This window comes from Variovorax sp. GW821-FHT09D05 (assembly GCF_059416325.1).
Genome location: NZ_JBWKOZ010000004.1, coordinates 372,717 through 429,929 on the forward strand (window position 1 = coordinate 372,717; position 57,213 = coordinate 429,929).

General features: G+C 63.8%; 50 protein-coding genes and 1 pseudogene (1 of these 51 cut by a window edge). 17 read left to right on the top strand and 34 right to left on the bottom strand.

Features of this window, described 5'->3' with window-relative positions:
* From ccsB to AC07O3_RS13030, 3 genes are all read right to left on the bottom strand, one after another.
* Window positions 1-1,244, bottom strand: the 5' portion of a protein-coding gene (gene ccsB / locus AC07O3_RS13020) for a c-type cytochrome biogenesis protein CcsB (protein WP_307613782.1). The gene continues 73 nt to the left of window position 1, outside the view; only the first 1,244 of its 1,317 coding nucleotides appear in the window; its start codon is at window positions 1,242-1,244; the stop codon falls past the left edge of the window.
* Window positions 1,241-3,412, bottom strand: coding sequence for a cytochrome c biogenesis protein ResB (locus tag AC07O3_RS13025; RefSeq protein WP_093075894.1), 2,172 nt, complete (start codon window positions 3,410-3,412; stop codon window positions 1,241-1,243). Before AC07O3_RS13025 ends, ccsB begins: the two co-directional genes overlap by 4 nt.
* Window positions 3,413-3,531: 119 nt before the next feature.
* The gene (locus AC07O3_RS13030; protein ID WP_093075895.1) at window positions 3,532-4,212 is read right to left on the bottom strand and encodes a c-type cytochrome; all 681 of its coding nucleotides are present in this window, start codon (window positions 4,210-4,212) and stop codon (window positions 3,532-3,534) included.
* A gap of 72 nt (window positions 4,213-4,284) precedes the next feature.
* Here AC07O3_RS13030 and yihA point away from each other — a divergent pair, with 72 nt between their 5' ends.
* Both yihA and AC07O3_RS13040 read left to right on the top strand, forming a co-directional pair.
* Window positions 4,285-5,034, top strand: coding sequence for a ribosome biogenesis GTP-binding protein YihA/YsxC (yihA, locus tag AC07O3_RS13035; protein WP_093048504.1), 750 nt, complete (start codon window positions 4,285-4,287; stop codon window positions 5,032-5,034).
* Between the two features lie 85 nt (window positions 5,035-5,119).
* On the top strand, window positions 5,120-6,034 hold the full coding sequence (locus AC07O3_RS13040; RefSeq protein WP_495339489.1) for an alpha/beta fold hydrolase: 915 nt from the start codon (window positions 5,120-5,122) through the stop codon (window positions 6,032-6,034).
* Here the strand turns inward: AC07O3_RS13040 and AC07O3_RS13045 are convergent.
* Together AC07O3_RS13045 and AC07O3_RS13050 are read right to left on the bottom strand one after the other, a co-directional pair.
* On the bottom strand, window positions 6,028-6,912 hold the full coding sequence (locus AC07O3_RS13045; protein WP_093048494.1) for an LpxL/LpxP family acyltransferase: 885 nt from the start codon (window positions 6,910-6,912) through the stop codon (window positions 6,028-6,030). The genes AC07O3_RS13040 and AC07O3_RS13045 overlap by 7 nt on opposite strands.
* The gene (locus tag AC07O3_RS13050) at window positions 6,909-7,799 is read right to left on the bottom strand and encodes a lysophospholipid acyltransferase family protein (protein ID WP_093048491.1); all 891 of its coding nucleotides are present in this window, start codon (window positions 7,797-7,799) and stop codon (window positions 6,909-6,911) included. Before AC07O3_RS13050 ends, AC07O3_RS13045 begins: the two co-directional genes overlap by 4 nt.
* A gap of 216 nt (window positions 7,800-8,015) precedes the next feature.
* Here AC07O3_RS13050 and metK point away from each other — a divergent pair, with 216 nt between their 5' ends.
* Complete coding sequence (metK, locus tag AC07O3_RS13055; protein WP_093172514.1) at window positions 8,016-9,200, top strand: methionine adenosyltransferase; 1,185 nt, start codon at window positions 8,016-8,018, stop codon at window positions 9,198-9,200.
* A gap of 21 nt (window positions 9,201-9,221) precedes the next feature.
* Here the strand turns inward: metK and AC07O3_RS13060 are convergent, their stop codons facing one another.
* The 4 genes from AC07O3_RS13060 to AC07O3_RS13075 all read right to left on the bottom strand — a co-directional run bounded on the left by AC07O3_RS13060 (window position 9,222) and on the right by AC07O3_RS13075 (window position 14,920).
* A complete protein-coding gene (locus tag AC07O3_RS13060; RefSeq protein WP_495339490.1) occupies window positions 9,222-11,360 on the bottom strand; it encodes a TonB-dependent receptor domain-containing protein in 2,139 nt (712 codons plus the stop codon).
* 63 nt (window positions 11,361-11,423) lie between these two features.
* Window positions 11,424-11,621, bottom strand: coding sequence for a hypothetical protein (locus AC07O3_RS13065; RefSeq protein ID WP_495339491.1), 198 nt, complete (start codon window positions 11,619-11,621; stop codon window positions 11,424-11,426).
* Window positions 11,618-12,814, bottom strand: coding sequence for a PepSY-associated TM helix domain-containing protein (locus AC07O3_RS13070; RefSeq protein ID WP_495339492.1), 1,197 nt, complete (start codon window positions 12,812-12,814; stop codon window positions 11,618-11,620). The genes AC07O3_RS13065 and AC07O3_RS13070 overlap by 4 nt, the downstream gene beginning before the upstream one ends.
* Window positions 12,815-12,844: 30 nt before the next feature.
* Complete coding sequence (locus AC07O3_RS13075) at window positions 12,845-14,920, bottom strand: TonB-dependent siderophore receptor (protein WP_495339493.1); 2,076 nt, start codon at window positions 14,918-14,920, stop codon at window positions 12,845-12,847.
* Between the two features lie 182 nt (window positions 14,921-15,102).
* Here AC07O3_RS13075 and AC07O3_RS13080 point away from each other — a divergent pair, with 182 nt between their 5' ends.
* On the top strand, window positions 15,103-16,704 hold the full coding sequence (locus AC07O3_RS13080; RefSeq protein ID WP_495339494.1) for a phospholipase D family protein: 1,602 nt from the start codon (window positions 15,103-15,105) through the stop codon (window positions 16,702-16,704).
* 12 nt (window positions 16,705-16,716) lie between these two features.
* Here AC07O3_RS13080 and AC07O3_RS13085 read toward each other — a convergent pair whose 3' ends face one another.
* The 10 genes from AC07O3_RS13085 to AC07O3_RS13130 form a co-directional block, all read right to left on the bottom strand.
* Window positions 16,717-17,247 (bottom strand): RBBP9/YdeN family alpha/beta hydrolase, encoded by a 531-nt coding sequence (locus AC07O3_RS13085; RefSeq protein WP_495339495.1) that lies wholly within the window; start codon window positions 17,245-17,247, stop codon window positions 16,717-16,719.
* Between the two features lie 117 nt (window positions 17,248-17,364).
* Window positions 17,365-18,357, bottom strand: coding sequence for a zinc-binding alcohol dehydrogenase family protein (locus tag AC07O3_RS13090; protein WP_495339496.1), 993 nt, complete (start codon window positions 18,355-18,357; stop codon window positions 17,365-17,367).
* 66 nt (window positions 18,358-18,423) lie between these two features.
* Window positions 18,424-19,851: a dihydropyrimidinase gene (gene hydA / locus AC07O3_RS13095; RefSeq protein ID WP_495339497.1), complete on the bottom strand. Its 1,428-nt coding sequence runs from the start codon at window positions 19,849-19,851 to the stop codon at window positions 18,424-18,426.
* Window positions 19,852-19,869: 18 nt separating this feature from the next.
* Complete coding sequence (locus AC07O3_RS13100) at window positions 19,870-20,550, bottom strand: amino acid ABC transporter permease (RefSeq protein ID WP_093048470.1); 681 nt, start codon at window positions 20,548-20,550, stop codon at window positions 19,870-19,872.
* Between the two features lie 22 nt (window positions 20,551-20,572).
* The gene (locus AC07O3_RS13105) at window positions 20,573-21,409 is read right to left on the bottom strand and encodes an ABC transporter substrate-binding protein (protein WP_218137487.1); all 837 of its coding nucleotides are present in this window, start codon (window positions 21,407-21,409) and stop codon (window positions 20,573-20,575) included.
* A 64-nt stretch (window positions 21,410-21,473) separates the two neighbouring features.
* Window positions 21,474-21,935 (bottom strand): MaoC family dehydratase, encoded by a 462-nt coding sequence (locus AC07O3_RS13110; protein WP_093075913.1) that lies wholly within the window; start codon window positions 21,933-21,935, stop codon window positions 21,474-21,476.
* Window positions 21,932-23,533, bottom strand: a complete 1,602-nt coding sequence (locus AC07O3_RS13115) for an acyl CoA:acetate/3-ketoacid CoA transferase (RefSeq protein ID WP_495339498.1) — start codon at window positions 23,531-23,533, stop codon at window positions 21,932-21,934. Before AC07O3_RS13115 ends, AC07O3_RS13110 begins: the two co-directional genes overlap by 4 nt.
* Window positions 23,534-23,543: 10 nt before the next feature.
* Window positions 23,544-24,686 carry an acyl-CoA dehydrogenase family protein gene (locus AC07O3_RS13120; protein WP_093172534.1) on the bottom strand — a complete coding sequence of 381 codons (1,143 nt, stop codon included), beginning with the start codon at window positions 24,684-24,686 and terminating at the stop codon, window positions 23,544-23,546.
* Between the two features lie 5 nt (window positions 24,687-24,691).
* Window positions 24,692-25,096: a tautomerase family protein gene (locus AC07O3_RS13125; protein WP_495339499.1), complete on the bottom strand. Its 405-nt coding sequence runs from the start codon at window positions 25,094-25,096 to the stop codon at window positions 24,692-24,694.
* A gap of 17 nt (window positions 25,097-25,113) precedes the next feature.
* Window positions 25,114-26,124, bottom strand: coding sequence for a LacI family DNA-binding transcriptional regulator (locus tag AC07O3_RS13130; protein WP_093048453.1), 1,011 nt, complete (start codon window positions 26,122-26,124; stop codon window positions 25,114-25,116).
* Window positions 26,125-26,299: 175 nt separating this feature from the next.
* On the opposite strand from AC07O3_RS13130, the gene AC07O3_RS13135 reads away from it, so the two are divergent.
* From AC07O3_RS13135 to AC07O3_RS13150, 4 genes are read left to right on the top strand one after another with little or no spacing between them, the layout of a single operon-like run.
* A complete protein-coding gene (locus tag AC07O3_RS13135) occupies window positions 26,300-27,238 on the top strand; it encodes a dihydrodipicolinate synthase family protein (protein ID WP_495339500.1) in 939 nt (312 codons plus the stop codon).
* A 20-nt stretch (window positions 27,239-27,258) separates the two neighbouring features.
* Window positions 27,259-28,152, top strand: coding sequence for a dihydrodipicolinate synthase family protein (locus AC07O3_RS13140; protein ID WP_093048447.1), 894 nt, complete (start codon window positions 27,259-27,261; stop codon window positions 28,150-28,152).
* 9 nt (window positions 28,153-28,161) lie between these two features.
* On the top strand, window positions 28,162-28,944 hold the full coding sequence (locus AC07O3_RS13145; RefSeq protein WP_093075922.1) for an amino acid ABC transporter ATP-binding protein: 783 nt from the start codon (window positions 28,162-28,164) through the stop codon (window positions 28,942-28,944).
* A gap of 31 nt (window positions 28,945-28,975) precedes the next feature.
* A complete protein-coding gene (locus AC07O3_RS13150) occupies window positions 28,976-29,386 on the top strand; it encodes a DUF3830 family protein (RefSeq protein ID WP_093048441.1) in 411 nt (136 codons plus the stop codon).
* 21 nt (window positions 29,387-29,407) lie between these two features.
* Here AC07O3_RS13150 and AC07O3_RS13155 read toward each other — a convergent pair whose 3' ends face one another.
* The 3 genes from AC07O3_RS13155 to AC07O3_RS13165 form a co-directional block, all read right to left on the bottom strand.
* Window positions 29,408-30,760 carry an ABC transporter ATP-binding protein gene (locus AC07O3_RS13155; protein WP_495339501.1) on the bottom strand — a complete coding sequence of 451 codons (1,353 nt, stop codon included), beginning with the start codon at window positions 30,758-30,760 and terminating at the stop codon, window positions 29,408-29,410.
* A gap of 2 nt (window positions 30,761-30,762) precedes the next feature.
* Window positions 30,763-32,505: an ABC transporter permease gene (locus AC07O3_RS13160; protein WP_495339502.1), complete on the bottom strand. Its 1,743-nt coding sequence runs from the start codon at window positions 32,503-32,505 to the stop codon at window positions 30,763-30,765.
* 139 nt (window positions 32,506-32,644) lie between these two features.
* Entirely contained in the window at window positions 32,645-33,676 is a 1,032-nt protein-coding gene (locus AC07O3_RS13165; RefSeq protein WP_426391629.1) for a LacI family DNA-binding transcriptional regulator, read from the bottom strand.
* A gap of 151 nt (window positions 33,677-33,827) precedes the next feature.
* Between AC07O3_RS13165 and AC07O3_RS13170 the strand changes: the two genes are divergently transcribed.
* The 7 genes from AC07O3_RS13170 (at window position 33,828) to AC07O3_RS13200 (ending at window position 40,772) form a co-directional block, all read left to right on the top strand.
* Entirely contained in the window at window positions 33,828-34,694 is an 867-nt protein-coding gene (locus tag AC07O3_RS13170; protein WP_307613801.1) for a dioxygenase family protein, read from the top strand.
* Window positions 34,695-34,716: 22 nt separating this feature from the next.
* A complete protein-coding gene (locus AC07O3_RS13175) occupies window positions 34,717-35,481 on the top strand; it encodes an SDR family NAD(P)-dependent oxidoreductase (RefSeq protein ID WP_495339503.1) in 765 nt (254 codons plus the stop codon).
* Complete coding sequence (locus AC07O3_RS13180) at window positions 35,478-36,365, top strand: beta-keto acid cleavage family enzyme (protein WP_495339504.1); 888 nt, start codon at window positions 35,478-35,480, stop codon at window positions 36,363-36,365. The genes AC07O3_RS13175 and AC07O3_RS13180 overlap by 4 nt, the downstream gene beginning before the upstream one ends.
* Window positions 36,366-36,368: 3 nt before the next feature.
* Entirely contained in the window at window positions 36,369-37,376 is a 1,008-nt protein-coding gene (locus tag AC07O3_RS13185) for a quinone oxidoreductase family protein (RefSeq protein WP_354337452.1), read from the top strand.
* A 20-nt stretch (window positions 37,377-37,396) separates the two neighbouring features.
* Window positions 37,397-37,753, top strand: coding sequence for a cupin domain-containing protein (locus AC07O3_RS13190; protein WP_354337453.1), 357 nt, complete (start codon window positions 37,397-37,399; stop codon window positions 37,751-37,753).
* A 62-nt stretch (window positions 37,754-37,815) separates the two neighbouring features.
* Complete coding sequence (locus AC07O3_RS13195) at window positions 37,816-38,811, top strand: Bug family tripartite tricarboxylate transporter substrate binding protein (RefSeq protein ID WP_495339505.1); 996 nt, start codon at window positions 37,816-37,818, stop codon at window positions 38,809-38,811.
* A 122-nt stretch (window positions 38,812-38,933) separates the two neighbouring features.
* Window positions 38,934-40,772, top strand: coding sequence for a phospholipase D-like domain-containing protein (locus tag AC07O3_RS13200; protein WP_495339506.1), 1,839 nt, complete (start codon window positions 38,934-38,936; stop codon window positions 40,770-40,772).
* Here the strand turns inward: AC07O3_RS13200 and AC07O3_RS13205 are convergent.
* Entirely contained in the window at window positions 40,741-40,980 is a 240-nt protein-coding gene (locus AC07O3_RS13205; RefSeq protein ID WP_093048411.1) for a tautomerase family protein, read from the bottom strand. The two genes, AC07O3_RS13200 and AC07O3_RS13205, sit on opposite strands and share 32 nt — an antisense overlap.
* A 33-nt stretch (window positions 40,981-41,013) precedes the next feature.
* On the bottom strand, window positions 41,014-41,751 hold the full coding sequence (locus tag AC07O3_RS13210) for an SDR family NAD(P)-dependent oxidoreductase (RefSeq protein WP_495339507.1): 738 nt from the start codon (window positions 41,749-41,751) through the stop codon (window positions 41,014-41,016).
* 144 nt (window positions 41,752-41,895) lie between these two features.
* Here AC07O3_RS13210 and AC07O3_RS13215 point away from each other — a divergent pair, with 144 nt between their 5' ends.
* Window positions 41,896-42,846, top strand: a complete 951-nt coding sequence (locus AC07O3_RS13215) for a LysR family transcriptional regulator (protein ID WP_426391622.1) — start codon at window positions 41,896-41,898, stop codon at window positions 42,844-42,846.
* Between the two features lie 23 nt (window positions 42,847-42,869).
* Window positions 42,870-43,289 carry a DUF3363 domain-containing protein gene (locus AC07O3_RS13220; protein WP_495339508.1) on the top strand — a complete coding sequence of 140 codons (420 nt, stop codon included), beginning with the start codon at window positions 42,870-42,872 and terminating at the stop codon, window positions 43,287-43,289.
* A gap of 319 nt (window positions 43,290-43,608) precedes the next feature.
* Here the strand turns inward: AC07O3_RS13220 and AC07O3_RS13225 are convergent, their stop codons facing one another.
* From AC07O3_RS13225 to AC07O3_RS13270, 10 genes and pseudogenes are all read right to left on the bottom strand, one after another.
* A complete protein-coding gene (locus AC07O3_RS13225; RefSeq protein ID WP_495339509.1) occupies window positions 43,609-48,279 on the bottom strand; it encodes a hypothetical protein in 4,671 nt (1,556 codons plus the stop codon).
* Complete coding sequence (locus AC07O3_RS13230; protein WP_495339510.1) at window positions 48,276-49,409, bottom strand: hypothetical protein; 1,134 nt, start codon at window positions 49,407-49,409, stop codon at window positions 48,276-48,278. Before AC07O3_RS13230 ends, AC07O3_RS13225 begins: the two co-directional genes overlap by 4 nt.
* A 984-nt stretch (window positions 49,410-50,393) precedes the next feature.
* Entirely contained in the window at window positions 50,394-50,579 is a 186-nt protein-coding gene (locus AC07O3_RS13235; protein WP_495339511.1) for a hypothetical protein, read from the bottom strand.
* A gap of 172 nt (window positions 50,580-50,751) precedes the next feature.
* A complete protein-coding gene (locus AC07O3_RS13240) occupies window positions 50,752-51,534 on the bottom strand; it encodes a TniQ family protein (RefSeq protein WP_495339512.1) in 783 nt (260 codons plus the stop codon).
* A 9-nt stretch (window positions 51,535-51,543) separates the two neighbouring features.
* A complete protein-coding gene (locus tag AC07O3_RS13245; protein WP_495339635.1) occupies window positions 51,544-51,969 on the bottom strand; it encodes a hypothetical protein in 426 nt (141 codons plus the stop codon).
* A 165-nt stretch (window positions 51,970-52,134) separates the two neighbouring features.
* Window positions 52,135-52,605: pseudogene (locus AC07O3_RS13250) on the bottom strand (TniQ family protein); the annotation flags it as partial.
* Window positions 52,505-53,473, bottom strand: a complete 969-nt coding sequence (locus tag AC07O3_RS13255) for a TniB family NTP-binding protein (RefSeq protein ID WP_495339513.1) — start codon at window positions 53,471-53,473, stop codon at window positions 52,505-52,507. The pseudogene AC07O3_RS13250 and the gene AC07O3_RS13255, both read right to left, overlap by 101 nt.
* Window positions 53,470-55,437, bottom strand: a complete 1,968-nt coding sequence (locus AC07O3_RS13260; RefSeq protein WP_495339514.1) for a TnsB C-terminal domain-containing protein — start codon at window positions 55,435-55,437, stop codon at window positions 53,470-53,472. The genes AC07O3_RS13255 and AC07O3_RS13260 overlap by 4 nt, the downstream gene beginning before the upstream one ends.
* The gene (locus AC07O3_RS13265; protein WP_495339515.1) at window positions 55,361-56,059 is read right to left on the bottom strand and encodes a Tn7 transposase TnsA N-terminal domain-containing protein; all 699 of its coding nucleotides are present in this window, start codon (window positions 56,057-56,059) and stop codon (window positions 55,361-55,363) included. The genes AC07O3_RS13260 and AC07O3_RS13265 overlap by 77 nt, the downstream gene beginning before the upstream one ends.
* 161 nt (window positions 56,060-56,220) lie before the next feature.
* Entirely contained in the window at window positions 56,221-56,520 is a 300-nt protein-coding gene (locus AC07O3_RS13270; protein ID WP_495339516.1) for a hypothetical protein, read from the bottom strand.
* Window positions 56,521-57,213: the final 693 nt, after the last annotated feature.

Consider the following 57,213-nt stretch of genomic DNA (forward strand, 5'->3'; position numbering starts at 1 on the left):
AGCCCGCCCAATGCCCACCAGGCCGCCACGGTGCCGCGCAGGCCCTTCACGAGCCGCATGTGCAGCCAGGCCGCGTAGTTGAGCCAGACGATCAGCGCCCAGGTTTCCTTCGGGTCCCAGCTCCAGTAGCCGCCCCAGGCATCGGCGGCCCACAGGGCGCCCAGTACGGTGGCGATGGTGAAGAAGGCGAAGCCGACGGTGATCGACTTGTACATGACGTCGTCGAGCACGTCGTTGGCCGGCAGGCGCGCCGCGATGCGCTTGCGCCCCAGCAGGATGCCCGCCGCGATCAGCGCCGAGATGCCTGCATAGACCACCCAGTAGCTGCCGCCAGCTTCCTGCACGCGCTGGCGGAACGCCACCGGCACGAAGCACAGCGCCACGCCCAGCAGCCAGATCGGCGTGAGCTTGTACCAGCGCGTCTCGTTGGCCTGCTCCTTGATGAGGTAGGCGAAGGCGACCATGGCCGACAGCGCGAAGGTGCCGTAGCCGATGAAGTTGGCCGGCACGTGCAGCTTCATCCACCAGCTCTGCAGCGCAGGCACCAGCGGCTGGATTTCATGCGCCTCGCGCACGATCGTGTACCAGAGCAGAAAGCCGACCGCTGCGCTGACGACCAGCATCACGAAGGCGCCGAGCGCGCGCGTGTTGTAGCGCTCTTCGAAGTAAAGGTAGAACGTGGCCGTCAGCCAGCAGAACAGCACGAACACTTCGTACAGGTTGCTGACCGGGATGTGGCCGATGTCCGGGCCGAGCAGGTGGCTTTCGTACCAGCGCACCATGGTGCCGATCAGCGCCATCGTCACTGCAGCCCAGGTCAGGCGCGAGCCGATCATGTCGAAAGCATCCGACTGCTTGCCGCCGAAGAAGCCGAGCCAGTAGAACAGCGTACCCATGAAGAACAGCACGCTCATCCAGAGGATGGCCGACTGGCTCGACAAAAAGTACTTGAGCCAGAACACCGTGTCGGCGCGCGCCAGGTCGCCCTGGTAGGACGCGATGGCCAGCAGCGACGCCGCGGCCACCACGACGGCCAGCACGCGCAGCGGCCGCCAGAACCAGCCGATGGAAATCATCGCGATCACCGCGGCGACGAGGATCGGCTTCTCGTAATAGTCCATCGACCCCGCATAGCGCGCGAACGCGAACAGGCCGCCGGCCAGCACCAGCGCCGCAAACACCCAGTCGAACAGGTTGCGGCGCGAGAGCCAGCTTTCATTGAGCGTGAGGGTCGTGGTGTTCATGGTGTCTCGGGTTCTGTCTTGTTCAGGGCGAGCAGCTTGTGCTTGAGGTGCTCGAATTCGCGGTCGCTGTCCATGGTCTTGCGATTGACCGAGAACGCCATCGTGGCCGCCGTGGCACCGTCGGTCCCGTTGCCATCGGGCGTCAGCCACACCCAGAGGCGCCGCTCACGGACGTACAGCATGGCAAAAATCCCGACGATCAGCAACAGACAGCCCAGATAGACGACGTTCTTGCCAGGGGCGCGCGCCACCTGGAACACGCTGGCCTGCACCTGGGTGAAGTCGGTCATCATCATCGCGACCGGGGCCGGGTAGAAGTGCGCGTCGCTGATGGCCAGCACGGCCTGGGTCAGGTAGGCCTGCGACTTCTCGTCGTTCGGCAGCGCGGCCAGGCCGGCGCCTTCGCGGCTCAGGTTGAGCACTTCGAACAGCACATCGTTCAGGATGCGCACCAGCACGCCGCCTGCGCGCTCGCGCTCGGCCTCGGGCACGTTGACTTCCATGAACTCTGCAATCGCCTGCCAGCCGCCTGCGGTGGTGGCGTCGGCCTTGGCACGCTCGCTGCCCGAGAACAGCGCCAGCGCGCGCGCGGCCGACACGCGCAGCTGCTCGGCCATTTCAGGACGCTTGGGGTCGGTCGCCTTGGCGATGTAGCGCTCGATGGCACGCGCGCGGGTGTCGGCGTCGCCGAGTGCGGCGCGCATGCGCACGAAACCATCCATCGAGCCCTGCTCGTCGGCCGGCACGCGCAGGTAGCGGAACGGGTCTTCGGGCTTCTCGCGCATGCCGAGCAGGAACACCGGCTGGCCGTCGCCGGTGTCGACCGGCACCATGTAGTTTTGATACTCGCGCGCCTGGCCGGCGGCATCGCGCAGCTTGTAGCCGATGCTCGGGCCGATGTTGCGCAGCACCTTCGGCTTGTTGGTCTTGTTGGCGGCGCCCAGGCGCGATTCGATGTCGTGGCGCAGGTCGACCTTGCGCACGTCGGCGCCGCTGCCCATGGCGCCGGCGTCGGCGAAGTTCTCGACGTTGATCACGCGCAGCGCGGCGTATTCGAGCGTGAGCTTGTCCTTGCCGTTGGTGATCTCGGTGCTCGGGCCGCCGATGATGCCTTCCACTTCGAAAGACTTGGCGGCGGCCGCCATCGGCACCGCCTTGAGCTTCACCTTGGAGCCGCCATCGTCGAAGCTCGACTGGTAGATCTCCACGCCCTTGTAGCTGGCCGGGTGGTTGACCTCGATGCGCGCGGGCACCTGCTCGCCGGTCTCGCGGTCGTGCAGCACCACCTCGCTCGCAAACAGCTTGGGCATGCCGGTCGAGTAGTAGTCGACGATGAACTTCTTCAGCTCGATGGAGAACGGCAGCTCCTGCAGCAGCACGCCGTCGGACTGGTTCAGGATGGCCACGCTGCCCTGCCCGCCCTCGGGCACGAGGATGTTGCCGCGGAAGGTCGGGTTGCTGGCGGACAGGCGGTGCTCCGGCGCCACGTCGGCGATCATGCCGCCGCCGGTGAACACGCTCTTGCCGTTGAACCAGGTCTGCGCGCGCACCACGAGGTCGCCGTCGAGCAGGCCGCCGATGCACACCAGCACGATCGCGCTGTGGGCCGCGATGTAGCCGAGCTTGTGCGCGCCGCCGGCGCGCGCCGCGACCATCCAGCCTGCGGAGGTCGGCCGGCTGCCATCGACGGCCTCGCGCTGCTGCAGCTTGACCTTCCAGCCGCCGCTCACCAGCAGCTGCCCGATGCGGTTGGCCGCTGCTTCGGGCGTTTCACCGAGCCGGTTCTCAGCACGCTGGCCGAAGGCCTTCAGGCTCTGCGCACGGATGTCTTCCTTGAAGGTCTTGAGGTCGACCAGGATGCGCGGCGTGTTGCGCGCAATGCACAGCGTGGTGCTGATCACGAGGAACAGCAGGATCAGCAGGAACCACCAGGCGCTGTAGATGGAGTCGAGCCGCGCCGCGCGGAACAGCTCGGCCCAGAACGGACCGAACTGGTTGATGTAGTTGTTGATCGGCTCGTGCTGCTTGAGCACGGTGCCGATGATCGACGCGATGCAGATGATGGTGAGCAGCGCGATCGCGAAGCGCATCGACGAAAACAGCTCCACCGCAGCGCGAAGCATGTGCGGGCCGCGATGAACGCGAAGGCCATGGGTGGAGACGGACATCGGGCGAAGGTAAGGGAAGAAGGGAAGAAAGCAAAAAGGCGGGCCATCCTGCTGGATCGGCCCGCCCTTTGTTTGGGGTTGTTGTCGGCGGTTAGTTCACGCTCTGGAGCGCATCGTCATCAGCGCAAGCCGGCGATGTAGTCCGCCACGGCGGCAATTTCGCGGTCGTTGAGCTTGGCAGCGACGCCTGTCATGGGGCCGCTGTTGGTACGCACGGGAGTGCCGTCGCCACGGAAGGCCTTGAGCTGGGCCACGGTGTAGTCGGCGTTCTGGCCGCCCAGGCGCGGGTATTGAGCGGGCAAGCCGGCGCCGTTGGGGCTGTGGCAGCCGGCGCAGGCGGGGATGGAGCGCTCACCGATACCGCCGCGGTAGATCTTCTCGCCCAAGGCCACGGTGTCCTTGCTCTTCGAGAAGCCGGTCTTGACCTTCTTCGAGGCCACGAACCAGGCGATGTCGCGCATGTCCTGGTCGCTGAGGTTCGCGGCCATGGGACTCATGACGCTGTTCTTGCGCTTGCCGGACTTGAAGTCTTCCAGCTGCTTGAGGATGTATTCGGGATGCTGTTGCGCCAGCTTGGGGTTGGCCGCGATGGTCGAGTTGCCGTCGGCGTTGTGGCACGAGGCGCAGCTCTGCACTGTTGGAGTGCTCGCATTGAACAGCGTGTCCCCCTTGGCGGGGTCCGGTTTGGCCGGTTTTGCAGGCGCCGCGGCCGGAGCAGCCGCGTGTTCATCGGCTGCAAAACTCGCGCTGGATGCGATGCCCACGAGGGCTGCAAGCAGAATATTGGCAAACAACTTCATATCGGGGGCTTCGAATTTATGGCGCAAAACTTCACGATTCTACAATGTGGGTCTTGTTTCGAAAGTCCGTAGATGCCCTCCCCGCGCGCCAAGCCCGCTGCCTATCCTCCCCGCGCGGCCCCCGCCGCGGACCCCCAGGTCGCTGAACGCGAGCGCGTTGCGCTCGGCTGGCTGCACACCGCCCACTTCCTCACTAGCGCCCCCCAGCTGGAGCATCTGCCCCCAGTCGACCTGCCCGAGATCGCCTTCGTCGGCCGCTCCAACGCAGGCAAGTCGACCGCCATCAACACCCTCACCCAGCAGACGCGCCTGGCGTTCGCCTCCAAGACGCCTGGCCGCACCCAGCACATCAACCTGTTCGGCATCGGCAAGCAGAAGGTCGACGACGCGGTGCTGGCCGACCTGCCCGGCTACGGCTATGCGGCCGTTCCGCGCGAAGCCAAGCTGCGCTGGCAGCGCGTGATGGGCAACTACCTGATGACGCGCGAGAGCCTGCGCGGCGTGGTGCTGATGTGCGACCCGCGCCACGGCCTGACCGAGCTCGACGAGATCCTGCTCGACGTGATCCGCCCGCGCGTGGAACAGGGCCTCAAGTTCCTCGTGCTGCTGACCAAGTCCGACAAGCTCACGCGCAGCGAGGCCGCCAAGGTGCTGTCCATTACGCGACTGAACGCCGGCGGCGGCGAGGTGAAACTGTTCTCGGCTTTGAAGAAGCAGGGCGTTGGCGAAGCAGCCGAACTGCTGTGGCGCTGGGTGCATCCGGATGGGGCTGCCGCACCGGCAACGCCATCGGAGCCACCGGCGGAGCCAGAAGAGGCCTGATCACAAAACAGGCTGTACCGACCGTCCCATCTGCGCAGTTCACTATCAAAACAATAGCGACAGTCAACCCAAGGAGACAAGAAGCATGATCGAGACCTTCCAACGCAGCCTGCCCAACGGCACCACCCTGAGCTGCCGCGCCGCCGGCAAGCCGGGCCAGCCGCTGATGGTGTTCCTCCACGGCTTCCCCGAGGCCGCGTTCATCTGGGACGAGCTGCTCGACTACTTCGCGGACCCCGCCCACGGCGGCTACCGCTGCGTGGCGCCCAACCTGCGCGGCTTCGAAAAGTCGAGCGCGCCGACGGAAGTAGCGGCCTACAAGGCTCACCTGCTGATTCAGGACATCCAGCAACTCGTCGCGACCGAAAGCGCCGATGGCACCATGGCTGCGCTGGTGGCCCACGACTGGGGCGGCGCCTTTGCCTGGGGCTATGCCAACGCATTCCCGCAGCAGGTCGGCAAGCTGGTCATCATCAATTCGCCGCACCCAGGCACCTTCACCCGCGAACTGCGCAACAGCCCGGAGCAGCAGCAAGCCAGCGCCTACATGAACTTCCTCGCGCGCCCCGACGCCGAGGGGCTGCTCGCGGCCGACGACTTCAAGCGCATGTGGCCCTTCTTCCTGCTGATGAAGGCCGGCCCGGACGGCTTCGGCTGGCTCACCGAAGAAGTGAAGCAGAAGTACCGCGAAGTCTGGAGTGCGGGCCTCACGGGTGCCTGCAACCTCTACCGCGTGACGCCGATGAAGCCGCCGCTGCCGGGCCAGACCATCGATGGCATCCCCGTGCTGCCGCGCGAACGGCTCACGGTGGACGTGCCGACCTTCGTGTTCTGGGCGCTCGACGACGCGGCGCTGCTGCCCGGGCTGCTCGAAGGGCTGGAAGACTATGTGCCGAAGCTCGAGGTGAAAAAGGTGCCGAACGCGACCCACTGGATCGTGCACGAGCAACCACAGCTGGTCGCCCGCGAGATCGAAGGCTTCCTGCAGCGCGCTCAGTAAATAGGAGCCTCGCCCTCCGGGCGGGTCTTGAACCGCCGATGCACCCAGTAGTACTGGGCAGGCATCGTGTCGATGTAACCCTGCAGCCGCGTGTTCATGAGCGTGGTGTCGGCCTCGACGTCGTCGGTCGGAAAGTTCTGCCAGGTCGGCAGGATCTCGATCTCGTAGCCCCCGGGCGTGAGCTTCGACACCACCGGCACCACCTTGGCCTTGCCCAGCCGCGCGAATCGCGACAGCGAGGGCACCGTGGCCGCCTGCACGCCGTAGAACGGCACGAAGATGGTCTGGTCGCGCCCGAAGTCCATGTCGGGCAGCAGGTACAGCAGGCCGCCCTTGCGCAGGCCCTGCAGCACCGGCTTGATGCCGTCCACCCGGTTGAGTGCCGCCACGTCGCCGAAGCGGGTGCGGCCTTCGCGGATCCAGGCGTCGACCATCGGGTCGCGCTGGGTCGTGTAGATGGTGGCCGAGGGGCGCGCCGTGTGCATGGTCAGCGCGGTGGCCGCGGCGTCGAGGCCGTAGAAATGCGGCGCGAACAGGATCATCGGCTCGTCGCCGTCGGCGATCTCGCGGATCTCCGAAGCGGCCCCGACCACCTTGAGCCGGCTCGCCACCACCTTTTCGGGCGCATGCCATAGCCAGCTGCGGTCCAGCCAGGACTGCGCCACGTAGACGAAGGTCTCGCGCGCGATGGCGCGCCGCTCGGCCTCCGATTTCTCGGGGAAGCACACCGCCAGATTGGTATCGACCACGCGCCGCCGCGGCACGGCGACGGTGTGAAGGATGCGGCCGAGAAACGCGCCGAAGCCGCGCACGAGCGGCAACGGCAGCGGCGCGATCACGCGCATGAAGCCGATGCCGAGTCGGGAACCGAGGCTCATGCGGCCTCCCCGGCGGCAGCAGCCACGCGCTCGGCGCGCGGCTCCTTGTAACGGGCGTAGTCCCACACGTACTGGCCCGGCAGGCTGTGGATCAGCCGGCCGATGGCGTCGTTCATGGCCGCGGCCGCGTCCTCGATGGAAGCCGACGGGTCGGTCAGCGCCGTGCCGACGATGGGTTCGAAGCGGATCACGTAGCCCGCGCCGTTCGGCAGGCGCTCGCACACGCTCAGGAAGCAGGCCGCGCCGGTCTGTTGCGCGAGGCGGGGAAGCAAGGTCATGGTGTAGGCCGGGCGCCCCAGGAACGGCGCCCATACGCCCTGCCCCAACGGCGGCACCTGGTCAGGCAGGATGCCGGTGTAGCCACCGCCGCGCAGCGTGCGGATCAGGCCGCGCACGCCGCTGTTGTTGGTGGGCAGCGTCTGCAGGCCGGGCCGGTCGCGCGAGCCGGCGGCGATCAGGTCGGCCATCCATTTCTTGCGCGCGGGGCGAAACAGCGCCGTGATCGGCCCGTAGGCCGCGAGAAAGCGCTCGCCGATGGCCTGGCCGCACATCTCCCAGCTGCCGAGATGCGGCGCCACCAGGATCACGCCCTTTTTGGCCTGCATGGCCGCCTCGAAGGCCTCGACGCCCTCCCAGCGCACCACACGGTGCAGCACGGTCTGGCCCTGAGGGCGCAGCCAGAGCCAGGGCAGCTCGGAAGCCATCTTGCCGGCGGCGGCAATGGCGGGACGGTACTGGTCGGGGGCGAAGCCCGCGCTCTCGGCGTTGGCCTTGAAGCGGCGGCGGTAGTCCGGCGCGCTCCACCAGACCAGCCAGCCCAGCATGGCGCCGAGTCGATGCATCAACGGCATCGGCACGCGGGCAAGCAGGCGGAACAGGGTGATCATTGAAAACGGGAGGGGGTCAAAAAACGGACGCGCGCGCATGGTATTGCGCGGCTCGAATAGAATGCAAATTGTCGCCGAGTTACGGAACAACTTGCAGGGCGACAAACACAAGCGCGAAGCGATTGTGCCCCCGCCGATTCATCGGCATCTGCTAAAGCGTTCGCCATGGCTCCGCAGAGTTGGCAACGCGCCAACCACTTCAAGGAGTTTGAACAAATGGCGAACGATTTCCTCTTCACTTCCGAATCGGTTTCCGAAGGCCACCCCGACAAGGTAGCCGACCAGATCTCGGATGCCATCCTGGACGCGATCTTCGAGCAGGACCCCCGCAGCCGCGTGGCCGCCGAGACGCTGACCAACACCGGCCTGGTCGTGCTAGCTGGCGAAATCACGACCAACGCGCACGTCGACTACATCCAGGTGGCGCGCGACACCATCAAGCGCATCGGCTACGACAACACCGAGTACGGCATCGACTACAAGGGTTGCGCCGTGATGGTCTGCTACGACAAGCAGTCCAACGACATCGCCCAGGGCGTGGACCATGCCAGCGACGACCACCTGAACACCGGCGCCGGCGACCAGGGCCTGATGTTCGGCTACGCCTGCGACGAAACGCCCGAGCTGATGCCCGCGCCCATCTACTACGCGCACCGCCTCGTCGAGCGCCAGGCCCAGCTGCGCAAGGACGGCCGCCTGCCCTTCCTGCGCCCCGACGCCAAGAGCCAGGTCACGATGCGCTACGTGGACGGCAAGCCGCACAGCATCGACACCGTGGTGCTCTCCACCCAGCACAGCCCCGACCAGAGCGAAACCTCGACCAAGATGAAGGCCTCGTTCAACGAAGCCATCATCGAGGAGATCATCAAGCCCGTGCTGCCCAAGGAATGGCTCAAGGACACGCGCTACCTGATCAACCCGACCGGCCGCTTCGTCATCGGCGGCCCGCAGGGCGACTGCGGCCTCACTGGCCGCAAGATCATCGTGGACACCTACGGCGGCGCCTGCCCGCACGGCGGTGGCGCGTTCTCGGGCAAGGACCCGTCGAAGGTCGACCGCTCGGCCGCCTACGCTGCGCGCTACGTGGCCAAGAACATCGTGGCCGCGGGCATCGCGCGCCAGTGCCAGATCCAGGTGGCGTACGCCATCGGCGTGGCCGAGCCGATGAACATCACGGTCTACACCGAAGGCACGGGCGTGATCCCCGACGAAAAAATCGCAGCCCTCGTGCGCGAACACTTCGACCTGCGTCCGAAGGGCATCATCCAGATGCTCGACCTGCTGCGCCCGATCTACCAGAAGACCGCCGCCTACGGCCACTTCGGCCGTGAAGAGCCCGAGTTCACCTGGGAAGCGACGACGCAGGCGCCCGCACTGCGCGCAGCTGCCGGCCTCAAGTAAGAAGCAAGAAACGGCGGTGGGTCAGAAGCGGTAAGCGCCGCTCAAACCCACCGTCCAATTGCGGCCCGGCGCAGGCTCGTAATAGCGCGCATTGCCCTCGTTGACGATGACCGAGCCCACGTAGCGCCGGTCGAACAGGTTGTCGACACGCGCGAAGGCGTTGAACTCCCAACGCTCCCATTTCTTCAGATAGCCCGCATACACCGCCGCGACGGCATAGCCCGGCGCGCTCGCGGTGTTGACGTCGTTGGCCTGCATTCGGCCCAGCGCACGCATCTCGACACCGGCACGCCAGCCCTCGGGCGGCACCCAGCCCAGCGATGCAAACAGCGACTGCCGTGCAATGCCCGGAATGCGATTGCCCGCTGCCACGGTGTTCGCAGCCGCGCACGGAGACGGTGAACAGAAGGCATCGCGATACGTCGCGTCCAGCCACGTGTAGGCCAGCTGCGTGCGCCAGTGATTCGCAGTCTCGTGCTGCCAGCCCAGCTCGAAGCCGTTGCGCCTGGTGCGGCCCGCGTTCTGGAAAGTGGCGCGGCCGCCGACGTTGGTGTCCGTGACGATCTCGTCGCGCGTGCGGGTCTGGAACAGCGCCGCCGTCAGCAGGCCGCCCGCAAGCCGCGCCTTGGCCCCGACCTCGATGCTGTCGTTCACCGAAGGCCGCAGCGCGAAGTTGAGCCCGCTCGCACCGTTCGCCCGATAGGAGAGTTCGTTCAGCGTCGGCGTCTCGAAGCCACGCCCGATGGAGCCGTACAGCGCCAGGTCCGGAGTCGCCTGGTAGCGCAGCGAAGCCACGGGCAAGGTCTTGCTGTAGCGCGCGCTGCCACTGTCGTCGCGGTTCGCGCCCACGATGTAGCGGTCCTGCGAGTTGAAATGCACGCTGCTGCGACGCACGCCTGCTTCGAGCGTCCAGCGGTCGGTAAAGCGCCAGGTAGCTTGCGCGTAAGGATCGAGGTTCCAGGCTTCGTTGAGCTCGTTGCGCCTGAGCCGCCCCTGCACGCCGAGCACCGGCGCTGAAACCGGCCCGAGGTAGTTCTCATAGCCACGCCGCTTTTCGCGCAGGCTGTCGTAGGCCAGGCCCGCCACCACGTCGAGTGGCCGGTCGGCCAGCGTAAGCGCGGCGTTCCAGCGCAAGTCAACGCCGCCGTACTGCCGCGACAGGTCGATCACGCCGCCCGCGTGCAGCGGGCTCTGCTGCGCAGATGGCGGGATCGACTGGAACTGCGTGGTCTTGCGCTCGCCGCCGTAGACCATGAGGCGCAGCCCCTGCTGCGCGTTGATGCGGTGCTCGTAGAGCAGACCGGCCTGCGTCTGCTCCACCGTCTTGCGGGTGTCGTATTGCGTGGCCAGCGGGGCGTTGCGCGGTGCCAGGGCGTACTGGTCGGCCGTGAGGCCCAGCGGATCCTGCGCGTCGATGCGCACGCTGTTGAAGATCAGCGTCAGCTTGTCGCCGTTGTCCAGCGCGATGCCGAGCTTGCCGTTGGCAATGTCGCGCCGCGCCGCGCTGTGCTCGCGCCAGCCGTCGGTGTGGAAGCGACTCGCGTCGAGCAGATAGTCCACCGCCCCCTGCGATCCGCTCAGTTGCAGCGACTGCCGCCAGGTGCCGAAGCTGCCACCCGCGAGCGAGTACGCCAACCGCGGCGCGCCCTCGCCCGAAGCGGTGAATGCCTGCACCACGCCACCCGACGAGTTGCCATACAGCGCCGAGAACGGCCCGCGCAGCACTTCGACCCGGTCCAGCGAGCCGATGTCGATGTTCGAAGTCTGCCCCTGGCCATCGGGCAAGGTCGCGGGAATGCCATCGACATACAGCCGCACGCCACGCACGCCGAAGGTCGAGCGCGCGCCGAAGCCGCGGATGGACAGCTGCAGGTCCTGCGCGTAGTTCAGCCGGTTCTGCACCTGCAGCCCCGGCACCGCTCCGAGGCTTTCGGAGAGATTGACCTGCAGGCGGCTGTCGCGCATCTCGTCGCCATCGACGCGGTCTACCGAGCCTGGCACGTTGAAAGGCGCGACTTCGCCGCGTGGCGTGGAGACAGTGATCTCGCGCAGACGCGCGCCGCTGGTGTCAGGATCGGCCGATGGCTCCTGCTGGGCCTGCGCGGCCAGCGGAACACCCAGCAAGAGAAGGCAGGCGGCGGCAACGGGCGCAGGTTTCATCGCGCCGATTCTGCTTCGGCGCACCAGCTACGCGTGTCGCGGTGGCGCGACTCTCAGGGAAAACTAGTGCTCCGGCGCCTTGCGCCAGCCATACCAGGCGCCCACCACGCACGGAATGCCCAGTGCGATCCAGGCCAGGATGTCGCCCAGCCCGCCATCGCTGAAGAGTGCCGAGATCAGCCCGAAGGTGGTCAGCAGGCCGAGCACGATCGGCCAGCCCCACATGCGCCAGAAGCTTTGATGATGTTGATGCGGCTTCATGCCTGAACCTTCATCGCCGGAGCCGGCTCGCCCTGCGGGGCGGCGGGCGGCACATGCTGCTCATGCGCCGCAGCCGTCTTCTTGCTGGACGCGGGCACCGGGTTGCCCCGCTTGAGCCACAGATACAGCCCGCTGCCCAGCACGATGATGGTCGCTATGTCGAGCAGCGCCCAGATGATCTGCATCGGCATGCCGCCGTAGTCGCCGAAGTGCAGCGGCTGCGACACCAGCAGCGCCCAGAGGTACCAGGGCAGCTTCGGCGACGCGGTCACCTGCGCCGTCTTGGCGTCGACCAGCACCGGCTGGAAGAGCTTCGAAGTGAAGGGCTCGTTGCCGCGCAGGAAGAAGGTGGTGTGGTGCGGGCTCGAGAACGACGTGCCCGGGAACGCGATGAACGACAGCTTCGTGCCGGGCGCCTTCTGCATCGCGGCGTCCATCGAGCGCTGCACCGAGCCGCGTTCGTTCACCGCCACGATGGGCTCGTTCTTGTAAGGGGTGAGAAGTGCGCTGAGCTGGTCGTATTGCCAGTACTTGATGAGCAGGTCGGCCCACGTGTTGATCATGCCGGTGGCGCCCACCACGAACACCCACACCAGCGTGACGATGCCCAGCAGGTTGTGCAGGTCGAGCCACTTCAGTCGTGGCCGCTTCTCGCGCCGCACCGTGCCGAAGTCGAGCTTGCGCATGAAGGGCGAATACAGCACCACGCCCGAGACGACGGCCACCAGCAGCAGCAGGCCCATGAAGCCGAGGAACAGCTTGCCCGGCAGCCCGGCAAAGAGGTCGACGTGCAGCTTGAACATCACGTACATGAAGCCTTCGTCGAACTTGGGCTGCGCGAGCACCTCGCCCGTGCGCGCATCGACCGCGACCGACTTGAAGTCGTCCGTGGCTTCCGGCGTGGGCGTGAGCGTGACAAACCACAGGCCGTCGTCGTCCTCGGGCTGCGAGGCGAACTGCACCACGCGGTCGGGGTGCTTCGCCTTCGCGATGTCGAGCACGCGATCGAGGCTGATGTGCGGCGTGCCCACCGGCATCTTTGGCGCCTCGACCTCGGTGCCGAGCAGGTGGCCGATCTCGTGGTGGAAGATCAGCGGCAGCCCCGTGATGCACAGCAGCAGCATGAACACCGTGCACACGAGGCTGCTCCACTTGTGCACCCAGGCCCAGGTCTTGATCTTTCGGCTGTTCATGTCGTGGTGGCTCTGATGGAGAAAGGGATTCTAGAAACGGTAGGTGGCGCTGGCGACGATGTTGCGGCGCGAGCCGTACCAGCAGTCACCACGCGACAGGCAGGTGCTGAAGTAGACCTTGTCCGTCACGTTGTTGATGTTGAGCGCATAGCGCCAGGCGGCGGTTTCGTAGGCGAACACGAGATCGGCCAGCGCAACGCCCGGTATGCGCGGGCCCACGCCCGACTGCATGTCGCGGAACGAACTCATCATGCGCAGCCCGGCGCCGGCCGAGAAGCCGCTCACGCCGCCGACCGAGAACTTGTACTTGGCCCAGACGCTAGCCTGGTGCTTGGGCAGGCCCTCGATCAGCGCATCGGCGTCTGTGTAGTTGTAGTGGGCGATCAGGTCGAGGTTCGGGCCGATTGAGCCCTTGGCTTCCAGCTCCACGCCGCGGGTCTTGGTTTCGCCGAGCTGCGTGAACACCTTGGGCTGCGGCTCGCTGATCTGGTTCTTCTCGCGCAGGTCGTACACCGCAGCGCTGAAGGCCAGGGCGCGGTCCTTGGGCTCGTATTTCACGCCCACTTCCCATTGCTCGCCGCGCAGCGGACTGAAGATGCGGCCTTCGCGCGCAGCCTGCGGCGTGAACGACTCGCTGTAGCTCAGGTACGGCGACCAGCCCGAGGGCGAGGCGTACATCAGGCCGAAGCGCTTGGTGGTGGCGCTGCTTTTCTCGTCGTTGCTGCCCGCAGCTCTGGACACGGCCCTGTCGTGCCGAAGGCCCGTCACGAAGATCCAGTTATCGAGCTTGATCTGGTCCTGCAGATAGACGCCCGTCTGGCGCTGGCGGGTGCGCGGCCGTGCGTCGCGCACAGGCTCGTCGAGATGGCCGTAGACCGGCGCATAGACGTCGATGGTGTCGAAGGTCGTGCCGACCCAGACGTTCTCGCGCTGGCGTGCGAAGTCCGCACCCACGAGCAGCGTGTGCTTCAGGGCGCCGGTCTGGAAGTGGCCCTCGACGTGGTTGTCGAGCGTCTGCGTGCGGTTGCGCGTGAGCGAGCTGTCGTAGTAGCGGCCCAGCACGCGCTTGAAGATCGGGTCGGTGGCATCCCAGCTTTCGGCCCCCGCGAACGCGCCGCCGTAGTGGTAGCGGTTGTCGTTTTCGTTGCGCGCGTAGCGGAAGTTCTGGCGCAGCGTCCAGCTGTCGTTGAACTTGTGCTCGAACTGCCAGCCGAAGGTCTTGCGCTCGCTGTCGTAGTAGTCGCCCGGTTCGCCGATGAAGCGGCTGCTTGGAAGACGTCCGTTCGGGTTCGGCAGCAAGGTGCCCTCCCAGGGCAGGAACTGCGAGCTGCTGCCGCTCTTGTCCTTCTGCCAGAGGCCTTGCAGCGTCAGCGAGGTCATGGCGTTGGGCCGCCAGGTCAGCGAAGGCGCGATCACGCTGCGGTCGTCGGGCACGTAGTCGACCTGCGTGCCGGACTTGCGCTGCAGCGCGATCAGGCGGTACGACAGGGAGCCGTCAGCGTTCAGCGGGCCGGTGAGGTCGGCCTGGATCTGCTTGCGGCCGAAGCTGCCGAACTGCACGCCCACTTCGCGCTGGGCCTCCTGCAGCGGCCGCTTGCTGACCATGTTGACCACGCCGGCGGCCGTGCCGGCACCGAACAGCATGCCCGAGGGGCCGCGCAGCACTTCGAGCCGCTCCAGCGTGTAGGGCTCGGTGCGGGTGGTGCTGGTGTAGTAGCCGTAGGCTTGGCGCAGGCCGTCGAGGTAGACGTCGGGGTAAGCGCCTCGCACCCGCACGGAATCGGTTCGCGAATCGAGGCCGTAGGCGTCGGAGCGCACGCCGGCCGCGTAGTTGAGCGCGTCCTGCACATTGATCGCGCCCTGGTCGACCATCTGGTCGCGCGTGATCACGGTCACGGACTGGGGCGTTTCCGACAGCGGCGTGTCGGTCTTGGTGGCGGTGACCGCATTTTTCGCGCGGTAGCCGATCACCGGCGTGGTCGCCGTCTCGGCTTCGGCATTCGCGTCGACCCGCACTTCGGGCAGCGAGCCCGCATTCGTCGTCTGGGCCAGCACCTGGTGCTGTGTGGAAATCGCCAGGCACCCCATCAGCACCAACCTCTTCATTCCTGCTCCACTCCTCGAAATTTTGATTAATACGAACGATTCGCATTTTAGTCGTGACAAATTTCCGCTTCCTCCAATCACCGCCCTGAGTGAAGGGCGTTGCGTTGCGAAATTGCGTCTTCGGGTTAGGGGTGAACCGGCTACGATGCCGCCCGCACGCTTCCCGTGCGTTGGCAGCCCTCATGCTCAAGCTCATTGCCTTTCTGTTTCCCGCGCTGCGCGGTCCGGCTTTGCGGCTGATGGTCCTTGCGACTGCCATTGCGCTGACCGGCTGCGCCGGCCTCCCGCCGCGCACGCCCGAACCGCCGACGCTGGCCATTGCGGCCTCGCCCGCCACCGAGCTCGGCCGCGCGGCCGTCAGCCTCAATTCCCCGCCCGACGGCCTGACCAGCATGCGGCCGCTGATCGAAGCCTCCTTCGCGCTCGATGCACGGCTGGAGCTGATGCGGCGCGCCAAGTCGTCGCTCGACATCCAGACCTACCAGCTCGGCAACGACAAGACCGGTCGGCTGCTGCTGCGCGAAATGCGCAATGCCGCCCGGCGCGGCGTGCGCGTGCGGCTGCTGCTCGACGACTTCTACACAGCCGGCATGGACCGCCTGCTGCTGGGCCTGGCCGCCGAGCCCAATGCCGAGATCCGGCTGTTCAACCCCTTCGTGAATGCGCGCGACCATTCGTCGGGGCGCTGGCTGGAGTTCTTCTCCGACTTCAGGCGGCTCAACCACCGCATGCACAACAAGCTGTTCGTGGCCGACGGCGCCATGGCCATCGCGGGCGGCCGCAACCTGGCCGATGAATACTTCCTGCGCAGCGAGAGCGCGAACTTCATCGATTTCGAGGTGCTGCTGGCCGGCCCGGTGGTCCCCGAGTCCGCCGCCATCTTCGACACCTACTGGAACAGCGACGTGGTCTACCCCCTGCAAAGGGTGGCCAGCACCAGCCGCACGCCGCAGCAGCTCAAAACCGACTTCGAGGAAGCGACCTTCCCCACCCACGCGCCGCCGCCCGACCCGCTGGCCGCCACCGACCTGCTCGGCGACCCGCCACTGGCCGCCCAGCTCGCCAACATCGACGAGGCCAAGTGGATGCGCGCCGAGGCCCATGCCTCCGCCGACAGCCCCAACAAGGCACTGGGCGTCATGGCGCATCCCACGGAATCGCTGGCGCAGCGCTTTCACGAAATGCTGGCCACGGCCCAGTCGAACGTAGTGGTGATCTCGCCCTACTTCATTCCCGGTGACGAGGGCATGGAACGCATCCGCATGGGCCGCGACCACGGCGTGAACATCACCGTCATCACCAACTCGCTGGCCGACAGCGACGAGCCACTGGTCAACATCAACTACAACCGCTACCGCGTCGACATGCTCAAGCTGGGCGTGAACCTGTACGAGGTCAGCACCCAGCAACTGCGGCGCAGCGGCCAGTTCCGCGACCTGCTCAAGAAGGCGCGCGGCCGCCTGCACGCCAAGCTGGCACTGGTCGACCGGCAGTGGGTGCTGCTCGGCTCGATGAACCTCGACCCGCGTTCCGCCCGACTGAACACCGAGTTCGGCGTGCGCGTGCGCAGCTTCGACCTGACACAGGCACTGCTCTTCGCCTACCAGCTCGACGACATCGAGGGCGTCTACCGCGTCACGCTCAAGCCCGATGGCCAGAACGTGCAATGGGTCGGCACGGGCGACGTCGACAACGAGGTGCTCGACAGCGAGCCGGACTCGAGCATGCTGACACGGCTGCAGCTGCTGCTGTTCTCGTGGTTCGTGCCCACGGACCAGCTGTAGGCAGCGCCCGGTTCAGAGCAAGCGCTGCAGCAGGCGGTAGCCCTCGGGCCAGTCGCCGAGGCCGCTTGCAGCGTTGATGTGCCCACGCGCTCCCACCTCGACTAACTCACTGCCCCAGGCGCGTGCGCGCTCGCTCGCGTAAGCCGTGCTGCCATACGGATCGTCATTGCTGGCGACCACGATGCTCGGGAACGGCAGCCGGGCGGACGGCAGCGGCTCGAACCCCAGCGACGTTTCCGCCGGATAGGCAGCCGCCTGAGGGTCGGGGACTGCGACGAGCAATGCGCCTCGAATCCGGGGCGTGCACCGCATCGCCCAATGCACCACGGCCAGGCAGCCCAGGCTGTGCGCCACGACCACGAGATCGCTACCCAACCCACCAGCCTGCTGCTCCAGCGCCGAGACCCAGTCGTCGCAAACCGCCCGATCCCAGTCATCGACCTGCAGTCGCCGCCATTGCGGCCGAGTCGATTGCCACAAGCTCTGCCAATGCGCAGGGCCTGAATTGCCGTGCCCAGGCACGACAAAGACTGGATTTTTCATTCGCGGTTCTCCCGTTGAGCGATGCGCTTCAGTCTATGAAGCGCGACACCTCAGCCGGAAGAGCAAGGCATTCGAAGGCGCAGCCGAAAACCTTCAAGTCATCGGCAATGCGGTCTGCTACACAACCACCACCAGCTTGCCGGCCGCGCTGTTGCTCTCCATCTTCGTGTGGGCTTCGACGACCTCGTCGAAGCCGTACACATGGTCGATGGGCACGCTGAGCTTGCCCGCGCTCACGCCGTCGAGAAAGTCCTGAAGCACCGAGGCAGGCAGGTCGGAGGCATCGCCGGAGTACGCGCAAAGCCGCACGAGGTTCTTCAGGTAGCCGATCGGATAGAAGTCCTTGACCAGCCACTCGTTCGACAGCATTCCGGTGAAGCAGACGACGCCCCTGGGCCGAACCGCCCGCAAGGTGTCGGGCAACGCAGGCGTGCCGACCAACTCCAGTGCGAGATCCACGCCACCCGGCAGGATCTTCCGGACCTGCGAAGCCACATCGCCGTCATCGACGATCACGTGGTCGACCCCGGCAGCCGTGAGCACATCCCGCTTTGCAGCGTTGCGCGTTGTCGAGAAGACCACGAGGCCGCGCTGCCTGGCCAGGATGGCAGTCGCCAGGCCAACCGACGAAGTCCCGCCCCGCACCAGGATCGATTGGCCAGGTTGCGCATCGAGCGCGCTGACCAGCGAGCCATAGGCCGTCTGCAGCATCTCGGGCACGGCGCCGAGTGTGCTCCAGGGAAGCGTGCTCTTGAACGGAATCACCTGGCTGGCCGGCACGCAGGTGTATTCGGCATAGCCGCCGTCGTAGGTGCGCCCCATGTTCCCCATCACCGCAACCACTTGCTGGTCGACCGCGAACTCGCCTCCGGGGCATTCGGCGACCTGCCCGCAGGCTTCGATGCCGAGCACCCGGGGAAATGTCACGCCTTCCGCCAGCCCCAGCCGCGTATGAAGCTCTGATCGATTGAGCCCGAACGCGCGGACCTTGATGAGCACCTGCCCCTTGAGCGGCGTCGGTATGGGCAGCTCGCGATAGTGGAGCGCTTCGGGCGGCCCGGGCGCGTCCAGCACGATGGCTCGCATGGTCTTGTTCGCGGATTCGCTCATCGTCTTCTCCTGCGATGGCATCGAAGGCGCCACCGCGTTGCAGTGGCGCATCTTATTGGTTTGATCTCAACGACGCCTGGGCATCAACGTCGGCACACCGCAGGCCAGCAGTTCGCCGCGCCCCTGGTGCGAATGAAAGCTGCTGCCGTCCCACACCACCTCGCCGCGGCTCAGCGTCACGCCCGGCCAGGCCTTCAGCCGCATGCCTTCGTAGGGCGTGTAGTCGACCTCATGGTGCAGCTGCTCGTTCTTCAGCACGAAGTCGCATTCGTCCCAGATCACGATGTCTGCATCGGAACCCACCGCGATCGTTCCCTTGCGCGGATGCAGACCGTAGGCCTTGGCCGGGCCCGTGGCCGTGAGTTCGACAAAACGGTTGGCCGTCATCCGGCCCGAGAGCACGCCTTCGGACCACAGCAGCGGCATGCGCGTCTCGATGCCCGGAATGCCATTGGGTATATGGCGGAATGCGACCTCTTCGCCACCGGGCTTCTTGCCCTCCGGTGCGTCGTATTTGAACGGTGCATGGTCCGACGAGAACACGGTGAAGAGCCCGTCGTTGAGTCCGTCCCAGATCACCTGCTGGTTGGCCTTGTCGCGCGGCGGTGGGCTGCACACGCACTTCGCGCCCTTGTAGCTGTCGTCGATGCCCAGGTCTTCAGCGGTGAGGAACAGGTACTGCGGGCAGGTCTCGGCAAACACGTTCAGGCCGTGCGCGCGCGCCCAGCGGATCTGCTCGACGGCCTCGCGGCCCGACACGTGCACGATCAGGATCGGCACATCGACCAGTTCGGCCAGCGCAATGGCGCGGTGCGTCGCCTCGCGCTCCACCAGCATCGGCCGCGCATGCGCGTGAAAGCGCGGCGCGGTGCGGCCTGCGGCCTTGAGACGCTTGGTCAGCCACTCGATGCAGTCGGAGTTCTCGGCATGCAGCATCGCCATTGCGCCGTGTTCACGCGCCACCGCCAGCACGTCGAGGATCTGGCCGTCGTCGAGCTTCATGTCGTCGTAGGTCATGTAGATCTTGAAAGACGTGAAGCCTTCCTTGATCAGCGCCGGCAACTCTTCCTTCAGCACCGTGGGCGTCGGGTCGCTCACGATCAGGTGGAAGGCGTAGTCGACGTGGGCCTTGCCGGCGGCGCGGCCACGATAGTCCTCGACCGCAGCGCGCAGCGACTGGCCCTTCTGCTGCGCGGCGAACGGAATCACGGTCGTCGTGCCTCCGCAAGCCGCCGAACGCGTGCCGGTGTCGAAGTCGTCGGCGTTGCGCGTGGGCGGCGGCATCGGCTGGTCGAGATGGCAGTGGGCATCCACGCCGCCGGGCGTCACGGTGCGGCCTGCCGCGTCGATCTCGCGCGCGGCGGGGCCGAGCTTCGCCCCAAGCTGCACGATGCGCCCTTCGCTGATGCCGATATCGCAATCGAAGGTGTCTGAAGCGGTAACGACGCGCGCATTGCGCACGACAAGGTCGAAGTCGGAGGTTGAAGTGGACATGGTTCAGATGAATCCGGTTCAGGCCGCGCCACGCGCAGCCGCATAGCCCCTGCCGTAGTGGCGCTCCAGCCGCACCTGCACACGGTCCCAGAGCGTGGTCAGCACCAGGTAGAAGCAGGCCGCGACGCAATAGAGTTCGAGCACTTCGAATTTTTCCTGCATGAGCACCTGGGCGCGGCGCATCAGCTCTTCCATCGAGATCACCGACGCCAGCGAGGTTGCCTTGAGCAGCCCGTTCACCGAATTGCCCAGTGGCGGAATGATCACCCGCAAAACCTGCGGCAGGGTCACCAGCCGCAAGGTCGCGAAGCGCGAAAGGCTCAACGCCTTGGCCGCTTCGATCTGCCCCTTCGCGATGGCGGAGAAGCCGCCGCGAATGGTCTCCGACAGGTACGCCGCTTCGTTCAGGCTCAGCGCCAGCACCGCGGAGGTCAACACGTCGAAGCGAAGGCCCAGCTGCGGCAGCCCGGTGTAGATGATGACGATCTGCACCAGCAGCGGCGTGCCGCGAAACACCCAGATGTAGAAGCGCGCCGGCGCCGACAACAATCGATGCGAAGACATGCTGCCCAGCGCCAGTGGCAGCGCCAGGGCCAGGCCGATCACGATGGTCGCGATGGTCAGTCCGATCGTGATGCCCACGCCCCCGAGGAGGAACGGGTTGACGAAGTAGGACAGAAAGGCATCGAAATTGAACACGGCCGGACCCTCTTCAACCTGCTTACTTCGGCGACGGGCCGGGGCCGCGGATCGCGAACTTCGTGGTGTCCTTCAGGCGCGTCATGCGGAACTTGTCGAACAGCTTGTCGTAGGTGCCGTCTGCCTTCAGGTCGGTCAGGGCCTGCGCAACGGCTTCGGCAACCGCGCGATCGCGGAACGACAGCGTGATGTCGGTGCCGTAGAGGCCGCTCGCGCGGATCTTGACGATGCCGCGCTCCTCGAAGGCAATGGCCGTCTCGTCGATGTTGATGCCCGCTTCCAGCTGGCCGGCGCGCAGCGCGGCGGTGGTTTCGGAGGCCGTTGCAAAGGTGCGGAAGTCGATAGGCGCCATGCCCTTGGCGACCATGGCCGCATTCGATTCGCGCGACTTGCGCTCGGCATACGTACCGGTCTCGATGCCGACGACATGCCCTGAGAGGTCTTCGAACTTGGTCAGCGCGAGCTTGCTGTTCGGCACGGTGTAGATGCTCATCGACTGCTGGCCGTACGGCACCTGGAACATGAGCTTGGAGCGCTCCTCGGTCCAGAACAGGCCGGTGTTGATCACGTCGAAGCGGCCGGCCTGCAGCGCGGGCACCATCGGCGGCATATCCATGCGCATGAAGACGGGCTCGAGGCACAGCTGCTTCGCGACGGCACGGCCGAGCTCGATATTGAGCCCCTGCAGTTCGCCCTTGCTGTCGACGAACTGCTGCGGCGGCAGTGTCGGGTTGGTGGACATCTGGAGCTTGCCGGGCGCGGTCAGGTGTTCGGCGGAGACTTTGGGTGTGCAGGTCTGGGCAAGGACCGAGCCGCTCAGCACGAGGCCGACGATGAAACCCAGGGATAGTTTGATCATGTGCATGAGATGCTTTCGTTGAAGACAGGGAAGGAAAGAAAGAGAAGAACTCGGGCAATCGAAGTCAGGCCGCCTGGGTCGCTTGTCGACATGCAACCAGCGCCACGTGCACGGCTTCGATCACGGGCTCCGCGCGCTGGTTGACGAGCTGCAGGCTCTCGGTCACCACGCCGCGGCCACCGCGCGACGAAAGACGTTTGTCGGTGAAGCGGAACACCACGTGCACCGCATCCCCTGCAACAACAGGTCGCAAGAACCGGACCTGATCCCAACCGAGCGAAGCGATGGAACTGTTCTCGTAAATCTTCAATGCGGTCTTCAGCCCCTCCATCAGCGAGAGACCGAACAGCCCGTGCGCAATGACGCCCGGAAAGCCGCGCGACTGCGCGTAGTCCGCATCGGTATGCAATGGATGGTGGTCGTGTGTGAGATCGCAGAAGCGGCCGATGTCATCGGCACTCACGACGTGGCTTTCGCTGCGCAGTTCTGCGCCGATCACCACGTCTTCGAAATACACATCACTCATGCCCGCTCTCCTTGCGCCGCGTTGCCAGCGTGGCGTGGTGCCTTCGCAATGAACTCGTCGTGCACGCCCATGGGGCCGTTGCGGAAGATGCGTGCGTCCATGGTGCGCAGTTGCTCGCTGACGCGCACCTCGAAGCCGATCTTCTCGAGCACGTCTTCCTTCAGTCGCACGCCTGGTGCGATCTCGGTGAGCACGAGCCCGTCGGCTTCGAGTTCGAACACGGCGCGGTCGGTCACGAAGCTCACTTGCTGGCCTCGCTCTCGCGCGAGCCGCCCCGAGAAGCTGATCTGGTCGACCGCCGGCACGAACTTCTTGAATGCACCGTCGCGGCGGATCCTGAGTTCGCCGTCGGCCACGCCGATGTCGAAGTCGCCCCCAGTGAGCGAACCGTTGAACACCAGGCGCTGCGTGTTCTGCGTGATGTTGATGAAGCCGCCCGCACCGTCGTAGCGCTTGCCGAAGCGCGTGACGTTGACGTTGCCTTGCGGATCGACCTGCGCGAACGAAAGAAACGCACAGCTCAGGCCGCCACCGTCGTAGAAGTCGAACTGGTACGACTGGTCGAGGATCGCGCGCGGGTTGACCGAAGTGCCGAACTCGCGCGCATGACCGGGCACGCCACCGACCACGCCCGACTCGACCGTGAGCGTGATGAGGTCGGCAATACCTTCTTCCGAGGCCACGTTGGGAATCATCGCGGAGATGCCCACGCCGAGGTTCACCACGTCGCGCGGGCGCAGCTCGAAGGCCGCGCGCCTTGCCACCACGCGGCGCACGTCGAGCGGGTCTGGCGCGATGCTCGAAGCGGGCACCACGATCTCGCCGCAGCGCGCCGGGTCGTAGCGCGTGGTGTAGGTCTGCATCTGCTCGGGCTCGACCACGAAGTGATCGATCAGGAAGCCCGGAATCTTCACCATGTGCGGATGCAGCGTGCCGCGCTTGACGATGCGCTTGACCTGGCAGATGACGATGCCACCGGCGTTGTGCACGGCCTGCGCCATCGAGAGGTCTTCGCGCGCGGTGGCTTCGTGCTCCATGCTCACGTAGCCGTCTTCGTCGGCCGAGGTGCCGCGGATGAGCGCCACGTTCGGCACGCCGGGCGCGCGGTAGAACAGCCAGTCGCGGTCGGCCACGTGCACCAGTTCGACCAGCGCCTCGGTGGTGCGGGCATTCATGCGGCCGCCGTCCTGGCGCGGGTCCATGTAGGTTTCGAGGCCCACGTGCGTGAGCACGCCGGGCTGGCGGCCCGCCATCGCGCGGCACAGGTGCGTCATCACGCCCTGCGGGAAGTTGTAGGCCTCCACGTCCTGCGCGAGGATCATCTTCATGAACGGCAGCTGCATGCCGAAGTTGCCGCCGATCACGCGCCGCACCAGGCCCGGGTGCGCGAAATGGCACATGCCTTTCTCGGTGAGCGCGCCCACGCCGGTAACGTGGAACAGCGTGAGGTCGTGCGGGCCGTCGCCGGCCGTGAAGCGCCGCTCGATGGCTTCGAACACGGCTTCGGGCACGCCCGAGCCGCCGTTGCCGCCGGCCAGCACCATGTCGCCATCGCGCAGCAGCGCGGCGGCGGCGTCGGGGGTGATGCAGTCGATCATGGCTGCGTCCTCAAGCCAGTTCTTTGACGACCTGGCGCGAGATGATCAGGCGCTGGATCTGGTTGGTGCCTTCGTAGATCTGCGCCAGGCGCACGTCGCGGAAGATGCGCTCGATGCGGTAGTCGCGCGAGTAGCCGTTGCCACCGTGGATCTGCAGCGCGTTCGACACGTGGCGCATCGCCATGTCGGTGGTGAAGAGCTTGGCCTGCGCGCCTTCCTTGGCAATGGAGTGGCCGGCGTCCTGCAGCCGCGCGCCGTGGTGGATCAGCAGGCGCGCCGCGGCAATGTCGGTCGCCATGTCGGCCACCATGAACTGGATGGCCTGGAAGTTCATGATCGGCTCGCCGAACTGCTTGCGCGTGGTGGCGTAGGCCACGGCGTCTTCCATCGCGGCCTGCGCCATGCCGAGCGCCATGGACGACATCAGCAGGCGGCTGAAGTTGAAGTTGCCCATGGCCGTCTTGAAAGCCTGGTTCTCGGCGCCGATCAGCGCCGTCCTGGGCACGTGCACGTCCTGCAGCACGATCTGGCAGTCTTCCAGGCCGTGCATGCCGAGCAGTTCCTCGTTCTTGCCGCGGCTCACGCCGGCCTGGTGCGCATCGACCATGAAGCAGCTGATCGACTTGTGGCCGGCTTCCTTGCCGGTGCGCGCGAACACCATGATGCGGTCGGCCACGCCGCCGAGCGTGACCCAGGCCTTGGTGCCGTTGAGTACCCAGCCGTCTTCCACGGCGCGCGCGGTGGTGGTGATGCTGGCCACGTCGGAGCCGAAGTCGGGCTCCGACATGGCGGTAGCCATGACGATGGAGCCGTCGAGGATGCCGGGGATCAGCGCCTTCTGGCTCTCGTTGCCGTGGTGGTGCAGGAACAGCGCCGCCTCGACGGGAATCGCGAACGCGTTGCCGATGGCGCCCGAGCAGCGCGCCAGCTCTTCCATCACGAGGCAGGTGCTGACGGTGTCGAAGCCCGAGCCGCCGGCCACTTCGGGCAGGCTCACGCCGAACAGCCCGAGCTCGGCCATGCCGCGGTACAGCACGCGGTCGAACTTGTCTTCGCGGTCGATGGCCGCGGCGCGCGGCAGCACTTCGCCCTCGGCGAAACGGCGCGCGGTGTCGCGCAGCGAGATCTGGTCTTCGGTGAGGAAATGGGTCATGGTCTTCAGGCGGTGTGATCGGGTTGCTGCTCGGCTTCGTCGCTGGCCAGGTGGCCGTCGTGCGCGACTTCGTCCTGTTCGCGGTCGAGGAAATAGACGGCCACGTTGTGGCTGCCGGTGGTGAAGCAGGTAGCCAGCGCGGGCGTGATGGCGGCGGCCAAGGCGCGACGCTGGGCCGGCGTGCGGCGGTAGGCGTGCACCTTGACGAACACGCGCGTGCCCTCTCCCCCGCCGTCGTGGCCCAACTGGCCCTCGTGGGCATAGTCGTGGGGCGCGATGGGCATGAAGTACAGGGTCACGGTCGAGGGCTCGACGCCGAACGATGTGACGACGCCGTCGGTCAGCACGCGGCTGGCGGTGCGCTTGCGGGTTTCGGGGGCGCTCGGCGCCAGGATTTCGAGATAGGGCATGTCGGGGAGAGGTTGTTTCAGTGCGCTTCGACGGCGCGGCAGGAGGCGCGCTGGATCAGGCGCGAGCCGACGCGGTATTCGCGCCCGCTGTTGGCCACGCCGGAGAGGCGCTGCACCAGCCGGTCGACCGCGAGGTTGGCCATCTCAAAGGCGCCGCTGTCCACCACGCTGATGGCGGGGCGCTGCCACTCGAACCAGGGCGAGTCTTCGTAGAACAGCAGCGAGAGGTCGTCGGGAATCAGCAGCCCGCGCTCCGACACCACGCGCAGCACGCCGAGCGAGGACTCGTGGTTGGCCACGAACAGGGCCGAGGGCGGCGTGGGCATCGACAGCAGCGCGTTGGCGGCCACCACGCCTGTTTCGGGCGCATAGCGGCCGGCCTGGATCAGCGCCGGATCGATGGGCAGGCCCGCTTCCTGCATGGCCCGCTTGTAGCCCGCGAGGCGCTCCTTGCCGGAGGTGGTGTCGCTCATGCCCACGATCAGGCCGATGCGCCGGTGACCGAGGTCGAGCAGGTGCTTGGTGCCGGCATAGGCGCCGTCGAGGTCGCCCGCGAGCACCGATTCGAGCGTGGCGCCCTCGACGCGGCGCACCGCGCAGATCACCGGGATGTCGGCGTGCTCCATGGCCAGCAGCTGGGCACCGTTGGCGCCGTTGGGCACGGCGATCAGGCCGTCGACGCTGTGGTCGACCAGGGTCTTGAAGATGTCGCGTTCCTGCTCGGGGTCGTCGGCGCTGATGCTCAGGATGACCTGGTAGCCGAGCGCCTGCATGCGCGTCTGCACCACCGAGGCGAGCACCTGGAACGAGGCGTTCTCCAGGTTGTGCACGGTGAGGCCGATGAGCCGCGAGCGCTTGGTTTTCAGCGCCCGGGCGAAGGTGTTGGTGCGGTAGCCGAGGGCGGCGGCGACCTGGATCACGTGCCGCTGCGTCGCATGGTTGGTGAGGCTGGAGCCGGCCAGCGCACGGGAGGCCGTGGCAATGGAAACGTCGGCGGCACGGGCCACGTCGCGCAGCGTTACCGCCATGGCTTGGCCTCGCTAGAGCAGTTTCTTGTAAACGTTTGCATATTTTTATCGTAGGTTTTCATAAGGACTGTAGTCAAGAAGAAAACTGCAACCCATGCGGTCTGGTCGGGATTATTGCAATCGTTTCCAATTTTCTTGCATACTGCCAGCTTCAGCGACCCAACCCAGGATGGCCATGCACATTTCCGGAGTCGGCGGCATCTGGCCCGCCACGCTCACCCCCTTCACCCCGGACGGCCGCGTCGACGACGACGCGCTGGCCGCCCATGTGCGCGACGTGGCCGGCACGCCCGGCGTGCGCGCGGTGGTGGTCAACGGGCATGCGGGCGAGGCGACTTCGCTCGATCGCGCGGAGCGCGCCCAGGTGGTGGGCGTTGCGGTGGCTGCGGCCGGCAGCGTGCCCGTGGTGGCCGGCGTGGTGGCCGACGACACCCGCTACGCCTGCGCGCTGGCGCAGGATGCGGCGCAGGCCGGAGCCTCGGCCCTGCTGCTGTTTCCGCCCGCGGTGTTCGCGCAGGGCGCGGGCGCGCGGCCCGACATGGCTCGTCGCTTCGTGAGCGAGGTGGCCGGTGCGAGCAGCCTGCCCATCGTGCTGTTCCAGCTGTCGCGCGCCTCGGGCCTGGCGTTTTCGACCGAGACGTTGGCGCAGCTTTGCATGGACGTGCCGGCCATCGTGGCCGTGAAGGAAGGCAGCGACGTTCCCGAGCTCTACGAAGACAACCTCCGGGCCCTGCGCGCGCTGCCTCGCCCGGTCACGCTGCTGAGCAGCAGCAACAGCTGGCTGTTCGCTTCCCTGGCCTATGGCGCCGACGGCATCCTGTCGGGCCTGGGCAGCGTGGCAGCCCCGCTGCTGGTGGCGCTGCACGAAGCCGTCGCACGCGGCGACCTGGCTGCCGCACGTGCGGTCAACGATCGGCTGGTGCCGCTGTGCCGGGCCTTCTATCGCGCGCCATACCTCGACGCCCACAACCGCATGAAGACTGCGCTGCATCTTCTCGGCCGGCTGCCCCATCCGGACCCGCGCCCGCCGCTGCTGCCCGTGCCGGCCGACGACACGGCGCGCATCCGCGCGGCACTGGTGGCCTCGGGCCTGCTGCCTTCCTCCACCCATTGACCTACTGAACAACCTGTCCCATGGCTGATTTCCGCGGCACCTACACCATCATGGTCACGCCCTTCGACGCCGACGGCGCGGTCGACGTGCCCACGCTCGAGCGCTATGTCGACTGGCAGATCGAATCCGGCATCCACGGCCTGATCCCGCTCGGTTCGACGGGTGAATTCATGTCGATGTCCGACGACGAGATCGAGCTCGTCGCCAAGACGGTGATCGACCGCGCCGCCGGCCGCGTGCCGGTGCTGATCGGCACCACCGCCGAAGACACGCGCGCCGCCGTGCGCCTGAGCCGCCGCGCCGAGGCGCAGGGCGCCGACGGCGTGATGGTGCTACCGCCCTTCTACTGCACCCCCACCGACGACGAACTGTTCCTGCACTACAAGACCATCTCCGACGCCATCGGCATTCCGATCATGGTCTACAACAACCCGGCCGTTGCCAACGTCGACCTGAAGCCGCCGCTGGTGGCGCGGCTCTCGCAGATCGACAACTGCCGCTACATCAAGGAATCGACGCTGGAAGTGACCCGCGTGCGCGACATCATGCGGCTGTCGGACGGCCGCATGGCAGTGTTCGGCGGCATCATGGGCTTCGAGTCGTATGTCGAGGGCGCGGTGGGCTGGGCCGCAGTGCCGTCCAACGGCGCTCCGGGCGAAATGGCGCGCCTGTACGACCTCGTCATGGCCGGCCAGCTGGCCGAGGCGCGCGAGCTGGCGTTCAAGCACTTTCCGATGATCGACTTCGTCGCCGGCCAGTCGTACGTGGCGGGCACCAAGGCCCTGCTCGCGGCCATGGGCCTGCCGGTCGGCGCGCCGCGCCCGCCGCGTCTGCCTATGGGCGCCGAGGGCATCGCCGCGGCGAAGCGCCTGGTCGACGAACTCGGCCTGAAGATCCGAACCACCACCGCCTGAGGTATTCCCATGAGCGCCTTGCAACCGGACACGCCCGCGTCGACCACAGACAACCGGGCCGAACTCGTCATCCGCATGGTCGGCGTGCAGAAGTGGTACGGCGACTTCCAGGTGCTGCGCGACATCGACCTCGAAGTGCAGCGCGGCGAACGCATCGTGATCTGCGGGCCTTCGGGCTCGGGCAAGTCGACGCTGCTGCGCTGCATCAACCGGCTCGAAGAGCATCAGCAGGGGCAGATCGTGGTGAACCGCGCCGAGCTCACCGCCGACATGCGTCGCATCGACGCGGTGCGGCGCGACGTCGGCATGGTGTTCCAGCACTTCAATCTGTTCCCGCATCTCACCATCCTCGAGAACTGCACGCTCGCGCCGGTGTGGAGCAAGAAGTACACGCCGAAAGAGGCGAAGGAAGTGGCCATGTCGTACCTGGAGCGCGTGCGCATTCCGGAGCAGGCCAACAAATATCCGTCGCAGCTTTCAGGCGGCCAGCAGCAGCGCGTGGCCATTGCGCGTGCTCTGTGCATGGGCCCCAAGGTCATGCTGTTCGACGAACCGACCTCGGCGCTCGACCCCGAAATGGTCAAGGAGGTGCTGGACACCATGGTCTCGCTCGCCGACGACGGCATGACCATGCTGTCGGTCACGCACGAGATGAACTTCGCGCGCCAGGTTGCCAACCGCGTGATCTTCATGGACCAGGGCACCATCGTCGAGCAGGCAGAGCCGAAGGAGTTCTTCAGCAACCCGAAACACGAGCGCACCCGGCTCTTCCTGAGCCAGCTGCTGCACTGATCAACCCTTACTTACTTTCCTTCAATCACTCATGGCAAGAATTGGCATCGAAGCGGCGGGCCTGCGCTTCATCGCGGAAACGAATCCCGAAGCACCCAAGACCGTGGAGGCGTTCACCAGGCTGCTGCCCTACAGGCAGAAGATCATCCACGTGCGCTGGAGCGGCGAGGGCTGCTGGATTCCGCTGGGCGACTTCGAACTGGGCGTCGGCTTCGAGAACCACACCAGCCATCCTTCGGTCGGCGACATCCTGTTCTACCCCGGTGGCTACAGCGAGACCGAAATCATCCTGGCCTACGGCAGCTGCAGCTTCGCCAGCAAGATGGGGCCGCTTGCGGGCAACCACTTCCTGACGATCGTGGAAGGCAAGGAGCAGCTGCGCGCGCTCGGCAGGAAGGTGCTGTGGGAAGGCGCGCAGGACATCGCGTTCGAGCTGCTTTGACTTGAGCAGCCGCAGCGGTCGTCAGATGTGCGCGTCTTCGACCGCATCCCCGTCTTCCGGCACGAACACCATGCCGGTCTTGGCGTTGTAGTCCATCAGGCCCGCGTAGCGACCCCAGGCGATCATCGTCTCGAAGATCTTCTCCGGGTTGTCGTACGGCAAGGCGCTGCCGATGTCCTTGATGACGCGCTCGGCCTCGACTTCTTCGTATTCCTTGAGCAGCGCGATGATGATGTGGAACAGCCGCAGCTTGAAGACCTGCTCCTCGAAGATCGCGCGCTTTCCGAGCCGGTCGGCAGCAACGAACTTCCGGCCGAGCTCCGTGAAGCGCACCTCCTGCCGCGGCGTATCGATCAACTCGAGGATCTCGGCCGCCTTGAGAATGGCGATCGTCTCGCCGAACTCCTTGCCGATCTCGTCGGAAATGTCGTAGATGTTGGACAGGTCCGGCGAGTCGCTGAGGATGCTCATCAGCCCGAGGATCTGCCCCACCGGCACCAGCGGGATCGATTCCATCCGGGTGCGCGCACGTGAGATGGGCTCCCCCTTCACGGGCATCTCCGGCGGCAGGTCGGGCAGCGTCATCGTGGTGATGCACTCGTGGATCACGCTGACCAGCCGCTGGAACTCGGGGTCCTTGCTGTCGCGTGGATAGGGCAGCTTGTTCTCCAGCACGAGGCCGATGCGTCCCGGGCGCGGAAACACGACCACGATGCGCGTGGCCATTTCCACCGCCTCTTCGATGTTGTGCGTGACCATGAAGACTGAGCTGAGGTCGCCGCCCGGGTCGCGCCACAGGCTGATCAGCTCCTGCCGGAGGTTCTCCGCCGTCAGCACGTCCAGCGCACTGAAAGCCTCGTCCAGGCACAGCAGCTTGGGCTGTGAAACCAGCGCACGCGCAATGCCCACCCGCTGCCTCATGCCGCCCGACAACTCGCGCGGAAAGGCCGAGTGGTAGTTGCCCAGGCCGATGAGCTCGATCGCCCTGTCGACGGCTGCGTCGCGCTCAGCGCGGCTGATCTTTCTGGCCATCAGGCCCACCGCCACGTTCTGCTCGACGGTGAGCCACGGGTAGAGCGCGAAAGTCTGGAAGACCACCGAGGCATCGGGATTCACGCCGTTGAGCGGCTTGCCGTTGGCCAGCGCCCGGCCCGAGGTCGGCACGATCAGGCCCGTGAGGCAACGCAGGATCGTCGACTTGCCCGAGCCGGACTGTCCCAGCAGCGCAAGGAACTCGCCTTCGCTGACGGCCAGGTCGATGTTGTCGAGCACCTTGAGTTCATGGTTTCCTGCAGTCATGAACGTCTTGGTGACGGCACGGAGCTCGGCCACCGGCACGGGCGGCTCCTTCAATGAGGGCGTGGGAGTGTTCATGTTCAGTCCAATCTGAATCGGCGCTCGGCAAAGGCATACAGCCGGCGCCAGATGAGCTTGTTCATCAGCACGACGAAGATCGACATCACGCCGATGCTCGCGATGATCAATGGCGTATCGCCCGTCTTGGTGACGTTGGCGATGTACGCGCCAAGGCCATCCGCCTGCAGGCTCGTGCCGCCCCATGTGGCGAGCTCGGCCACGATGCTGGCGTTCCATGCACCTCCGGCGGCCGTGCAGGCGCCGGTCACCCAGAACGGGAAGATCGCCGGCAGGATCAGGGTGCGCCACAGGCTCCAGCGGCGCAGGCCGTAGACGCGCCCGGCTTCCTTCAGGTCGTTCGGAATCGCCATGGCGCCGGCGATCACGTTGAACAGGATGTACCACTGCGTGCCCATGGCAATGAGCAGGATGCTGCCCCAGTTGAGGCTGATGTGGCTGGCCACGAAGAAGCCGACGACGATCGGGAACGTCATGTTCACGGGAAACGACGCACCGATCTGCGCCAGCGGCTGGGCGAATCGCGCAACGCGCGGCTGGAACCCGATCCACACGCCGACCGGCGTCCAGATCAGCGTAGCCAGGACTGTCATGGCGGCGACGCGCAGGGCCGTAAGAAAGCCGAGCCAGACGATGTGGCCGAAGTCGGCCAAGGACAGCGCACCGTGCAGCGCGGCAGTGGCCGCCGCCACGGCCCTGAGAAGCTCGATGCCGATCCAGATGGAAAGCACGATGCCCACCACCCGCCAGAGCAGCTTCTTCCATGACGCCTTCAGCCTCACCGGCATTCGCGCCATCGGAGCCCGCGCCTGGAACACCCTGTCCAGCAGCGGGCGCCAGAGGCGCTCGCTGATCCAGGTGAACAGGTAGGCGCCGCGCAGCAGGTTGTAGACCCACGAGGTGGCCGGAGTCGTCGACCCCGTCAGCTCGATCTTGAACTTGTCCGCCCACGCCAGCAGAGGGCGCCAGACCAGCTGGTCGCTGGCCAGGATCAACACGATCATGGCCACCACTGCCCACAGCGCGGCCGTCCTGTCGCCGTTCGAGATCGCCTGCACCATGTACGAGCCCAGGCCCGGCAGCTTGATGTCCTTGTTCATCACGCTGATGGCTTCGCTCTGCGCAACGAAGAACCAGCCGCCGCCGAAGGACATCATCGAATTCCAGATCAGGCTGTGCGCCGATGCCGGCAGCTCGACCGTCCTGAAGCGCTGCCAGCGGGTCAGGCCGTAGGTCGACGCGGCCTCCTGCATGTCGGTGGGAACGGTGACCATCGAGTGATAGAAACCGAAGGCCATGTTCCACACCTGCCCGGTGAAGATGGCGAAGATCGCCGCGCACTCGACGCCGAGCAGGCTGCCGGGGAACAGCGCCATGAAACCCGTCACCGTTGCCGACAGGAACCCCAGCACCGGCACCGACTGCAGCACGTCGAGCGCCGGCAGGATGAAGGCGCGCGCAGTCCGGTTCTTTGCCGCAAGGTAGCCCACGGAAATGGCGAAGAACAGCGAGAAGCCGAAGGCGATCCACATGCGCATCAGCGTGCGGCCCGCGTAGTACGGAATCAGGCTCGGCGAGCTGTCGACCTGCGGCACGGCGGCCGGATCGAAATGCACCAGCATGTCCTTGCCGAAGTGCAATGCGCTCCAGAACAAACCCAGCAAGGCCAGCATGACCAGGGCATCGACCCAGCCGAATGCGCGGCGTTCTTCAGTGACGGTGAGCTGCGGGGCGGTGCTTTTCATGCAGGGCGGGAACTCTTGTCAATGAAAGGGTTGCCGGCCATTCTCGTGCCTGGACGATCAAACGGGAATCGGATCATGAGCAGGAAGCCTATCGCGCAGCGCGCAAAAAGAGCGCAAATTCCTGGACGCGACTCCCTGATCAGCGCGCAGCCGGCGCGCGCGTCGACTTGCGCACCACCAGCTCCGGCCGCAGCACCACGGTCGACGCCGACATCGCCGCCCCGTCGATCTCCGCGAACAGCATCTCGGCCGAGCGCCAGCCGAGTTCGCGGTGCGGCAGGCGGATGGTGGTGAGCGGCGGATCGACCATGTCCACCAGCGGCATGTCGTTGTGGCCGGTGACCGAGATGTCCTGCGGCACGCGCAGTCCCGCCTCGCGCAGCGCGTCGTAGGCGCCCAGCGCGACGAGGTCGTTGCAGCACACCACCGCCTGAGGCGCGGCACCGGCTGCGAGCATCTGCTTCATTGCGACCGCACCCGCCTCGCGGCTGTAGCTCGCGCACTCGACCACGCGGAACGGCTTCATGCGGTGGTCGCGCAGGGCCTGCTCCACGCCCAGCGAGCGGCCCACGCCGGTGGGAATGTTCTGCGGCCCCGCGAGATGCGCGATGCGCTTGTGGCCCAGGCCGACGAGGTGGTCGACCGCGAGCTTCATCGCGAGCCGGTCGTCGCTGACCACGGCCGGCAGGCGGCCGGTTTCGTCGGCGCGGTTGACCAGCACCGTGGTCAGGCCGGCCTTGACGACGAAGTCGACCAGCGGGTCGTCGCGCGTGGCGGTGGCCAGGATCACGCCGTCGACGCGCTGCGCCAGCATGCGTTCGAGCACCGGCCGCGCCAGCGCGGGGTCGACCACATTGGTGACGAAGACGAAGTAGCCACGCGCCGCCGCGCTGGCTTCGATGCCCTGGAGGATCGGCGGGAACACCGCGTTCGTGATGTCGGGCACCAGCACGCCGATGGTGTGGGTGCGCCCGGTGCGCAACGCGGAGGCCGCGCGGTTGGGCCGGTAGCCCAGGCGCTGCGCCGCTTCTTCCACCACGCGCAGCACCTCGTCGCTGATCAACGAACGCTTCTCGGGGCTGAGCGCGCGCGAGACGGTCGACACATGCACGCCGGCGGCACGGGCGACATCGCGGATGGTCACGGGGGAGGAAGTCGGGCTGGTGCTCATGATTTGTGCAAACGATTGTCGTGCGTGTCAGGTGCTTGGGGCGGCTTTTCCTATTCATGACCTGCGGAATGTGGTCATTTTACTTTTCGACGATCTGGCGTAATATCGTGCAAACGATTGCATGAATCACGCAGATTGCACGAGACCCACCATGAACATCGCCACCTCCCCCGACTCGGTGCTGGGCTTCGCGCTCGACGCCATGAAGCGAACGCCCGACCCACGGCTGCGCACCGTAATGGATGCGCTCACCCGCCACCTGCATGCCTTCGTCCAGGAGGTGAAGCTGACCGAGGAAGAATTCGAGCAGGCGCTCGAATTCATCGTCGCCATCGGCCAGGCCACCGGCGAAACCAAGAACGAAGTGGTGCTGGCGGCAGACATCCTCGGCGTCTCCACCGTGGTGGCGCTGCAGAACAACCAGGACCCGCACGGCGAATCGCCGGCCGCGCTGCTTGGGCCCTTCTGGCGCGCGAACTCGCCGGCCTGCGCACCGGGCGACAACATCGCGCGCTCAGGCACGCCGGGCATTCCGCTCGCGGTGACAGGCACGGTGCGCGACGCACAGGGCCAGCCTGTGGCCGATGCCACGGTCGACGTGTGGCAGGCCTCGCCCGTCGGTCTCTACGAGAACCAAGACCCCGAGCAGGAAGACATGAACCTGCGCGGGCGCTTCAGCACCGATGCCGAGGGGCGCTTTCACTTCCGCAGCGTGCGGCCGGCCGGCTACCCGGTGCCTACCGATGGCCCCTGCGGCGTGCTGCTGCGCGCGCAACAGCGCCATCCGAATCGGCCCGCTCACCTGCACTTCATGGTGAGCAAGCCGGGCCACAAGGTGCTGATCACGCAGGTGTTCGCCGATGACGACGAGAACCTGGAGAGCGACCCGACCTTCGGTGTGACGCGCCGGCTGATCGGCCGCTTCGCGCTCGCGCCCGACGGCAAGACCGCCACGCTGCAGTACGACTTCCAGCTCGAGCCGGGCGAGATGAAGTTCCCACGGCCGCCGATTCCTTGATTCCTCAACTCCTCTTCATCCCATGAGCTTCGATCCTGTTTCCAGACTCGACGGCAAGGTCGCCGTCATCACCGGTGGCCTCGGCGCCATCGGCTACGTGACGGCCACTCGCCTCGCAGCGCTCGGCGCTACCTGCGTGCTGCTGCACCGCAAGGGCGACGATGCGACTGCGCGTGCTGCCGCCCTGCCCTCTGCGCAAGGACAGCGCCACGGCGCGATCCGCGCCGACATCGTCGACACGCCTAGCCTGCAGGCCGCGGCCGCAGAGGTGAAAGCCACGCATGGCCGCTGCGACATCCTGGTCAACAGCGCGGGCCATACGCAGCCCGTTCCCGCCGGTGACCTCGACGCGCTGACCGACGAGCTCATCGACGACATCGTGCGCGCCAACTTCCGCGGCGTGTTCGCGACCATCCGCGCCTTTGCACCGATGCTGAAGGCCAGTGGCGATGGGCTCGTGGTCAACATCTCGTCCATCGCGGGCTTCACCGGCGTGGGCAGCAACCTCGCGTATGTCGCAGCGAAGGCCGGGCTGGACGTGGTCGGCGACGCGCTGGCCAAGGCACTGGCACCGGCGGTACGCGTCGTTTCGGTGTCGCCGGGCGCGGTGGAGTCGGGCTTCGTGCCCGGCCGCGGCGCGGAGTTCGCCAGCAAGATGGCGAGCACCACGCCGCTCGGGCGCATCGGCAAGCCCGACGACGTGGCGGCCACCGTAGAAGCGCTCGCGACGACGATGCGCTTCGTCACCGGCACGCGCATCGTGGTCGATGGAGGGCGTCACCTGTGAACCCGAAGACCCTCATCACATGCGCCGTCACGGGCAACCTCGTGAAGCCCGAGCAGACGCCGCACCTGCCGATCACGCCGGTGCAGATTGCCGACGAATGCCTGGCCGCGGCCGAGGCCGGCGCGGCGCAGGTGCACATCCATGTGCGCCACCCCGAAACCGGCAAACCCTCGATGGAAATCGAGCTCTACCGCGAGGTGGTCGACCGCATCCGCCGCGGGAACCGCGAGCTGATCATCAACCTCACGACCGGCCCCGGCGGGCGCTTCATTCCGAGCGAGGACGATCCGAAGATCGCCGCGCCCGGCACCACGCTGCTGCCGCCGGAGAAACGCGTGGAGCACATCGCGCTGATCAAGCCAGACGTGTGCTCGCTCGACCTCAACACCATGAACTCCGGCCCCGACGTGGTGATGAACACGCCGAAGAACGTGCGGCGCATGGCGAAGGTGATCCGCGAGGCCGGCGTGAAGCCCGAGCTGGAGATCTTCGATTCGGGCGACATCAACCTCGCACTCGACCTCATCGCCGACGGCACGCTCGACGGCCCCGCCATGTGGACCTTCGTGCTCGGCGTGAAGTACGGCTTTGCGCCCACACCCGAGACGCTGCTCTACGCGCGCAACATGCTGCCGCGCGGCGCCTTCTGGAGCGCCTTCGGCATCGGCCGCATGGAGTTTCCGATCGTCGCGCAGGTCTGGCTGCTGGGCGGCCATGTGCGCGTGGGCATGGAGGACAACATCTACCTGGAGAAGGGCGTGCTGGCCGAGAGCAATGCGCAGCTGGTGGCGAAGGCGCGCGACATCCTGCTGAGCCTGGGCGGCGAGATCGCCAACCCGCGCGAGGCGCGCACCATGCTGGGCTTGCCGGAAGCGAGAGGCTGAACGATGAGCGTCGCAGCCATGCACACCACCCACGCATCCCGCGCATTGCGGGTGAGCGAGAAGGCCGCCAACCTCGACACGCTGCGGCTCGAGGCCGCGCCGCAGCCGGAACCCACGCCGCCACCCGGCCACGCCGTGGTGCGCATCGCCGCCGCCGCGGTGAACCCGAGCGACGTGAAAGCGACGCTGGGCATCATGCCGCAGGCTGTCTGGCCACGCACCCCGGGCCGCGACTTCGCGGGCACCGTGGTGAGCGGCCCTGCCGAATGGATCGGCCGCGAGGTCTACGGCTCGGGCGGCGACGTGGGCATCACGCGCGACGGCTCGCACGCGCGCTACCTGGTGCTGCCCGAAGCGGCGCTGCGCGCAAAGCCCCGGGGCATTTCGATGGACGAGGCCGGCGCGGTGGGCGTGCCCTTCGTCACCGCCTACGAAGGCTTTCGCCGCAGCGGCATGCCGCAGGCGGGCCAGACTGTGCTGGTGCTCGGCGCCAACGGAAAGGTCGGGCAGGCGGCGGTGCAACTCGCTTCGCAGGCTGGCGCGCGGGTGATCGCAGTGCAGCGGCACGCCGGGCCCTTCGAGGGATTCGCGAACGGGCCGGTCGACGTGATCGACGCGCGCCAGCACGCCGACGTGGGCGCGCAAGTGCGCGAACTCACCGACGGGCGCGGCGCGCACATCGTCTACAACACCGTGGGGAGCGCCTACTTCGAGGCCGCCAACAAGGCGATGGCCAAGGGCGCGACGCAGATCTTCATTGCCACGCACGACCGCGCGGTGCCCTTCGACATCTTCGCGTTCTACCGCGGCATGCACACCTTCGTGGGCATCGACTCGCTTGCGATGGACTGCGTGGCCTCCACCGCGCAGCTCGACGCGATGCGCGAGGGCTTCGAGCGCGGCACGCTGAAGCCCTTTCCCGTGGCGCGCCACTTCACGCTCGACGAAGCCATCGATGCTTACCGGCTGGTGCTGTCGGGCAGCACCGACCGCGTTGTGCTGCGCCCCTGAAACCGCAAGGACCACCCGCCATGCACGTGACCCGTTTCAACGAAGCGCCGCACTACGAGGCGCCCAACCACTTCGACATGCGTTGCCTGCGCCTGCAGGGCAAGGAAGCCGGGCCCTCCACGCAGATGTGGATGGGCATGAGCCAGATCCTGCCCGGCGGCCACACCGGGCTCGACGGCTCGCCGATGGAAAAGCTCTACCTCGTGCTCGAAGGCCAGCTGCATGTGGTCGGTGAGACCGACGGCGTGCACCAGGAAGACGTGCTCGAGCAGTACGACAGCTGCCGCTTCGCACCCGGCGAGAAACGCCAACTCGAAAACCGAACCAACCGCCCGGTGCTGGTCGCGCTGGTGATGCCGAACGCGCCACCGGCCTAGCGCTCGCACCCCCTTCGGTCATTCATTGCTCATCGAACAAATCAACGGAGACAAGACGCATGATGAAGAAGACATTCCCCTGGAGCCGCCGACAGGCACTCACCGTGGCCGCTGCGCTTGCGGCCTGCACGCTGGGCAGCAGCGGCGCGCTCGCGCAGGGCGCATGGCCGGGCACGCAGCCGATCAAGCTGGTGGTGCCGTTCACGGCAGGCAGCGGCACCGACATCGTCGCGCGCCTCGTGGCCGAGAAGCTCGGACCAGCGCTGGGCACGAGCGTGATCGTCGACAACAAGCCCGGCGCGGGCGGAACCCTGGGCGCGGCCATCACGGCCAAGTCACCGGCCGACGGGTACACGCTGCTGGTGCATTCAGCGGGGCACCTCGTGAATCCATGGATCTACAAGGGCCTGTCGTACGACACGATCAAGGACTTCACCGGCATCACGCCGATGGCGAGCCTGCCCAACGTGCTCGTGACCGCGCCCGCGCATTTCACGAACGTGCAGGACCTGGTCGCGAAGGTCAAGGCAAAGCCGGGCAGCTTCAACTACGGATCGGCTGGCAACGGCTCGGCCACGCACATGAACGCGGAGGTGTTCCGCCTCGCGGCCGGGCTCGATGCGCAGCACGTGCCCTTCCGCGGCACGCCCGAAGCGATGACCGAGGTGATGTCGGGCCGCGTCGACTGGTTCTTCGCGCCGATGGTGTCGGCGCTGCCACTCATCAAGAGCGGCAAGCTGCAGGCACTGGCCGTGGGAACCGCTCAGCGTTCCTCGGCCCTGCCCGATGCACCCACCACCGTGGAGGCCGGCGTGCCGGGTTCGGCGTATTTGTTCTGGGTCGGCCTCTTCGCTCCGGCGAAGACGCCGCAGCCCGTGGTGGAGCGGCTTCAGGCCGAGGTCGCGAAGATCATGGTGTCGCCCGAGCTGAAAGAGCGGCTGGAGAAGCTCGGCGCCGAGCCGTTCACGATGCCATCGGCACAGTTCAACAAGTTCATCGTCGATGAAACCGCCAAGGCGCAACAGGTGGTCAAGGCTGCGAGCATCAAGGTGGACTGACACAGAAATGCCATTGATGAGCCCGATCGATCCCGCGATACTCCCGCGCGGGAGGCGGCCGTGGCCAGCGCACTCTCGAAGTCGACATCCAATCGGCCGCTACCGGAACGTGGAGGGGACTCATGCAGAACGCCGTGGCTTTCGCCAACAACGAGGTGATCATGGTCGCGTGGAGCTACGGCAAGAAGCCGGATGGCTGCATGGGATTCGCGGTCTACCGCATCGACCAGCACGGCCGTGAGACGCCCCTGCCAGGCCAGGCGAGGTTCAAGGGCATCACACCCAAGAAATGGACCACCGAGGAACTTCCGATCCAGAAGTTCTACTGGAAAGATCCTTACGCGCGTCTCGAAGCCGAGAAGAACAAGAACCGGATCTTCCGCTACAAGATCGTGCCGCTGGAGGGCGCCCCGGGAAAGCTCCAGCCCATGGCGAAGCTGCCGATCCTGCTGACCAACGAGGTGGAGATCACCCCGGTGATCGACGACAAGCTGAGCGTCTACTTCAACCGCGGATTGATCTCCACGCAGCGCGTCGCGCGCGCGCTCGGCTCCAAGGACATGAAGGACTCGCTGATCGAGAGGGTCTTGGACCCCGGCGACAAGAGCAAGCTCCGCGAGAGCCTCTCGGGCGACATGATCGAGGCCATCCAGGAGTTTCTTGCGCGCGCCGACGGCAAGGGCAAGATCTACGCGGCGCTCTACGAACTCAAGGACCCGCAGCTGATCGGCTGGCTCGCAGGGCTGGGCGAACGCCTCCACATCGTCCTGGGCGACTCCAAGGAAGACGAGGAAGTGCTGGGCGAGGACGGCAAACCGGTGAAGGTGACCAACCCCAAGACCGGCAAGACCAAGATCAAAACCGTGAAGGTCGATGGCAACGAGCAAGCGCGCGAAACCCTGACCGGCACTGCTGCGGAGATTCACAACCGCATCATGCCCAACGGCCATATCGCCCATAACAAGTTCCTGGTCTACGTCGACTCCAAGGGCAAGCCGAAGGCAGTGTTCACCGGCTCCACCAACTGGACGGCCACCGGCCTGTGCACCCAGACCAACAATTCCATCGTCATCGACAACGATGCGCTCGCCAAGCGCTATCTGGCGTACTGGAAAGAGCTCGCCAAGGACACCGACGAGGCCGCGGACGATCCGAAAGCCTTGCAGGGCGCCGCGCTTCGCAAGTGGGCGTCGAAGGGCTCGGCGCTGACACTGGACGACGGCGCGGCGGCTCACAGCTGGTTTTCGCCGAACACGCCGAAGGCGCGCGGCAAGAACCCGGCAACCGAGAAGCGCCCGCCGGACATGGAGGACCTTGCCCAGCTGATCGCGGGCGCCAGCCACTCCGTGCTCTTTCTCGCCTTCTATCCGGGCAGCCCGAGCATCGCGAACTGGACAGCCCAGGCCGCGAGCAAGAACAAGAAGCTGTTCGTGCGCGGATGCGTGACGAACAAGTCGGCCTCGGAAGGCTTCTATTACGAGCTCAAGGGCATGACTCCGCCCGCCAGGAAGAAGGGTGAGAAGAAACCGCCCGTGCTCCAGGACCCGCGTGTTTTCGGAGCCGAGGCGTTCGACTTCAAGGTGCCCGATGGCTGGAAGAAGGAAATCCTCAATGCCGGCTTCGCGATCATTCACGACAAGGTCGTGGTGATCGACCCCTTCGACGACGACTGCGTCGTTGCCACCGGCAGCCACAACCTGGGGCACAAGGCATCGTTCGACAACGACGAGAACCTGCTGATCGTGCGTGGCAACAAGAAGCTCGCGATGGCCTATGCGACCCGCATCCTGGACGTCTACGACCACTTCTCCTCCCGCTTCTGGTTCAAGCAGCTTGGCGGCCAGAAGGACGCGCTGGAACTCAAAAGCACGCCGGAGGAATGGCTGGGCAAGTACTACGACAAGAAGGGCCGGCTCAAGAACCCGCAGCTCAAGTTCTGGATGGACGCGGCGGTGCAGTAGCAGCAAGCGTCTGCTCGCGGCGCACCTCGGTGATCGTGCGGCCGTGCTGGCCCCAGTTGTCGGTGTCGTATTCGTCGATCACGACAAAGGTCGAGGCAGGATCCTTGTTCAGGACGCGCACCATCATCTCGGTGGCCTCGGCGATCAGCTGCTTCTTCTGGTCGAGCGTGGTGCCTTCGCGGGTGATTTCGATGCGGATGTAGGGCATGGCGTTCTCCGGGGTTCGTTGTCGATGCTTCGCTCACCACTTGCCGGTGCCCATGCCGCCGTCCACGGGCAGCACGATGCCGGTCGTGAAGCTCGCGTCGCTCAGGTAGAGAACCGCGTCGACGATTTCCTGCGCCGTGCCGATGCGGCCTGCCGGCTGCAGCGTGTTGAGGAAGCCGTGCATTTCCTTCGTGTACATCGGCGTGTCGACGATGCCCGGCGCCACCGCCGTCACCTGGATGTTGTGCGGCGCCAGTTCCAGCGCCAGCGCCTTCGTCGCCTGGTTGATGCCGCCCTTGATCAGCAGCGGCAGCACGGCCGGCACGGCCTGGTTGGGCTGCGAGGCAAGGCTTGCCGTGATGCTGATGATGTGGCCCGCCTTGCGCTCGACCATGTGGCGGACTGCCGCCTGCGACGGATAGACGAAACCCTTCAGGTTGGTGCTCACCAGGGCTTCCAGCTCGTCCGGCGTGTACTGGATGAACGGCTTGGCGTTGAAGAATCCGGCGTTGTTGACGAGCACGTCCACGTGCCCGAAGCGCTCGATGGCACGCCGCACCAGCAGATCGCCGACGACGGGGTCGGCGACGTCGCCGGCAACGCCCAGGAAGTTGTCGGGCGAACCGAGCGACACGGATGCCTGTTGCAGGCGTTCGGCGCTGCGGGCGTTGCCGACGACGTTGTCGCCGCGCTGCAGGTACGCGCCGGCCAGGGCCAGGCCGATGCCGCTCGAGGCGCCGGTGATCACGATCGTCTTGGGTTGGGTCTTCATGATGGTTTCCTTTCGGGTGGTCAAAGCGGAGGCAGTTGGTTCAGGTTCATGGAGGCTCTCGCCTCTGGGATCTACTTTATTGACGCCCTTCAAGTTGATAAAGATGATCGAAGCATCTTTAGTCTTTACTCCATGTAATCAATCATGAATCGCCAGTTCGACGACTTGCTGCTGGGAAGCCTGGAGCTTTTCTGTCTTGCAGCCGAGCAAGAGGGGTTCACCGCCGCAGCCGCCGTTGCGGGCGTGACGCCCGCCGCCGTAAGCAGGACGGTGGGCAGGCTGGAAGAACGCCTCGGCGTGCGCCTCTTCCTGCGCACGACACGGCAGATACGGCTGAGCGAGGCGGGCCAGGCCTATTACGAGCAATGCCGCCAGGCGCTCAACCAGTTGGTGGAGGCCGAACGCCAGGTCAGCGGCCAGCAGATCACGCCAAGCGGCCTGCTGCGGATCAGCGTTCCCACCACCTACGGGCACTACCGGCTGCTGCCGCTGCTGCCGGAGTTCAGGGCGCGCTACCCGGACATCCGGGTCGAGGTTCACGTCAGCAACCGCAACATCGACTTCGCCGCGGAGGGGTACGACCTTGCCGTGCGTGTGCGCGCGCCAGCCGACTCGACCCTGGTTGCTCGCCATCTCGAGGACGCCGAACTCGTGCTCGTCGCAGCCCCGGACTACCTGCGCCGGCACGGGGAACCCCGGACCCTGGACGACCTGCAGACCCACGAATGCATCCAGTTCGAGCTGCCCAGCAGCGGCCGCACCATCCCCTGGCTGTGCCGTCAGGACGGCCAGGACATCGAAATGCTCACCTCCGGCGGCTACGCCTGCTCGGACGACGTCCTGGCCGGGGTTACGCTGGCCCGGCATGGCGCGGGCATCTTCCAGGCCTATCGCTTCGTGGTCGAGGAAGACTTGCGCCAGGGACGACTGGTCGAAGTGCTCAAGCCCTTCGGCGGCCGGTCCCGGCCCTACAACCTGCTGTATCCCAAGCTGCGGTTCGCGCCGCTGCGCGTGCGCACCTTCGTGGACTTCCTGATGGGCCACCGGGCGGATGCGGCGGGCGTGTCTGGCGGCGGCTTGGCGGGCCGGGCGTGAGATCCGTTACGCACCGGCTGTCGATGTTCATCCAGCTCGAAACTCGGTCTCTTTGGAAATCAACTACTTGGCGCATCTTGACTCATCGCATACGGAATCCTTGTCTCATCCAAGTCGGAATTTTCCGGCCTCTGTTTCACTTAACTCCGAACTTTGTCGAACCGGACCACGGCGCGCATGAACTGCTCAATGGTTGTGGACTGCCAACCCAGATCGGCCAAACCTACCGCAGGTTGCAGGATGGCGAGCGATACAGCGGCTTCTATCGCAGGAGCATCTCGCTTGCCAATGGCCGCTTCGCCAACTTGGGCGACGGAAAGGGCTTTAGCTTGGTTCCCTGGCGACCAGTGGTTGAACGGCATTTGGGGAGGCAAGTCGCCGATACCGTGCGTAGTCAAACAATTGATTGGCAACTGGGGAGGCTGCGAGGCATGTCAACTTAGCCCCTCACGCGCCTTGCTCAGAGACCTCACGGCATCATCGGATGCAGACCCATCTTCGCACCGTAGGCCTGAAGGCCATTCGATGGTTTATTCCAGAAGGTCAATGAAGTGCGCCACGGTGTTTGTTCGGGTCGTGGCACGCCACGCGGCACTGACCGCAGACCTTTGGTACGGGGTAGAGGTCGAACGCCGCCTATGGGCGAAATTCTGACTACCCCGGGGCGGGGCATGACTGCTCGCCCGCCAATCGCACTATCTAAGCTCGCAATTTATCCGCGGCCGCTTGCATCTTTCAAGCGATTGGAGAATGCCGAAAGGGCTAATAGGACATTTCGCGATCCACAGCAACATCTGAGGTGCCCGCTAGGTCGGCTGGAGCCTCTGCGAAGATATTCTGCTCGAAGTCATAGACGCGTTTGCCTTCAACAATCACCGAATAGCTCGGGAAGCCGTCATGCGCCCCCGCTAGGTGGATGCGCCGCGAATGTGGATTGACAGAGATTTTCATTCGATAGTCTATATCCGGCATGAAGCGTATTCCACTTGCAGTCTGTCCCACCACGAAGATCTTAAAGATGTCATTCGCACTATCGTAGAGGTCGGCCTTGAAGTTGTTTCGGACAGCTTTGAAGGTAAAGGGTCCCAGTTTCGTATCCCCGAGCTTCATGGGAAGTGAACTCAGCGTGCGCGTCTGGCAGTCAAGAATCAGGGTCTGCCGCGACTTTTCCCCGACTTGCACCGCCCCCCCAACGTCACGTATCGCAGTGACAATTTCGATTCGGACCTTTGGCAGCGGTCGCTCGGTGCCCCTCGCATCACCATCAGAATTTCTGCGAAAACGCTTGGGCCACAGAGAGGGCCTCGAATCCGCCTTTACAGGCGGGCGAGTGGGGGCGCCGATGTCGACGCGGGAATCACCTCGACTGACCGAGATCGGCGCGCCCTCCGCTCCGCCACGAGCGATCGCATCACGCACCTCAGGAACGTCGGGGAGTAATGCGTTGTTGTCCCTGCTTGCCATTCCATCAACCATCTTGCGATGAAGATCAGCAGTCAGATCCTGTGCCTGCTGCGTCGTGATCTGACCCTTCTGTGCAGCCTGGGCAATGCTCTTGCCAATGCTTTCGCCGCTGCTGCTGTCGCCACCGCCGCCCATTGGCATCGGAATGCCTGTGTACGCGCTCACGACCATCTTCATCGCATCGATGGCGGCGTCCATGTGCTTCTTTGATAGTTCCGCTCCCAGTTCCCCAAATCTTGTGGTTGCTGCGTACGACTGGGTTAGCGCATCACGCGAATTCTGCTGGGTGCCGGGAAGTCCGGTCATGTCGCGGAAGGCATTCCCATTTGCGATGGCTGCGATAGCCGAAGCAAGCCCGATGGGGTCTGGCGCCACGGGGACGCTACTAGCGACCTGGTTGACGACTGTCGCTGCCGGCATTGGTGTAGGCTGCGCGACAGAAGTGTCTTTGGCGCGAGTCGCAAGCGATATGGTATCTATTGCGGCTGGCTCGTCAGGCAACGGGTGCTCCCAATATCGCCAGTTGCGGCTGTTGTCGATCTTCTCGCATCCGTTACATGAACCCATCACCGACTCTGCGAATACGCCTCGGGTCGGAATGGCGATGCGCGTCGATGGGTTGGGAATGAGTGGGCGATAGCGCGCTAACAGCCAGTCCTCATCCTTGTCCTGTGACCCGGTTCCCTTATCGGCGGCGCGTTCATCGAAGTAGTCGAGGCGAATTCCAGGGGCGACCGGCATGACGATGCAATTGCCCACAATAGCAATCACACGGTTCTCTACGACCGACGCAACACTTCGACCGCCAGCGTTCGGTGCGATGAAGCCATCCAGCAGGATAAATCTGCGGTCTGGGTCCATGTTCCACCAGATTGCCTTGTGATAGAACTCAACGTTTTCGTTCAGATGGCTGAGCAACCGGTTTTTTTCCGCATCACTCTCGACCTTGCGGTCAGCTCTTTCGCCAGGCTGCAAGGGCAATTCAAACTCGAATGCCCTGCTGCCGTCTGCATGCCCAGCCCCGTCCTTCGAGCTCGCTGACATCTGGCTGTGGAAATGCTCTGTCGAGAGAGAAAACGATCCGAATCCTGCGCTGGCCGTGTAGAAGTCGGGTATCGCTGTTGACGTCTTGATGCGGATCTTGGTCATCTCCGCGCGCTTTAACGGGTTGTCCGTGAGCGGAATGCGCGCGGTGAAGTTGACTTGGTGAACTTCGCCGGCTCGATAAGTCGAGCCTAGGCTTGGCACCAAGTTGAGACCGACTTCACGCGAGTCGATAACTGCGAAGACCTTTAGCGACGCAATGAGCTTGCGCGCCAGCGCCGGCGCGATTTTTTCCTCGAAAAACTTTGATCGGTCCGCCTCCTCGACCTGTTTCAACTGATTGAAAAGACTAGGCAGTGGAGAGGCTGGCGGTATGTTCAGTGCGAAGTAATCGGTCCACTTGGTGCTTTCGTCGATCTTGGTGGGAGGGATCGGGAAGTCCAGTACGAGTTCTATGGAAATCGTGATATCCGTCAGGTCATCGTTCGCATATATCGCACTGACCTCAATGCTCTCGCCCACAAGCTGCTCGAGTCCTTGGCGATAACCGGCAGGGAGATACATCTCAATCGCCTGCCGCCAACGTCGCACTTTCAAGCAGTCGAAGGCGGTGATGGGAAGCGGGATGTAAAGACATTCACGAACGGCCTGGAGTTCATGGTCAACGCGGAAATGGCGCAATACCTCGAAATACTGAACCGTGATGGCGTGGCAAGCATTGCGGTTTGCGACTGTCTCGGTGATTGCGCGCGCGGATTCTGACTGGTTGACCTGCTGAACCAGTGTTACCCGCTGGGAGCGAACGGCGTTGGCCGCCTGTATCGTCTGGTCTCGCAGTTTATTGATGAAGCTTGCTGCCAACTGGCGAGTTGAACTCTGACTTGAACTCGACCATGCGCTTGAAGAGCCGCCCGAGCCCCCCCCGAATGCAAAGCCACCTAGAGAGAATCCTCCACCCGCGCTGCGCGAACTACCACCTGAATCCGATCTTCCTGCACTTGTCTCACTGAGTGCTGTATTGACAATCTCGGACACATCTCGCTCACGGCCAACAAAGTTGTCGAGGCTTTCGCGATAGTCTTGGCTGGATTGCATACTCAATTGGTCGCTACGGTCCCAATCGATGACTGCTATGTTCTTCTTTTGCAGAGGGGCGAGCGGCAACGAGTAGCGCAGATCGCCCAGTGAGTAACCGTCGGCTCGCCAGACCTGGGAGACCGTGAGGATGCGTCCGTGGGAAATGGTCAGTGCCTGAGCGACGAGCGGATCCCCGTCCCATTCGACCTGGGATTCCCGCGCAATCGGTGTGCGGAAATTGCAGTCCAGAGTACTGTCGGTCAGGGAAGTCGAGTGATCCTCAGCGTCCGACAACGATTTCTCTACAACATCGCCTCCCCCTGTTAGCAGGCGGCGCCGGACGATCATTGGATCTGTAGTACGAACAACAATGTCCGTCTTGAACTCGTCAAGCGCGCGATTGGATTCACCGAAATCAAGGCCCCTGCAGCTGCAATCTTCGTCTTTGTCGTCGGTCCACTGGATTCTTTTCGCATCGCGGGGCGGCAGCAACAGTGCGCTTTCGACCTGCAGGAGGACTGGCTTTGGAAAAAGATACTGTGGTGTTACTTCGCTCTTTTCAGTGCGCAGTTCAAGCGCCAGAGGAACTGCGAGGCCACTCACCTGAATAAGCGAGTATTTCGATTGCAATGGCCGATCACTGGCATAAGAGAACTCGAAATAGCCGGCTAGGTCTGTTGCGGTGACGGCGAGTGCCTGAGGGACCTGCACTATCGGTACGCTGTCATCCAATTCGTCGCAGCAGCCCTTGAACTCGAATTCCTCCGGTGGGCAACAATCATCTATGAGATGGGGCAATGCGGGTTTGACGTAGATTGCGACAGTGCGCACGCCAAATGGCTGTCCATCAGAGAACCACAAGCGTCCACTGACCGTCGAGACATTCTGTTTGCGCAGGTCCGGCGTCGTGAGCGCCGCACGCAGCTCTCGCGTGGGGGTGATCTCAACTTCAAGATCATCCGATCCGCTTCCGTAGAGCCATTGGGCCAATGTCTGGAAGTCGACCCTCCGGGTGAGCAACTGGCTCCCATCCGGGCCGAACACGTCAAGCCTGGCCCAAGTTCCATACTCAACGGCGTTGTCCGGAAAGCGGCACATTCCTGAAATGTCGAACCCATACGTAATCGCCTCGCCCGCCTCGATTTTGCTCGTGAGCCAACCCATCATCTGAGTGAGCTGGAGGGGAGCTTTGGCTGGACGGTCGGGCTCCGCGGCAGGCGCTGCTGGCATCGCCGGTGATGCGGCTCCATCTGCAGGAGGTGGCATCCCCGCCGGTGGCGCTGCAGGCGATCTGGCACCTTCGACTTTGTTGCGCAACTGGTCAAGGAACTCTTTCCACTGATCTTTCGTAACCTTTCCGAGGTCGAGTTCCGGAAACCGATCCCCCCCCCATTTCTGCATCAGTCTTGAGAGCCGGTCCCATTCGAGGTTGCTTCGTCTGTCCAGCGCAAGATCCTTAACGTCAACCGCCACCGATGCCTTAGGATCGTTGCTTAGCAGGTTCTGTAGCGCCGAGACGATCTTCGCCCCGACTCCAATCGTTCCAGGGATGTTGGAGGCCACCTCGATAAGTTTTCCGAACAGGGCCTTGAGCTTTTCTTCAATCGTGCCGATCAGATTCGTTCCGCTTCGCTCTTCAAAGCTAAGAGCAACGGCAAAAGGGAGTCTCTCGTTTTCCAATACTGCAGTCGTCTCTCCATCTGAGTCCCTTGGGACTTCTGACATAGGTCTGTAGGACCTCGAGAGAAGCTTGAAGATCAAGTCGAACTGCGCCTTGCTAGTGACCTCACCCTCATCGGCGTGATCAACGAACCTGAATTTCCCGACTATCCTTTTTTGGAGGCTCATTTACTTGACTCCTTCACTTGCGTGCTTGCTGACTCTTCGGCTTTGATCAACTGCTGGGAATAACTAAACTTGATGATCGCGCGCCGCATCGGCGAGAGGCAGGCTACAAGCTCGCGCAGGTTGTCTGCACGTTGCGCATATCCTGCGGGTGCCTGCTTGTTTGCTGCCGGCAATGTCTGCCGCGCGCAGGCGGGGTAGATGTCATCCTTGTCAGCCGAACTACACAACACTCGACCGTCGGTGTTCAGCTTGTCGGCAAGATTGATGAGAGGTCGATGCTCAGACGGGACATCGAGATGGTATTTTTCGAAGCACGCGCGCCAGAATGCCGCATCCCCATCGCTGGCTCCCAGCATTTCCGGTTCCTGAGTAGGTATCGGGTCTTTTGCGAACTGCTTGTCGCTAACTGGAGTTTTGACGATTTCCTCGATCAACTTTCGGATGGCTCTGGCGCGAAGTCGTGCAAGTTCGCGATTTTGTTCAACGCCGCCGATGGGATCTGTGTACGCCTCTATGGAGGAGATCTTGATGCCTTCAAACCGCTCAAAGAGATTCCGAAGATCTGCCTGCACCTTATCTTTGTGGGCAGCGCTTTGTGGTTCCGACATGTTGTAGTCAAAAATCAAGTCGGTCAAAAAATCAGCCGTCACAATGCGATCCTTCGGTTCCACAACCGGCGGTTTTCCTGCCGCACCGCATTGGCAGGCGGCCGATCTGGATGCTGCAAGCCACGCGACTAAGGCGGCCAGAAGGAATACAAGGGCCAGAATCGCCGTCAGCCATCGGTATCGGCCCCCGCTCCCCGTACGGTCCGTGCGCCTCATCTCGGCAGCCTGCTCATGCCCAGGGCCAGCCGGCAATTCGGAAGGCCTCCCAAATTCGGCGCTCAATCTCTCCTGCAATGCCTGCAGTTCCTTGGTGTTGCCGCTGCAAAGCAATCGGGCCTGCTCGGGCCAGCTGGAGTAGCGTTCTCTAGAAGGCCGGGATTCCCAGGCAGGAAATGGAAAGCGTTCAATCAGCCGTCCAATACAATCCGGTGTCATCCGCCGAAGCTTTGTGATGCTCGCACATCGCCCAAGGGCCAACATGCATATCGGCGTCAGAAAGAGTATTGGCGATAGCAATCGCATGGTGTCTGTGCGGTCTCGCGCTTCCCTCACTGTGCGATCTGACCGGAAGGTTCGCCAAAGAGAGCAGCCCAGCAATGCCAAGCCGATACCGAGCAATACGGCCCAGAGGACACATACGAGGTGCGTCATTAACCTCAACCCCTTTCGCTATTTCTGAGGATCGAAGGGCGACTGCGTGTAACGAGCCGATTTAGTCGCCGGTAGCGGGGGTTGTCATCCCACAAACAGGGGAAGTCTCTCGGGAATCTCTTTTTGCCATCGGTGCATTTGATATTCACGCGCTTACAAAAAGGGTTTGCACCAATACTGCAAACAGCGGCAGAGAGTACGCCAGCCCGGTATTGATACTTGTCAGCCCTAGCTCAATAGCAAGAGATCGGGGCATTGCCAGACTATGGACTTTCTGACGGCTTTTCATGCGCGCGATCCAGGGCTTAGTGCAAGTGCTCAGTGCCTGCGATCCGCGATCTCGCAACCCGTCATGCCGGTAAGTCCCGGCGTCATGACTGCGGGATGGAAGACCGCAAGGGCCTGCTGGCATCGGCCGTCGGCTGGGCGAGACTGGTGGCGCCCCCGGTCGACTGCGTCGACCACGATTCGGCTGGAAACCTAAAGCGGCTCTGCATCCGTCTAGATACTGCGCTTATTCCACTGCACAGCGCTGTGCGTAGCAACTTTCGCAGTCGCCCTCTTCTTGATCGCGTCGGGGAGCACTTCCAACGCGGTTGGAATCTCGCACGCATCGCCAATCTGCATCCGTCATGGGCAGGGGCGACCGTCAGGTCGATGACAGGCCATTCGGGTGCAACGCCAGTGAACAACGGCTCGCTCTGCACGCGAGCTGCCCAGTCGCAGATCGATCAACATTAACTCACGCTCGACGCTTTGATCAGGCCGCAGGCAGATTCGCCTTCCACCACATTGAGGGATTCGGCGGAGCAAGTAAAGATTACCCCGACCAGTCTTCGATCTCTTCGGGTCATTTCACGTTTTCCGTAGATCCACAGACTCCAGCCTCTCATCGGGAAATTGTCTGTACACAACACCTTCAATGACCACGGCCTTCGGCAAACCCAGCTTCGCTCTCACCGCGGCGACCTTTGCAAGACTTTCCTTCAGGCGGCGAGCGAATTCAGGAGTTTGCGTCAGTTGAAGCACTGACTTTTCCATGATGATTTTCCTTTCTCTGCCTCTGGCAGCACGGTATGCGATCCTTACTCATCTTGCAACTGCAAGGGCTGCACGGTCAGTCCGCTCGTGCCAGAGCTTCATGGCTGCTGGTCATACCTCGTAGTCAATCCCTTCGATGCATACAGATTACCGGTGGATAGGTGATCGAGAGTTAGAAATCCTGCCACTCCCCAGCATCAAGCAACTCTCGTTGCCGAATCGCGTTCGGACTCAACGAGTCACCTGAAGCGAGTAGCTGCATTTTTTCCATCAGCGGCAACTCCTTCGCAATCCGAACCGTCTTCCCTACTAGGTTCGTCATATACCCATGGGCAATCGCCGAAACAAATGCGCAGCCGTTTTGTAGCTGGACTTCCTGCAAAGGAGACAACACCGAGGGTGGTAGCTGATCCACATAGATCGGAGTAACACGCCACAACAGCTCGGAACAACAAAGACACTGGCTCATGAAAGTAATCCCATTACCGTCGGCGCCGCCTTGCTCCATCCTCACTGGCAAGCAGATTGGGGTTTGACACTCCCAACACTCATCCTCCATCAAACATCGGTGCTTGAAACATAGACGCCAGGGATCGAAACGCCAATGAACGGGGAAGTACGGCGTCTGCTGATCTTCGAAACATCTAGGGCAAAACCGATAACGCGAACGACCGCGTTCCGACCAGAGTGCTGGCCTTACCAGGCGCAGCGCCGAACCGACTCTGAGCATGCGGCAGGGGAAGTCGAAAACCCCAAGGCGCAGACCGCAACGCACTTCAATCTGACGGGTCTTCAGATTGCAAAAACCGGAGTCCATGTCACGGCGATAGGGGATCTCCAACCATCTGCATAGATCGTGGAGCGACAGCGCTTGGCTGGCGGCCGCTCTGCTGAGCCAAGAAGAAGGAGACTCGTCAAATGCCGGTTCGCACACACCAAAGAGTTCTTGCTTCACATCCGGCCTTCAGAACAAGGAGCGCTGGCTCAGCTGCCCCCGAAGACTTCCAAATCGTCCGGCGAACTTCTGGTCAAAGACGGCTTCAGCCAGAAGATGCGCTACTTGTCGATCCGGATGAGAAACGTGATCAAGCGCGATGCTCTCCAAGCCACCCTCCCAGACCACTGACGCCAGTTGCTCGAGCTCGTCGCCCGGATGAGTCACTGTCCACTGAAGGCGCATCAAACCTTTTTCAACGATTCTCTTCCACAAGATGGAAGGTGCCTGCTGAAGCGTAGCCACTTTGAATGGAGTCAGCGGACGATCGATCGCCCCCATCGCCGTCAGGATTCGTAGACACCCATCCAGAGAAACATGACTCCACCATGAGGGGAGGATTTCTTGGCACTCACGACCGGCGTTCGGTATCGGACGTTCGCCGCCGATGGCCATAGAAATGCGCCGTGAAACAAGGAGAACTGGAGCCCTCTTTTCAGGACAAAGGGGATCGATCGAACTGATATACGCCCCGCAAATGCAGACGTCTATCGCCGGTCGACTCCATGTCAGACGACGTTGGCACGACGCGCATCGGTCGACCATCGGAGTCATGTGCTCTTCGCAAACGGTATAGCAGCTGAAATCCCAGGAAGCGCGACAGTATCCCGTTGCGTGAAGACATTCAGGACAAACCTGCGGGCGCGCAAATCGCTGTTGTGCTCGACTCAAAGAGAGCGTTCCAAAGTACCTCGTTGCCGCATGTCCATGGATATGGCCAGTATCTGGCAGACGATCTGCCAGATACTGGGCCGAAACATCGACCAGCGAAGCCAAGGCCCCAGCATCCGTTGATCGAAACGGGCGCGGCTGCAAAATGTTGAGACGATTCCGCAACCAAGACATGGTCGCTAGATTTGCGGAAGCGATACGAAGCAGGAGACTCATTCCTGATTCGTCAGGTCCGGGCTCTCTAGTAACCGGCAAGCTATCACGCATGAGCGTACGGGCATTGCAACTCAGACGCGCCACCAAACACGGCTCGGAAAGCCTGTGCTGCATGCGATTCCAACAAGGTCTGCGTGCCCTCATTGGCAACACAAAGACAGCACTCCGTGACAAAGCGTTTGAACCTTCGTACATTTCCTTCCGCAACGCGATGCAGCGTCTTGAGTCCCCCATTACTGAGGAACAAACGGAGATCGAACCCGCGGCATTGCCGCAGAAACGCACTCGCGAATTTCACCCACTCATCGTTATAGGGAAAATTGTCCAAGCGCTCATGAGTAGTAAGACGACTGGCGAGTGCAGGATCAGTCTGCTCAAGATGCGCAAGCCGTTCCGATCCGATCAGCACAACCCCTATACAGGTTTCATCAATCACCTCGCAGATGTAGTCAGTTGCGGACGTGCCATCGTCCTTTGCGGAGGTCAGCCGCCGATTCGGTGAGTGCAGCAAATTGGATGCTTCGTCGATACCGATCAGCCGAGTCTTCTTTTGTCGAATCGCCTCTTTTGTGATGTTGACGCGCGGCTCCAACGTGTCGCTTCCGACCCTTCGGATCGGATAGCCGTAGCAGCGCAAAACCGCCCCTACAAGCTGCGCCGCAGTAGCGTTCTTCTTGGCACGAACCGCAAGCACTCCGAGTTCGCCACCAAAAAGTGATTTCTTGGGCAAGGACGCCTTGAAGTACCGAAAGACTGAGGATTTCCCCGTCCCCACTGGACCCTCAAGGTACATCCCCTGGGGCATTGACGTTTCCCTTGCAAGCTCATAGACGCGGTTCACAGCGTTGACCGCGCGCATGAATTGGGCATGGGCGACGAAGATCTCATCGATTGGCAAGGCCGCCTTCAAGGCTTCTATGGAGTAAGTCTTGTAGCGACGTTCCAGGGCCTGACGATCCTCGATTTCGTAGTCGGTGAGGTCTGTTTCGACCGCGGGCTCCACCACCCTCATAGCGACCTCATCCGAAAACCCTCGTACGAAGGCGTGTCGGGCGTCGCGATACAGACCTCCTCCGGCGCAACGATCTGCGATGCGGCCATGGGCGATTGGAATCCAGTCGTCTCGGCCAGCACGATCTGATTGGAGGACAGTCCCGAGAACTTCGCGGCGGTACGTAGATCTTGACGACGATTTCGCCGCACAAGGGGATTCATCCAGAGCTCGTGGAGCTCTTGCTTCGCACGCATCAGCTGCTCTTGGCCGCCTCCAGCCACATGCTTTTCGCGTGCATGCTTGCGAATGAGCTTGTGCTGAACCCATGACAGGCCGTTGGTGTATTCACGCCGCAAGCTCGGCAGCACCAGCCATTCATCGCTTCGCGGATGCTTCATGTACACGTACGAAAGGTCGTCCGGATTCCACTTCACTAGTGTTTCGAACTTGCTGTTGATGGCCTTTTTTAGATCCAAGAGTTCGCGACTGGAATAGTTGAGACCATGGAAATCAACCCCGCCCTGAGCCACTGTCAGTTGCTTGCTCATCGCGGCAATCATGTCGAGTTGCTTGTTGGAACTTAGAAACGTGGGCGGCGGCAGCAAATCTATGCCTTCCTTGAAGAGTTCGAAAGGAGTCTGCAGTCGCCGACTGTTGAGCTCAAACGGATAGACATCAACGACAAAGCGAATCAGTCCAGTGACAAGATCACTGAAAGTAATGCAAGCGTCCGTGGATGGGTCAAGCCGCGACTCGTTGCTCTTCGGCTTGTGCACACGGCCGTTCGCCAAGGAAAAGTGATCCAGGTTCGCAAAGAAGCGCTCGACCTTGGGTTTGAGCCAAGGTGTACGCACCCTGCAGTACTCCAGATCGGTGCCGAGTTCCCATGAGGCAAGCTCAAATTGAGGTGAGTGGAATTCCAAGCCGTTGTCCAGAACGTAGGTCTCCCCGATCCCGAAGGCGATCCAGGGTTGTTTGGCGCCGGCCGCCTTGGCGAACTCGTCTTTCGGCTGGATCGCGTTCTTGATGACATTCAAGACCGACGTCAGGCCTGGGCCGTAAAAGCTGACGTATATCCCGACGACGTACCCGCTGAATGCGTCGACGATGATGGTTAACGTCGGGCGCCCGAGTGGCAGTCCGGTTCGGTCACAGATCACCACCCAATTCAGCGGCGTGTGATCACATTCCAGCCTTTGAAGCGGCCGCACCGCAGTCACACCCTCGACGCTGGTCCGGAACTGAGCCCGTGCATAGGCCACCCCGTATCGCGCACGGTCGCGATCGTAGGGGGACAGCTCTGCCAAACGCCTGCTGACGGTCGAGAGACTCACCTTCGCTTGGTCTGCCAGGATCTTTCCTTGCTTGACCTTGTTATCAAGTTCGATGCGGATCTGATCGAGCGTGTGACGCAGGGTGTGCCGGGCACGGGTCAGATAGACCGTCCGCAGCTTTTTTTCGATGATCTCCTCAACCAGCGTCAATAGAGATCGTTGACGAAGACGGTGACGGTTGCCCGACAACAGCGCCGCGGGATTCATTTGCGAGAGTTCGAAGCATCGCATCCAGCTGAGCACTGTGGACGTCCCCGGCGGCGTCTCGTCCTGTAGTTTCGTGGCGATTTCTTTAATGGCGTTGCCAACCTTGCTGCGCTGCCCACGCGTCAATAGGCGTTTTCTCAATGCCCTCACGTAGCTCATGCGTCTTTCCAACTGCGCTCGGTCCTTCTGGCTCAAGCTGGACAAGTCGACGACTACCCGCCGCGGCCGCCGATCTGCAGCCTGCGGCGCTTCTTCAGCCAGAACCGGTGTCAGCTGTCCAGCCTGAAGCATCGAGTGAAAATTGGCGAGCGTGAATGTGGTCACCAAACGCGTCAGTTGGTCCTCGAACTGAATCTTGTTGCCCTCAAGCGAGCGGACCAACTCGAGCGTGCGGCTCCCACGGCGAACAACCAAACCAGGTTCCAAACTGAGCAACGACATTGCTGATCTCCTGAGTGGGGGCGAAAACGAGGTCGTCCTTGCTGAGCAGCAGTTGGCGACCGGTGACGATGCGACGTTGGGCGATGGCATGAAAAACGACCTCTTGCGTGGCCGCGCAGTGCTTCATGACTGCGCTAATCGAGACACCCGCCGGCTTGTTTGCGACGAACGCTGCAACAGCGTCGATCAATCCCTCTTTCGGCTGCAGCACGGCGTAGCGCCTCAACAGGGCCGCACGCTCGGCACGCCGCTGTCCCTCGATCTGCCCCTGGTGGACAACGAAGAAAGCTCGACCGTCCGCCGCCAAGCGCCGTGTGATCTCGTCGAAACGCTCTCTGAGAGCGGGAATTCGTTCAGAGCGTTTGACCTCCACGACAGCGCTCTGCCCGTTGACAAAGGCCAGCAGAAAGTCCGGCGTATAGCTTCGGCTGCCACTCAGGCTCAAGGTGAAAGGCTGGTGCCGGATGCTGCGAACAAGCGGCGAGAGCATTGTGCGCAGCACAAAATGCTTCTCTAGGCGGCTTTCATGATGAATGGCAGTGGATTGAAACCATCTGCAATTGAGGATGCCGACCATACGCTTCGGTGAGCGCGTGACTACCTCGCGACTGGGACGTTTCATATGTATCTCTCCAATTCGGCCCGCTGATAAAACAGGCAACAGGAAGACTTGACGCGGCCTTCAGCTGGGGAGATACTTTCCTAAAGGGCCTCAAATCCTTAGGCAGTTCTCACCGGCTGCTGGCTGCGCCGATTTCTCGAAAGGGGAGTCGGCGTTTTGCTTTACATGGTCGAACCCTCCTCGACAGCATCTGTCGCAAGTGTGGCTAGATAGGCAGCCACATCAACGGTGGCCAAGAACCCTACGCGCCGTCCCGGCGGCCGGATAAGGCGAAGCGGCAGGCGCCCCTTCAGGATCGCGCGATTAAATGAATCTCTAGTTGGAAAATGCAGCAGCTTCCAGGCGTCTTCAACCGGAAGCAACGGTCCGAATTGATCAAACAGTCGATTGAAGGTCAATACCTCAATCACTGACGCCGGTGACGGAGCCTCATCTGTGGAATGAAAATCGTGGTGCTTCACAGCACCCAAGTATTTCTGAAATTCGACGGACCAGCAAGGACTACGCATCAATATCGGTGTAATTTCAACGTCTCCGGTGCTCGCCTTTCATCACGCCAAGCAATTACTTGATTTATTTAGATTTCGCTTAACTTAGGCCTCCGAGATTTTGAGCTTTTGCTTTCTAAATCAATCCAAAATTAATAGCTCTCTTGAATTTTATTTAGCATTCACTAAATACCTCTCGAATCTACGGAGGCCCCTGCTCACGCGAGGACCCATCCACCTCTTGCGAAGCGGCATCCGGAGCCGCCCTGGAACTCCGATCGAACTAGGCATCGCTGTACGCAGGAAGGAGAATTCGCTCATGCCCCCTCCGACGAAGCCCCTTTGGACCCAGGAACAAGCTATCGCCTTCGAAAGTGCTCGCGAGTGCATCACTGACTTGGCCGGCATCTACACGGGTCTGATCGAAGATGCGAGACGGCAAGCTCTCCCCGATGAAGTTCGGATTCAGTCGTTGCGGGCTCGGCGTTCTGCGTTGGTGCAAGAGCGCGCCGAACTGCGCCTCCAAGATGGAGAGAGGATCGCGGAAGTCCGTCAGGAGTATGGGGAGCAGATCAAGGTGTTTCGAGCGAACTGCTCCTGACCCAGCTGTTCGATAAGCCTCCACAGAAGCGAACCCGGCTGACAACCTGAGCTACTGCTGAACAC

Coding starts and splice junctions, on each gene's coding strand:
- AC07O3_RS13025 (WP_093075894.1), bottom strand. CDS start 3,412: ATGTCCGTCTCCACCCATGGCCTTCGCGTTCATCGCGGCCCGCACATG.
- AC07O3_RS13030 (WP_093075895.1), bottom strand. CDS start 4,212: ATGAAGTTGTTTGCCAATATTCTGCTTGCAGCCCTCGTGGGCATCGCA.
- yihA (WP_093048504.1), top strand. CDS start 4,285: ATGCCCTCCCCGCGCGCCAAGCCCGCTGCCTATCCTCCCCGCGCGGCC.
- AC07O3_RS13040 (WP_495339489.1), top strand. CDS start 5,120: ATGATCGAGACCTTCCAACGCAGCCTGCCCAACGGCACCACCCTGAGC.
- AC07O3_RS13045 (WP_093048494.1), bottom strand. CDS start 6,912: ATGAGCCTCGGTTCCCGACTCGGCATCGGCTTCATGCGCGTGATCGCG.
- AC07O3_RS13050 (WP_093048491.1), bottom strand. CDS start 7,799: ATGATCACCCTGTTCCGCCTGCTTGCCCGCGTGCCGATGCCGTTGATG.
- metK (WP_093172514.1), top strand. CDS start 8,016: ATGGCGAACGATTTCCTCTTCACTTCCGAATCGGTTTCCGAAGGCCAC.
- AC07O3_RS13060 (WP_495339490.1), bottom strand. CDS start 11,360: ATGAAACCTGCGCCCGTTGCCGCCGCCTGCCTTCTCTTGCTGGGTGTT.
- AC07O3_RS13065 (WP_495339491.1), bottom strand. CDS start 11,621: ATGAAGCCGCATCAACATCATCAAAGCTTCTGGCGCATGTGGGGCTGG.
- AC07O3_RS13070 (WP_495339492.1), bottom strand. CDS start 12,814: ATGAACAGCCGAAAGATCAAGACCTGGGCCTGGGTGCACAAGTGGAGC.
- AC07O3_RS13075 (WP_495339493.1), bottom strand. CDS start 14,920: ATGAAGAGGTTGGTGCTGATGGGGTGCCTGGCGATTTCCACACAGCAC.
- AC07O3_RS13080 (WP_495339494.1), top strand. CDS start 15,103: ATGCTCAAGCTCATTGCCTTTCTGTTTCCCGCGCTGCGCGGTCCGGCT.
- AC07O3_RS13085 (WP_495339495.1), bottom strand. CDS start 17,247: ATGAAAAATCCAGTCTTTGTCGTGCCTGGGCACGGCAATTCAGGCCCT.
- AC07O3_RS13090 (WP_495339496.1), bottom strand. CDS start 18,357: ATGAGCGAATCCGCGAACAAGACCATGCGAGCCATCGTGCTGGACGCG.
- hydA (WP_495339497.1), bottom strand. CDS start 19,851: ATGTCCACTTCAACCTCCGACTTCGACCTTGTCGTGCGCAATGCGCGC.
- AC07O3_RS13105 (WP_218137487.1), bottom strand. CDS start 21,409: ATGATCAAACTATCCCTGGGTTTCATCGTCGGCCTCGTGCTGAGCGGC.
- AC07O3_RS13110 (WP_093075913.1), bottom strand. CDS start 21,935: ATGAGTGATGTGTATTTCGAAGACGTGGTGATCGGCGCAGAACTGCGC.
- AC07O3_RS13115 (WP_495339498.1), bottom strand. CDS start 23,533: ATGATCGACTGCATCACCCCCGACGCCGCCGCCGCGCTGCTGCGCGAT.
- AC07O3_RS13120 (WP_093172534.1), bottom strand. CDS start 24,686: ATGACCCATTTCCTCACCGAAGACCAGATCTCGCTGCGCGACACCGCG.
- AC07O3_RS13125 (WP_495339499.1), bottom strand. CDS start 25,096: ATGCCCTATCTCGAAATCCTGGCGCCGAGCGCCCCCGAAACCCGCAAG.
- AC07O3_RS13130 (WP_093048453.1), bottom strand. CDS start 26,124: ATGGCGGTAACGCTGCGCGACGTGGCCCGTGCCGCCGACGTTTCCATT.
- AC07O3_RS13135 (WP_495339500.1), top strand. CDS start 26,300: ATGCACATTTCCGGAGTCGGCGGCATCTGGCCCGCCACGCTCACCCCC.
- AC07O3_RS13140 (WP_093048447.1), top strand. CDS start 27,259: ATGGCTGATTTCCGCGGCACCTACACCATCATGGTCACGCCCTTCGAC.
- AC07O3_RS13145 (WP_093075922.1), top strand. CDS start 28,162: ATGAGCGCCTTGCAACCGGACACGCCCGCGTCGACCACAGACAACCGG.
- AC07O3_RS13150 (WP_093048441.1), top strand. CDS start 28,976: ATGGCAAGAATTGGCATCGAAGCGGCGGGCCTGCGCTTCATCGCGGAA.
- AC07O3_RS13155 (WP_495339501.1), bottom strand. CDS start 30,760: ATGAACACTCCCACGCCCTCATTGAAGGAGCCGCCCGTGCCGGTGGCC.
- AC07O3_RS13160 (WP_495339502.1), bottom strand. CDS start 32,505: ATGAAAAGCACCGCCCCGCAGCTCACCGTCACTGAAGAACGCCGCGCA.
- AC07O3_RS13165 (WP_426391629.1), bottom strand. CDS start 33,676: ATGAGCACCAGCCCGACTTCCTCCCCCGTGACCATCCGCGATGTCGCC.
- AC07O3_RS13170 (WP_307613801.1), top strand. CDS start 33,828: ATGAACATCGCCACCTCCCCCGACTCGGTGCTGGGCTTCGCGCTCGAC.
- AC07O3_RS13175 (WP_495339503.1), top strand. CDS start 34,717: ATGAGCTTCGATCCTGTTTCCAGACTCGACGGCAAGGTCGCCGTCATC.
- AC07O3_RS13185 (WP_354337452.1), top strand. CDS start 36,369: ATGAGCGTCGCAGCCATGCACACCACCCACGCATCCCGCGCATTGCGG.
- AC07O3_RS13190 (WP_354337453.1), top strand. CDS start 37,397: ATGCACGTGACCCGTTTCAACGAAGCGCCGCACTACGAGGCGCCCAAC.
- AC07O3_RS13195 (WP_495339505.1), top strand. CDS start 37,816: ATGAAGAAGACATTCCCCTGGAGCCGCCGACAGGCACTCACCGTGGCC.
- AC07O3_RS13200 (WP_495339506.1), top strand. CDS start 38,934: ATGCAGAACGCCGTGGCTTTCGCCAACAACGAGGTGATCATGGTCGCG.
- AC07O3_RS13205 (WP_093048411.1), bottom strand. CDS start 40,980: ATGCCCTACATCCGCATCGAAATCACCCGCGAAGGCACCACGCTCGAC.
- AC07O3_RS13210 (WP_495339507.1), bottom strand. CDS start 41,751: ATGAAGACCCAACCCAAGACGATCGTGATCACCGGCGCCTCGAGCGGC.
- AC07O3_RS13215 (WP_426391622.1), top strand. CDS start 41,896: ATGAATCGCCAGTTCGACGACTTGCTGCTGGGAAGCCTGGAGCTTTTC.
- AC07O3_RS13220 (WP_495339508.1), top strand. CDS start 42,870: ATGTTCATCCAGCTCGAAACTCGGTCTCTTTGGAAATCAACTACTTGG.
- AC07O3_RS13225 (WP_495339509.1), bottom strand. CDS start 48,279: ATGAGCCTCCAAAAAAGGATAGTCGGGAAATTCAGGTTCGTTGATCAC.
- AC07O3_RS13230 (WP_495339510.1), bottom strand. CDS start 49,409: ATGCGATTGCTATCGCCAATACTCTTTCTGACGCCGATATGCATGTTG.
- AC07O3_RS13235 (WP_495339511.1), bottom strand. CDS start 50,579: ATGGAAAAGTCAGTGCTTCAACTGACGCAAACTCCTGAATTCGCTCGC.
- AC07O3_RS13245 (WP_495339635.1), bottom strand. CDS start 51,969: ATGGCCATCGGCGGCGAACGTCCGATACCGAACGCCGGTCGTGAGTGC.
- AC07O3_RS13255 (WP_495339513.1), bottom strand. CDS start 53,473: ATGAGGGTGGTGGAGCCCGCGGTCGAAACAGACCTCACCGACTACGAA.
- AC07O3_RS13260 (WP_495339514.1), bottom strand. CDS start 55,437: ATGTCGTTGCTCAGTTTGGAACCTGGTTTGGTTGTTCGCCGTGGGAGC.
- AC07O3_RS13265 (WP_495339515.1), bottom strand. CDS start 56,059: ATGAAACGTCCCAGTCGCGAGGTAGTCACGCGCTCACCGAAGCGTATG.